Source organism: Aequorivita antarctica (assembly GCF_007997155.1).
Classification (GTDB): Bacteria; Bacteroidota; Bacteroidia; order Flavobacteriales; family Flavobacteriaceae; genus Aequorivita; species Aequorivita antarctica.
Window position 1 is genome coordinate 1 of sequence record NZ_VORT01000011.1, and the last position, 57671, is coordinate 57671.

52 protein-coding genes (1 of these 52 running past the window's edge) are annotated in these 57671 nt (G+C 37.7%); 40 read left to right on the plus strand and 12 right to left on the minus strand.

Translation table 11 applies throughout. From position 1 onward, the window contains the following. Positions 1-207 precede the first annotated feature (207 nt). The gene (locus tag ESU54_RS14225; RefSeq protein ID WP_111843237.1) at positions 208-1854 is read left to right on the plus strand and encodes a T9SS type A sorting domain-containing protein; all 1647 of its coding nucleotides are present in this window, start codon (positions 208-210) and stop codon (positions 1852-1854) included. A gap of 11 nt (positions 1855-1865) precedes the next feature. Further along, positions 1866-2549: a 2'-5' RNA ligase family protein gene (locus tag ESU54_RS14230; RefSeq protein WP_111843236.1), complete on the plus strand. Its 684-nt coding sequence runs from the start codon at positions 1866-1868 to the stop codon at positions 2547-2549. 62 nt (positions 2550-2611) lie between these two features. Here the strand turns inward: ESU54_RS14230 and ESU54_RS14235 are convergent, their stop codons facing one another. The 3 genes from ESU54_RS14235 to ESU54_RS14245 form a co-directional block, all read right to left on the minus strand. Further along, positions 2612-3238 (minus strand): SDR family oxidoreductase, encoded by a 627-nt coding sequence (locus ESU54_RS14235; protein ID WP_111843235.1) that lies wholly within the window; start codon positions 3236-3238, stop codon positions 2612-2614. Between the two features lie 228 nt (positions 3239-3466). Further along, positions 3467-5071: an FAD-linked oxidase gene (locus ESU54_RS14240; protein WP_111843234.1), complete on the minus strand. Its 1605-nt coding sequence runs from the start codon at positions 5069-5071 to the stop codon at positions 3467-3469. Between the two features lie 4 nt (positions 5072-5075). Beyond that, positions 5076-5435, minus strand: coding sequence for a hypothetical protein (locus ESU54_RS14245; RefSeq protein ID WP_111843233.1), 360 nt, complete (start codon positions 5433-5435; stop codon positions 5076-5078). 222 nt (positions 5436-5657) lie between these two features. On the opposite strand from ESU54_RS14245, the gene ESU54_RS14250 reads away from it, so the two are divergent. The 6 genes from ESU54_RS14250 (at position 5658) to lepB (ending at position 11423) form a co-directional block, all read left to right on the plus strand. Continuing rightward, positions 5658-6539, plus strand: coding sequence for an SDR family oxidoreductase (locus ESU54_RS14250; RefSeq protein ID WP_111843232.1), 882 nt, complete (start codon positions 5658-5660; stop codon positions 6537-6539). 191 nt (positions 6540-6730) lie between these two features. Beyond that, a complete protein-coding gene (locus tag ESU54_RS14255) occupies positions 6731-7501 on the plus strand; it encodes a ParA family protein (RefSeq protein ID WP_111843231.1) in 771 nt (256 codons plus the stop codon). Further along, entirely contained in the window at positions 7502-8401 is a 900-nt protein-coding gene (locus ESU54_RS14260; RefSeq protein WP_111843230.1) for a ParB/RepB/Spo0J family partition protein, read from the plus strand. Then, positions 8391-8990 (plus strand): DUF5683 domain-containing protein, encoded by a 600-nt coding sequence (locus tag ESU54_RS14265; RefSeq protein ID WP_111843229.1) that lies wholly within the window; start codon positions 8391-8393, stop codon positions 8988-8990. Before ESU54_RS14260 ends, ESU54_RS14265 begins: the two co-directional genes overlap by 11 nt. 131 nt (positions 8991-9121) lie before the next feature. After that, complete coding sequence (gene dapB, locus ESU54_RS14270) at positions 9122-9823, plus strand: 4-hydroxy-tetrahydrodipicolinate reductase (RefSeq protein WP_111843228.1); 702 nt, start codon at positions 9122-9124, stop codon at positions 9821-9823. A 40-nt stretch (positions 9824-9863) separates the two neighbouring features. Further along, positions 9864-11423, plus strand: a complete 1560-nt coding sequence (gene lepB, locus ESU54_RS14275; protein WP_111843227.1) for a signal peptidase I — start codon at positions 9864-9866, stop codon at positions 11421-11423. Positions 11424-11493: 70 nt separating this feature from the next. On the opposite strand, the gene ESU54_RS14280 is transcribed toward lepB, so the two are convergent. Next, positions 11494-12612 (minus strand): PQQ-dependent sugar dehydrogenase, encoded by a 1119-nt coding sequence (locus ESU54_RS14280; protein WP_235004517.1) that lies wholly within the window; start codon positions 12610-12612, stop codon positions 11494-11496. Positions 12613-12950: 338 nt separating this feature from the next. Between ESU54_RS14280 and ESU54_RS14285 the strand changes: the two genes are divergently transcribed. From ESU54_RS14285 to ESU54_RS14300, 4 genes are all read left to right on the plus strand, one after another. After that, positions 12951-18434, plus strand: coding sequence for a CHAT domain-containing protein (locus ESU54_RS14285; RefSeq protein WP_111843226.1), 5484 nt, complete (start codon positions 12951-12953; stop codon positions 18432-18434). Between the two features lie 129 nt (positions 18435-18563). Continuing rightward, positions 18564-19055, plus strand: a complete 492-nt coding sequence (locus tag ESU54_RS14290) for an acetyl-CoA carboxylase biotin carboxyl carrier protein subunit (RefSeq protein ID WP_111843225.1) — start codon at positions 18564-18566, stop codon at positions 19053-19055. Next, entirely contained in the window at positions 19051-20490 is a 1440-nt protein-coding gene (accC, locus tag ESU54_RS14295; RefSeq protein WP_170253293.1) for an acetyl-CoA carboxylase biotin carboxylase subunit, read from the plus strand. Before ESU54_RS14290 ends, accC begins: the two co-directional genes overlap by 5 nt. An 80-nt stretch (positions 20491-20570) precedes the next feature. Then, positions 20571-22112, plus strand: a complete 1542-nt coding sequence (locus tag ESU54_RS14300; RefSeq protein ID WP_111843223.1) for an acyl-CoA carboxylase subunit beta — start codon at positions 20571-20573, stop codon at positions 22110-22112. A gap of 14 nt (positions 22113-22126) precedes the next feature. On the opposite strand, the gene ESU54_RS14305 is transcribed toward ESU54_RS14300, so the two are convergent. Next, positions 22127-22927 carry a sulfite exporter TauE/SafE family protein gene (locus ESU54_RS14305; RefSeq protein WP_111843222.1) on the minus strand — a complete coding sequence of 267 codons (801 nt, stop codon included), beginning with the start codon at positions 22925-22927 and terminating at the stop codon, positions 22127-22129. A 197-nt stretch (positions 22928-23124) separates the two neighbouring features. On the opposite strand from ESU54_RS14305, the gene ESU54_RS14310 reads away from it, so the two are divergent. The 4 genes from ESU54_RS14310 to ESU54_RS14325 all read left to right on the plus strand — a co-directional run bounded on the left by ESU54_RS14310 (position 23125) and on the right by ESU54_RS14325 (position 27811). After that, positions 23125-25620, plus strand: a complete 2496-nt coding sequence (locus tag ESU54_RS14310; RefSeq protein WP_111843221.1) for a cation-translocating P-type ATPase — start codon at positions 23125-23127, stop codon at positions 25618-25620. A 112-nt stretch (positions 25621-25732) separates the two neighbouring features. After that, positions 25733-26311 (plus strand): outer membrane beta-barrel protein, encoded by a 579-nt coding sequence (locus tag ESU54_RS14315; RefSeq protein ID WP_111843220.1) that lies wholly within the window; start codon positions 25733-25735, stop codon positions 26309-26311. Between the two features lie 59 nt (positions 26312-26370). Continuing rightward, positions 26371-27459, plus strand: a complete 1089-nt coding sequence (locus ESU54_RS14320; protein WP_111843219.1) for a DUF6544 family protein — start codon at positions 26371-26373, stop codon at positions 27457-27459. Positions 27460-27463: 4 nt separating this feature from the next. Beyond that, on the plus strand, positions 27464-27811 hold the full coding sequence (locus ESU54_RS14325; RefSeq protein ID WP_235004515.1) for a hypothetical protein: 348 nt from the start codon (positions 27464-27466) through the stop codon (positions 27809-27811). A gap of 122 nt (positions 27812-27933) precedes the next feature. On the opposite strand, the gene ESU54_RS14330 is transcribed toward ESU54_RS14325, so the two are convergent. Beyond that, the gene (locus tag ESU54_RS14330; protein WP_111843218.1) at positions 27934-28911 is read right to left on the minus strand and encodes a L,D-transpeptidase; all 978 of its coding nucleotides are present in this window, start codon (positions 28909-28911) and stop codon (positions 27934-27936) included. 266 nt (positions 28912-29177) lie between these two features. Between ESU54_RS14330 and ESU54_RS14335 the strand changes: the two genes are divergently transcribed. From ESU54_RS14335 to ESU54_RS14370, 8 genes are all read left to right on the plus strand, one after another. Then, positions 29178-29954: an MlaE family ABC transporter permease gene (locus ESU54_RS14335; RefSeq protein WP_111843274.1), complete on the plus strand. Its 777-nt coding sequence runs from the start codon at positions 29178-29180 to the stop codon at positions 29952-29954. A 6-nt stretch (positions 29955-29960) separates the two neighbouring features. After that, positions 29961-30710 (plus strand): ABC transporter ATP-binding protein, encoded by a 750-nt coding sequence (locus tag ESU54_RS14340; protein ID WP_111843217.1) that lies wholly within the window; start codon positions 29961-29963, stop codon positions 30708-30710. 4 nt (positions 30711-30714) lie between these two features. Continuing rightward, positions 30715-31701 carry an MlaD family protein gene (locus ESU54_RS14345; protein WP_111843216.1) on the plus strand — a complete coding sequence of 329 codons (987 nt, stop codon included), beginning with the start codon at positions 30715-30717 and terminating at the stop codon, positions 31699-31701. Between the two features lie 48 nt (positions 31702-31749). After that, the gene (locus tag ESU54_RS14350) at positions 31750-32382 is read left to right on the plus strand and encodes a Crp/Fnr family transcriptional regulator (protein ID WP_111843215.1); all 633 of its coding nucleotides are present in this window, start codon (positions 31750-31752) and stop codon (positions 32380-32382) included. A 106-nt stretch (positions 32383-32488) separates the two neighbouring features. Continuing rightward, entirely contained in the window at positions 32489-33148 is a 660-nt protein-coding gene (locus tag ESU54_RS14355; protein WP_111843214.1) for a peroxiredoxin, read from the plus strand. Positions 33149-33167: 19 nt separating this feature from the next. Next, positions 33168-34190: a Tll0287-like domain-containing protein gene (locus tag ESU54_RS14360; RefSeq protein WP_235004514.1), complete on the plus strand. Its 1023-nt coding sequence runs from the start codon at positions 33168-33170 to the stop codon at positions 34188-34190. Positions 34191-34193: 3 nt separating this feature from the next. Next, positions 34194-34775 carry a methyltransferase gene (locus ESU54_RS14365; RefSeq protein WP_111843213.1) on the plus strand — a complete coding sequence of 194 codons (582 nt, stop codon included), beginning with the start codon at positions 34194-34196 and terminating at the stop codon, positions 34773-34775. A gap of 77 nt (positions 34776-34852) precedes the next feature. Continuing rightward, positions 34853-36193: an MBL fold metallo-hydrolase gene (locus ESU54_RS14370; protein WP_111843212.1), complete on the plus strand. Its 1341-nt coding sequence runs from the start codon at positions 34853-34855 to the stop codon at positions 36191-36193. Here ESU54_RS14370 and upp read toward each other — a convergent pair whose 3' ends face one another. Then, the gene (gene upp / locus ESU54_RS14375; RefSeq protein ID WP_111843211.1) at positions 36194-36847 is read right to left on the minus strand and encodes a uracil phosphoribosyltransferase; all 654 of its coding nucleotides are present in this window, start codon (positions 36845-36847) and stop codon (positions 36194-36196) included. It lies immediately after the preceding gene. 210 nt (positions 36848-37057) lie between these two features. Between upp and ESU54_RS14380 the strand changes: the two genes are divergently transcribed. The 15 genes from ESU54_RS14380 (at position 37058) to ESU54_RS14445 (ending at position 54372) form a co-directional block, all read left to right on the plus strand. Next, on the plus strand, positions 37058-38515 hold the full coding sequence (locus ESU54_RS14380; protein ID WP_111843210.1) for an NAD(P)/FAD-dependent oxidoreductase: 1458 nt from the start codon (positions 37058-37060) through the stop codon (positions 38513-38515). An 11-nt stretch (positions 38516-38526) separates the two neighbouring features. Next, a complete protein-coding gene (locus ESU54_RS17870; protein WP_160113242.1) occupies positions 38527-38667 on the plus strand; it encodes a hypothetical protein in 141 nt (46 codons plus the stop codon). 53 nt (positions 38668-38720) lie between these two features. Beyond that, entirely contained in the window at positions 38721-39119 is a 399-nt protein-coding gene (locus ESU54_RS14385; protein WP_111843209.1) for a hypothetical protein, read from the plus strand. A gap of 143 nt (positions 39120-39262) precedes the next feature. Further along, entirely contained in the window at positions 39263-43594 is a 4332-nt protein-coding gene (locus ESU54_RS14390; protein ID WP_111843208.1) for a CusA/CzcA family heavy metal efflux RND transporter, read from the plus strand. Positions 43595-43604: 10 nt separating this feature from the next. After that, the gene (locus ESU54_RS14395; protein WP_111843207.1) at positions 43605-44768 is read left to right on the plus strand and encodes an efflux RND transporter periplasmic adaptor subunit; all 1164 of its coding nucleotides are present in this window, start codon (positions 43605-43607) and stop codon (positions 44766-44768) included. Between the two features lie 94 nt (positions 44769-44862). After that, the gene (locus tag ESU54_RS14400; RefSeq protein ID WP_111843206.1) at positions 44863-45447 is read left to right on the plus strand and encodes a hypothetical protein; all 585 of its coding nucleotides are present in this window, start codon (positions 44863-44865) and stop codon (positions 45445-45447) included. 122 nt (positions 45448-45569) lie between these two features. Continuing rightward, positions 45570-45959: a DUF302 domain-containing protein gene (locus tag ESU54_RS14405; RefSeq protein ID WP_111843205.1), complete on the plus strand. Its 390-nt coding sequence runs from the start codon at positions 45570-45572 to the stop codon at positions 45957-45959. A 32-nt stretch (positions 45960-45991) separates the two neighbouring features. Next, complete coding sequence (locus tag ESU54_RS14410) at positions 45992-46564, plus strand: cytochrome b/b6 domain-containing protein (protein WP_111843204.1); 573 nt, start codon at positions 45992-45994, stop codon at positions 46562-46564. 204 nt (positions 46565-46768) lie between these two features. Next, on the plus strand, positions 46769-48073 hold the full coding sequence (locus ESU54_RS14415) for a TolC family protein (protein ID WP_111843272.1): 1305 nt from the start codon (positions 46769-46771) through the stop codon (positions 48071-48073). An 8-nt stretch (positions 48074-48081) separates the two neighbouring features. Next, a complete protein-coding gene (locus ESU54_RS14420; RefSeq protein WP_111843203.1) occupies positions 48082-49161 on the plus strand; it encodes an efflux RND transporter periplasmic adaptor subunit in 1080 nt (359 codons plus the stop codon). Between the two features lie 2 nt (positions 49162-49163). Next, entirely contained in the window at positions 49164-52361 is a 3198-nt protein-coding gene (locus ESU54_RS14425; protein ID WP_111843202.1) for an efflux RND transporter permease subunit, read from the plus strand. Positions 52362-52365: 4 nt separating this feature from the next. After that, a complete protein-coding gene (locus ESU54_RS14430) occupies positions 52366-52671 on the plus strand; it encodes a hypothetical protein (RefSeq protein ID WP_111843271.1) in 306 nt (101 codons plus the stop codon). Between the two features lie 76 nt (positions 52672-52747). Then, positions 52748-52954, plus strand: a complete 207-nt coding sequence (locus ESU54_RS14435; RefSeq protein ID WP_111843201.1) for a YgaP family membrane protein — start codon at positions 52748-52750, stop codon at positions 52952-52954. Between the two features lie 180 nt (positions 52955-53134). Further along, entirely contained in the window at positions 53135-53434 is a 300-nt protein-coding gene (gene hpf, locus ESU54_RS14440) for a ribosome hibernation-promoting factor, HPF/YfiA family (protein ID WP_111843200.1), read from the plus strand. 101 nt (positions 53435-53535) lie between these two features. Then, entirely contained in the window at positions 53536-54372 is an 837-nt protein-coding gene (locus ESU54_RS14445; RefSeq protein ID WP_111843199.1) for a universal stress protein, read from the plus strand. 70 nt (positions 54373-54442) lie between these two features. On the opposite strand, the gene deoD is transcribed toward ESU54_RS14445, so the two are convergent. The 5 genes from deoD to ESU54_RS14470 all read right to left on the minus strand — a co-directional run bounded on the left by deoD (position 54443) and on the right by ESU54_RS14470 (position 57418). After that, positions 54443-55144 (minus strand): purine-nucleoside phosphorylase, encoded by a 702-nt coding sequence (deoD, locus tag ESU54_RS14450; RefSeq protein WP_111843198.1) that lies wholly within the window; start codon positions 55142-55144, stop codon positions 54443-54445. Then, the gene (gene deoC, locus ESU54_RS14455) at positions 55128-55802 is read right to left on the minus strand and encodes a deoxyribose-phosphate aldolase (RefSeq protein WP_111843197.1); all 675 of its coding nucleotides are present in this window, start codon (positions 55800-55802) and stop codon (positions 55128-55130) included. The genes deoD and deoC overlap by 17 nt, the downstream gene beginning before the upstream one ends. Next, positions 55799-56101, minus strand: a complete 303-nt coding sequence (gene trxA, locus ESU54_RS14460; RefSeq protein ID WP_111843196.1) for a thioredoxin — start codon at positions 56099-56101, stop codon at positions 55799-55801. Before trxA ends, deoC begins: the two co-directional genes overlap by 4 nt. 11 nt (positions 56102-56112) lie before the next feature. After that, positions 56113-56982 carry an RsiV family protein gene (locus ESU54_RS14465; protein WP_111843195.1) on the minus strand — a complete coding sequence of 290 codons (870 nt, stop codon included), beginning with the start codon at positions 56980-56982 and terminating at the stop codon, positions 56113-56115. 73 nt (positions 56983-57055) lie between these two features. Beyond that, entirely contained in the window at positions 57056-57418 is a 363-nt protein-coding gene (locus tag ESU54_RS14470; protein ID WP_235004512.1) for a hypothetical protein, read from the minus strand. A gap of 152 nt (positions 57419-57570) precedes the next feature. Between ESU54_RS14470 and ESU54_RS14475 the strand changes: the two genes are divergently transcribed. Continuing rightward, a protein-coding gene (locus tag ESU54_RS14475; RefSeq protein WP_111843193.1) for a PAS domain-containing sensor histidine kinase crosses the window boundary here: on the plus strand, positions 57571-57671 show its beginning. Its footprint extends 1135 nt past the window's final position; only the first 101 of its 1236 coding nucleotides appear in the window; its start codon is at positions 57571-57573; its stop codon lies off the right edge, out of view.

The following is a 57671-nucleotide window of genomic DNA, read 5'->3' on the forward strand; positions in this document are numbered from 1 at the left end:
TTCATTAAATAAAATGAAACCAACAGAATTTGAAACTTATGTTGATAGCTTAACCAATAAGCATAAACCAAAATATAAGATAAACTATTAACCAGAAAAAAGGCAACCTTAATCAGGCAAGCTCAAAGATCAAACCCACAACCGAGAACTCACAACCAACAACCATTTTTTCATTACCTTTCCAAAACAAAACCAAAACAACACCCAATGAAAAATTTTTACATTCTTCTTTTAATCCTCTCCACCCAGTTCACCTTCGCTCAAATACGTTTTCAGAATATCCCTGAAGACGCTATATACCCAGAAAGCATGGCGGTTGAAACCATCACCGCAACCATCGCCTACCAAGGTTATGAAGAAACCCAAGCCTATTTCGGTGAAGGCGAATACGAAATCTTTTTAGACAATCTAGATGGAGTGTTGGACAAACCCATTATCGTCCTCGACGGTTTTGATCCGGGTGATTCTCGCGATATTTCTGGACTTTATGCCAGCTTGAGCTTTGGCGGACAAAACATGGCAGACATTCTTCGCGACGAAGGTTTTGATATCGTCATTCTAAACGCTCCACTTTACACTACGGGAGGAAAAGATATAGACGGCGGTGGCGATTATATTCAGAGAAACGCTATGGTTTTAATAGCAATGATCCAGAAATTAAACGCAGACAAAGTAGGCAATGAAAAACTCGTTGTTCTCGGCCCAAGTATGGGTGGCCTTATTGCTCGTTACGCCCTTTCATATATGGAAACCAACAGCTTAGATCCAGAAACACGTCTCTACATTTCGTTTGATTCGCCACACAGGGGAGCAAACATTCCTATCAGCCTTCAATACCTAATAAACTATTTCGCAGTACAAGTGGGAGACGTTACAGCCCAACAAGTTGTTGACCAATTGCTGAATTCTCCAGCCTCCAAAGAAATGCTACTCGATCATTTACTAGGTCATTTATTAGCAGGCTCAGACTTTGAGCAAGACCCAACAAAAGTATTGCCTTTGGGCGCCCCCGGTTTCAGAAATGAATTTCAAGCCGAGCTAGATGCTTTAGGTTTTCCAAACAATGTTAGAAACGTTACAATGATCAATGGCGCTGGAAACGGAACAACTACTGGTAGCCCTGGCATAACGGTTGTTGATACTAACCTTGAGATAGACGCCACTACCGATGTAGATGTAGCGCTAAAATTCACTCCAGCTGCAAGTCAGACAAACACGGTTACAGATGTTACTGTCAACTTTTTTGGTTTTCCTATTAACACTTATCAAACAACATCCCAGTCATCAAATAGTAGCGATGGAGTAGATAGTGCTCCAGGAGGAACGGGAAGTATCAGCGATGCTCTTGGCGATGGCGGAGGTAACCAAGTGCTTATAGATTTCATCAATGCTTTGCAACAGGATTTATATTCTTTTATCCCAACGATGAGTTCTTTGGCTATTGATAATCCAGATTGGTTTGCCACACCCAATTTGGCCGATTCACCTTTTGTAAATTTCTACATCCCAGACACAAACGAAGACCACGTAACCGTTACGGCGGCAAGCGCCCAGTTTGCTTTAGATGAAATTAGAAACGGAACCATAGGAATCTCTGAAAATCAGTTAAACAATCAATTCATCCTTTCCCAGAACCCAGTTTCAAACGACATCAAGATCAAAGTTCCACTCAATACTTCAAACAATAACGTAACCACATCGGTTTTCAGCATTACAGGACAGAAACTTATGGAACACACCTGGACCGCCCCACAAGGAGAAATTACTTGGAACCACAGTCTGGCGAGCGGAATCTATTTGTTGAAATTAAACAATGGAGTTTCAACCCAAACCATAAAGATGGTGGTGGAGTAACATTTTTTAATATGAAGAAATATGTAATCGCAGGGGCTGTTTGCTTAACACTTCTTTCGTGCGCTTCTAAGGAAGAAAGCATAATTGCAATAGACGTGCTATTAACACCTTCGGAAGAAATGCGAGCGCAAGCCTTTCAATTAAATGAGTTGATAAAGCAGAACAATCCCGAAACCATAAAGCTTGATGAAAACCACGTGCCACATATCACACTTTTGCAGTGTTTCATTAACGAAAGTGATTTACCAAAAGTGAAAAAGGCTTTGGAAGGACTTTTTAGCACGATAAAAAACGATTCCTTAAAGGCAGAAAATTTTTTCTATTACAAAGAAAAAGAAAAAAGTTTCGCGATGATTGCTGTTGAAAAGAATCAGCAATTATTAAAACTTCACGAGAAAACAATTGAATTAGTAAAACCTTTTATTCTGAAGGACGGCTCCGAAGAGTCCTTCGTAAAAAACCCAGATGGAAGTTCCATCAGTGAGTCCACCATTACTTATGTTCCTGAATTTGTGGAGAAGTATAGCTATGAAAATTTTGATCCACACATCAGTCTTGGGGTTGCACAGAAAACATTATTAGACAGTTTATCACAGCACGTTTTTAAACCAATTGAATTCACAGCTACATCAGTAAGTGTTTATCAGTTGGGCGATCACGGTACGGCACAAAAATTACTCTGGCAATCGGAATAGTCTATAATAAAAAAGCACCTTTCTATAGGTGCTTTTTTATTAAGTAAATTCAATTCGAAAATTTATATTTTCTCCAATGCGGCTTTAATATAAGTTTGACCCTCTAAAATCTCAAAAGTTTTATTCTTAGCAACTTTATCATCCAGAGCACCAACTAGTGTTTCAGCAACATCACGCCGTGAAATTTCACCTCGTTTATTAAGTTTTTCATCTAAATTAATTTTCCCTTTACCCTCTTCATTGGTCAAAGAACCTGGACGGACTATAGAATATTCAATGCCCAATTGCTTTAAATATTCATCGGCATTGTTTTTAGCTTTAAGATATTCTTTTAATTCTTTCGCTTCTTCGGGTTTGTCGGCTCCCATAGAGCTAAGCATTACAAATTTTTTCACGCCTTTCTCCTTAGCAGCATCCATTAATTTTTTGGCACCTTCTTGGTCAACTTCCTTTACTTTTTTTCCTCCTGAGCCTGCGGCAAAGATAACGCGGTCAATATCTTGAGTTGTCATACTTACGTCCTCTTCGAGATCTGCAAGAATGGTTTTTACACCTTCATTCTTAAAATGTGAAGCTTGGTCTTCGTTTCGAACCATTGCAACCGGTTCGTATTTATCAGATTCTTTTAAAATTGAAATTATCTTTTTTCCTGTGGTGCCATTTGCACCTGCTACTAATACTTTTTCCATAGCCACAATATAATGCTAGTTAAGAATGTACTGGACTAATTTCACACTCTTTAACCCTTCATGCTCCATGTTTTATAGCTTTATTAACGTTCGCGGATTTATTTCTCGTTTGATTGTGGTGTTGTTTGGGAGTGGGGTTGGAACTATTCTCAACAAAGTTTTCGAAATACTGTACAAACCTTTTTTTAGGTTTGCTCACAGATTTTTGAATCTTAAAATACTGGCATCTTATAAGAGTGATGCAATTAAATTTTTATCGGTATTTTCCTCAAAGTCTGCCAATCCGAGCGTATTTAGAAAATCATTGGAAAAAACCTTCGCCATTTCTTTGGATAAAAAACTGCTTCGGTATTCTTTCCAAATTTTGACATTATTACCGTACATATTCTCTGCAAGCCCAGAAAATGCCCAATTTGCATTCTTCCCCCAATGCAAAGTAAAGGCGATATTATTTTTTTGAAGTGTTTCAATAATGAGTTTGCCATATTCCTCAAGACTAATGAGGTTTCCAGATTTATTCCAAAGCACTCCGTCTATCTCAAGCATGCAGGTAATAGGAAATTTTGTAAAGGCAAGCGTAGCTTCTGACTGTTTTACAAAACGCATTGCAAAAATGCCTGGAATTGGGCCTTCCCTTTTGGTCATTTCACTAACAACCTCCAATGCTTTAACACAATCTTTTACGTCCACTCCCACGGAACACGCAAAGGCAGGGCCTTGATAGGCCGCATCCCAAAAAGTTTCATATAGCGTACCCATAGTTTCTTCATCTACGTTAGGAAGAATCGTTTTTTCTAGCTTTTTTATAAACCACGGAATACTGGATGGAAAGCTTTCGCTGATTTTTATAAACAGATAAATCACGTCGCGATAAATGGATTTCTGTATTTTGGTAAAAGGATCGGGATAGGGTAATTTATACGGTTTTTTATATATTACTTCCACCACATATTTGCTTTCGTCGGTATATGGATTCATAAAAACTTTGTAATGATAGGGACGCAACGGTTTTCCCGCAGCATCTATTTCGCCTTGTATTTTAAATGATGAATTTTTGAAATCCATTGTTTTTGCGAGCTCCAAAGCCACGTTCTTATCTATTTTACGCACATATCGTTTTAATAGAAACAGATTTTCAGCTTCAAGCAACACGCCGTGTATAAAGCCAAACGAGCCTAAACCTACCAAGGCAGCATTAAACAAGCCGTCGTTCCGTATTACTTTTGCATTTAATTTTTGGGCAAAAGCATTGGTAAGTCCGGGCGTGGTGTGCCGTTCTAAGTATATATTATCTTCTGGTCTTGGTCCAATAATTAAATTAAGCCCTACCACGTAATCCTGCACAGATCCAACGTCGAAAGCCGAACCATGTACCCCGGTCGAAATACAGCCAACAATGGTTTGGCCATTGCTAGCGCCGGTAGTTTTAAGCGATTTGCCGTGTTCTTCCAGTTTTTGGGAAATCTCCTTAATAGTATTTCCGCATTCAAAAAAATATAAATTTTCCGATTCGAATGTAGATTGGGGATGGACGTCTGTCGGGAAAATATTGATGTCCAAATTCATCAGATTGTTTTGGTGCACCCTATCTTTTTGATGCGCAATGCTAGACATGGACCAACGCGATCCGTAAGCTCTAAATCCTTCGTTGTTATCGCTACTATCTTTCAAGAGCCTTTGTATTTCAAGGGCAGCATCGTTGTAACGATCTATTGTAGAAGGCATGTTTGCTTTTCCTTCAAGGCGCGTTATGTAAAGTTTCTTTAATGGGAAGGGTCCATTTTTGTGTAAAGTATCCCATTCGGTTTTATTAAAAACAGTAGTTGTGGCCATAGTATTAATCTTCAGGTTTCATACATACATATCTAAGCTTCACTTTGCGTTTTTTGCCAAGAGTAACAAGGTAGAGCAGGCTGCCGCCGAAGGTGTTTTTATATTCAATAGAAAACAATTTTCCGGTTTCACAGCCTTCTTTTAAAACGCGGAAAGTAATATCGTCTGTAGTGATTCCGGCTTTTATAACCGTATCAAGTTCTACCACCATTTTGTCCCGATACCAATCGTCTCGCGTCATTTCATCTGGCGGCATTGGAGCTCCTTTGGTACTTACAATACGAACAGAATAACAAGAGGTAAAAAGACAAAAAGAAAAAACGAGTAATAGCGCCTTCACTGAAATTTTAAGAAATGGTTCCATATAATAATTATTAAAAAAATTAAAAATGGGGAGGAGAGAGTTTTACTATGCTGAATAATAGCAGTTTATAAAGTTATGGTTTTTTTCTGAAAGTGTGTAATTTTGTATTCCTTATTTTGAAACAAGACCTTATTGAAACAGCAATTTTAAAATCTTTTGTGAAATAAATTTTGCCACTTTAACTCTGCGTATATTTGTAAAACAATATTATTTAGAAAAATAATGGACTACACTGCAAAAATGCTGCGCGATGACGCTTTAAAAGGAAAAACAATAGTAGTAACTGGTGGCGGAAGCGGCCTAGGCAAGGCAATGACAACCTATTTTTTGGAATTGGGGGCCAATGTAGTTATTACTTCCCGTAACATAGAAAAGCTACAAGCTGTAAAGGCAGAACTGGAAGCTGCAACTGGTGGAAAAGTTTTGCCTGTGCAGTGTGATGTGCGAAATTATGATGAAGTTGAAGCAATGGTAGCAGCTTCTGTTAAGGAATTCGGCACTGTTGATGTTTTGTTGAATAACGCCGCAGGTAATTTTATTTCCCCAACGGAAAGACTTTCTGCAAATGCTTTTGATACAATCATTGATATCGTTTTAAAAGGAACAAAAAACTGTACCCTTGCCTTTGGAAAACATTGGATAGACAAAAAGGAAATAAATAAAGTAGTCTTGAATATTGTTACAACCTATGCCTTTACAGGTTCTGCTTACGTTGTGCCAAGCGCCACAGCAAAAGCTGGCGTGTTAGCGATGACACGTTCTTTGGCGGTGGAATGGGCCAAATATGGAATGCGTTTTAATGCTATAGCTCCAGGGCCATTCCCAACAAAGGGGGCTTGGGACAGATTGCTACCTGGCGATTTAAAAGAAAAATTTGATCCAGCTAAAAAAGTGCCAGTTAAACGAGTAGGGGAACACCAAGAATTGGCAAATCTTGCAGCTTATTTAGTTTCAGACTTTTCAGCATACATCAACGGCGAAGTAGTAGTAATAGACGGTGGTGAATGGCTTAAAGGAGCTGGGCAAATGAATCTTTTAGAAGAAGTTCCACAACAAATGTGGGACATGCTTGAAGCAATGATTCGCGAAAAAAAGAGTAAATAAAAACACTTTAAGTTGAAGATTTAGGCAAGAGCAACTCAAGATTAAAATACGTCGTATGAGAGTCTAATAGCGAAGCGGTCTAATTTCTAAAAGCACAGCGGTCTAACATCTGTTCACTTCCTGTTAACAAAAATGATTTTCTATCCACATAATTAATTGTACTTTTAACTCCTAAAATCTCAAGTAAATTAATGGGTAAAATTATTGCAATTGCAAACCAAAAAGGAGGCGTAGGCAAGACCACGACCTCAGTAAATTTAGCGGCCTCATTGGGCGTTTTGGAAAAGAAGGTTTTACTTATTGATGCAGATCCACAAGCCAATGCAACTTCAGGGTTGGGAATTGATGTTGAAAGTGTGGAAATTGGTACATACCAATTACTTGAACATAGCGCTACAGCTAAAGAAGCAATTGTTCCTACAAATTCACCTAATCTAGATTTGATACCCTCACACATAGATTTGGTAGCTATCGAGATTGAATTGGTTGATGTGGAGAACCGAGAATATATGCTGAAAAAAGCCATCGAAGGCTTAAAAGCAGATTACGATTATATACTTATAGATTGCGCACCATCATTGGGATTATTGACTTTAAACGCATTAACCGCGGCAGATTCAGTATTAATTCCAATTCAGTGTGAATATTTCGCTTTGGAAGGACTTGGAAAACTATTGAACACCATAAAGAGCGTTCAGAAAATACACAACGAAAACCTTGATATTGAAGGGCTGTTGCTCACAATGTATGATCAACGTTTACGCCTTTCAAACCAAGTGGTAGATGAGGTGAGAAAGCATTTTGATGAAATGGTTTTTGAAACAATCATTCAGCGTAATGTGCGTTTAAGTGAAGCGCCCAGTTATGGCGAAAGTATTATCAGTTATGATGCAGCTAGCAAAGGAGCCGATAATTATTTAAGTTTGGCGCACGAATTAATTAAGAAAAACGAAAAAGAATAAATGGCGAAAGCGACCAAAAAACAAGCCTTAGGCCGCGGACTTTCAGCATTGTTGAACGACCCTTCTAATGATATAAAATCTGTTGCAGACAAAAATGCTGACAAGGTTGTTGGCAGCATTGTGGAACTAAATTTGGGCAGTATTGAAGTAAACCCGTTTCAGCCGAGAACCAGTTTTAACGAAGAATCGCTTCGTGAACTAGCTTCTTCTATAAAAGAATTAGGCGTAATTCAGCCAATTACGGTTCGTAAATTAGATTTCAACAAATACCAATTGGTAAGTGGGGAACGTCGTTTCCGCGCTTCAAAATTGGTTGGTTTGGAAACCATTCCAGCCTATATTCGTATAGCAAACGACCAAGAATCTTTGGAAATGGCTTTGGTTGAAAATATCCAAAGACAAGATTTAGATCCTATTGAAATTGCACTTTCATACCAACGATTAATTGAAGAAATAAACGTAACCCAAGAAGAACTGAGCGACAGAGTAGGGAAGAACCGTTCTACCATCGCTAACTACTTGCGTTTGCTGAAGCTGGATCCAATTATCCAAACAGGAATGCGAGATGGTTTCATCAGTATGGGCCACGGGCGAGCACTTATAAATGTTGATGATTTAAGCAGTCAGCTTGATATTTATGAAAAGATTTTAAGTCAAAACCTTTCCGTTCGCGATACCGAAGCTTTGGTTCGGAATTTTAAAAGTCCTGACAAAAAAGCGACTCCACAAAAAACGAGCGCACCTCCTTTCGCAAAAAAAGCAAAGAAAGAATTGACAGATCTTTTTGAAACTTCTGTTGATGTAAAGGTTTCAAAATCTGGAAAAGGACAACTCGTTGTTCCTTTCAAAAATAAAGAAGACTTTGATCGCATTTTGAAGCTAATCAAAAGTGAAAAATAATTTCCTAAATATTTTTTTTTTAATCTTCGCTACATCACTGTTTGCGCAGACTTCTGATTCTTTAATAGTAAAAAAGGAAGAAAGGATAATTGTGGTGAACGATTCCATTTTGCCAAAAGAAGAATACAATCCACTAGCTCCCGCAAAAGCTGCTTTTTACTCTGCTGTGGTTCCAGGATTAGGGCAGGTTTACAATAAAAAATACTGGAAAATACCAATCATTTACGCAGGAATGGCTGCTGGAGTTTACTTTTACAAACAGCAGGATGATGATTACGATCGTTTCCGAAATGCATACAAAAGAAGACTTGCAGGTTACACAGATGATGAGTTTTACGGCAATGGCACTGAAGCCTTGATTAGCGATGATCGGTTGATAAACGCTCAAAAATCTGCCCAAAAAAATAAAAGCATCAGCATTATTGTAACAGTAGCCTTCTATTTATTGAATGTAGTAGATGCCAATGTGGACGCGCATTTAAGACAATACGAAGTAAGTGAAGATCTTTCGCTACAACCCAATTTCGATTATAACCAATTTAATGCGAAGCCACAGTACGGAATGTCGCTGACGTATCGTTTTAAGTAGAAAAAAGATAAGAGAATAAAGATGAAAGAGCCAAGAGCCAAGAACCAAGAGGCAAGAAATAAGACATCACTGTATATTTGGAGGTCTTTCGGTAATCTGTCATTCATCACTTGCCATTCGTCATTCAAATTATGAAAATAGCACTTCTAGGTTACGGAAAAATGGGCAAGACGATTGAGAAATTGGCTTTGGAAAAAGGACACTCAATAGTTTTTAAAAGCACCAGTGAATCTTCCGAGGGAGACTTTGAAGACGCTGAAGTTGCCATAGAATTTTCTTCGCCCGAGGCTGCTGTTAAAAACATTTCAAAAGCATTAGAAGCTGAAATTCCAATAGTTTCGGGTACTACGGGATGGTTGGGTGAATATTCTGAAATGGTAAACTTATGTGAAAAACGTAACGGAAGTTTTATTTATGCGTCCAACTTCAGTATTGGTGTGAACCTTTTTTTTAGTATAAATGAATACGCCGCAAAGCTGATGGCACCTTGGAAAGAATACAATGTTTCAGTTGAAGAAATCCATCACCTTGAAAAGAAAGATGCACCAAGCGGAACAGCAATTACAATTGCCGAAGGAATTTTGAAACACACTGATAAAAAGGATTGGAAGCTTAACACTTTCGCCGAAAATATTTTGAACATTACCGCTAAAAGAGAAGAAGATGTAAAAGGGACACATATCGTTTCTTATGATTCTGATATAGATACCATTTCATTTAAACACGAAGCACACAGTCGAGAAGGATTTGCTTTGGGAGCTATTTTGGCAGCAGATTGGATACAAAACAGAAAAGGAATCTTTACAATGAAAGATGTTCTCGGTATTAAATAATAAATTGCAGAAGTTTTAAACTTCAGAAAAACACACAATTATGAGTTGGACAGGATGGTTTATATTTTTTTTGATAGTTCAGGTAATCCATTTTGCTGGAACGTGGAAGTTGTATCAAGCCGCAGGCAGAAAAGCTTGGGAAGCTGCCGTACCGGTTTACAATTCAGTGGTTTTGATGAAAATCATCAACCGTCCGTGGTGGTGGACTATTTTACTTTTTGTACCAATCGTGAATTTAATTATGTTTCCTGTGGTTTGGGTGGAAACCCTTCGCAGTTTTGGACGCAATTCCACGACAGATACCTTTTTGGGTATTCTGACTTTGGGTCTTTATATTTATTACATTAACTATACCCAAAAACTCACATATATTGAAGAAAGGAGTCTAAAGCCTCGTACTTCAACCGGAGAATGGGTGAGCTCAATTCTGTTTGCGGTAGTTGCAGCAACCATTGTTCACACTTATATTATGCAGCCATTTACTATTCCAACTTCATCTTTGGAAAAGACCTTGTTAGTTGGTGATTTTCTTTTTGTAAGTAAATTTCATTACGGGGCTCGCACTCCGATGACGCCTATATCGTTCCCGATGGTGCACGATACAATTCCATTAGTTCATACAAAATCATATCGTACTGAACCTCAAATCCCTTATTTCCGACTTCCTGGTTTTCAGGATATAAAACACAATGATATTGTAGTTTTCAACTGGCCTGTGGATACTGTAAATGCGTTTCAGCAATACGGAGATGGGAAATATTATTACAAGCCCATCGACAAAAAATCAAATTACGTGAAACGCTGCGTGGCTTTGCCTGGCGATTCTCTAGAAGTACGTGATGGTTATGTTTTCATCAACGGAAAAAAGAACGATTTGCCAGATCGTGCAAGAATCCAGTTTTCTTATGAAGTGAAAGTAAATGGACAGCTCAACCCTGAAATGCTTTACAATCGCTATGACATTACGGACCGTTATGGATACGGAAATAATACGTACCGTTTTGCAGCTATATCGGAAGAGTCTTTGAATATGCTCAAAAATAACCCAAATGTGGTTGAAATTACGCGTCTTCACAGTGAAAAGGGTCAATGGGACCAAGGTATTTTTCCAAACAATCAAAATTATCCTTGGAACAATGATTTCTTCGGGCCATTATACATCCCGAAGCAAGGCGCAACAGTTTCCATCACTCCAGAAACATTGCCATTGTACAAACGCGTGATTGAAGTTTACGAAGGAAGTGAATTAGGAATTGACAATAAAATAACCCAATCTGGAACAGAGGTTTTATTGAACGGAAAAGCAATCACAGATTACACTTTCAAAATGGATTACTATTGGATGATGGGGGATAACCGAAACAATAGTGAGGACGCTCGTACTTGGGGCTTTGTACCTTTTAATCACGTTGTAGGGAAACCTGTATTCGTATGGATGAGCTGGGACGGTATCAACAAAAAAGTACGCTGGGAACGCCTTTTCACTACCGTTGGCGGTAGCGGGAAACCAGTTTCTTACTTAATGTATTTTGTGATTGTGGTAATTGGTTGGTTTGCCTTTGATTTTTATAGAAAAAGAAAAAAAGGAGCTAAAAAGTAATATGTCTGTTCGTGCAGTCGAGAACTTTTAAGGTTACGACTGCACTTAGCTGGACATTAAAAATATTTGATTATTGAGGAATTAATCTAAAAATGCTCTGTCCTTCCACGGCGATATAGATTAATCCATCCAGACCCATTTTCACATTCCGCACACGCCCAATATCCTGTGCAATTTTTTCGCGATTGGTTACTTTTTCACCATCAAGAGTGAGTAATTCCACATAAGCAAATTTCAGCGAGCCCACCAATAACTTGCCATTCCACTGCGGATATTTATTACCGGTTACAAAAGCCATTCCACAAGGCGCAATTGATGGTACCCAGTAATAAATAGGAGGCTCAATACCCGGTTTTGTGGTTTCATCTGTGATTTCCGTACCGCTGTAATTGACACCGTAGGTTACAATTGGCCAGCCATAATTAGCACCTTTTTTAACGATATTTATTTCATCTCCGCCTTTTGGTCCGTGTTCGTGCATCCAGATTTTTCCAGTTTCGGGATGTTTTGCCATTCCTTGTGGATTTCGGTTTCCGTATGTATAAATTGCTTTTTTAGCATTTGGTTCGTTGTAAAAAGGATTGTCTGTTGGAATGCTTCCATCATCGTTCAATCGGTAAATTTTTCCACCATCACGGGTTATATCTTGTGGATTTACTTCCCGCTCTCCACGCTCGCCAATGGAAAAATAAATAAAACCGTCATTATCAAATTCAATCCGTGAACCAAAGTGCTGCCCGGCCGTGGTGTTGGGTTCAGCTTTATAAAGGGTTTCAATATTTGTAAGCGAATTACCTTCCAACTTACACCGCATCAAAGCAGTGTGTCCGCCTTCGCCTAAACCTTCTTCCGAGGCATACGTCATATAAATCCAACCGTTTTCTTTATAGTTGGGGTGTAATTCAATATCTAACAATCCACCTTGACCGCTATTGTAAACTTTAGGAACGTTTGTTATTTCGATCTTTTCATTGTCTTTAAAATGGATTAACCTTCCATCTTTTTCGGTAATTAACATACTTCCATCGGGAAGCCAAGTCATTCCCCAAGGGTTTGAAAGGTTTTTTACTACCTCTTCAATTTTGTAGGATTGCGATTCCGTTTTCAGTGCCACATCGTTTTTCTTTTTTTGCTGGATACAAGACATTGAAAACGTCAAGAAAATGGCGAAAATAAATTTTAACTTCATAATCATTTTGTTTTCAAAAAGATACTGAAAATATGCTACAATGATAGAAAGCTTTTAAAAATTTATGATATCAAAAAAAAATCATCACGGTATTTAAAAATTGAACGGATATTTTTTTTTCAAATATAAAAAAATATCGTAACTTTTTAAACTCCTCAAAAAAGTTCCCCCTTTTAATTAATAAGCTCATAGTCAATAATTTAAAGTTAAATTTAGTAATTTAACCTTACTTTTATTGTTCATTTAAACTATTGAACTCGAGCACTGTATGCTCAAATTCAGTTTTTTGATAAGAAAGACTAATCTATTTTTTTAAGAATAACCTAATACTCGATACTATGGACCCGATCAAAAAACTTGTAGTTTATGGCAAAAAGGAAACCAGCGAAGACGGAGCTGTTGTTTATAATTTGCAGGCCAGCAATAGGGATGTTTCCAATCAACATGAAATACAGCTGGAGGCAAATGATAAGTTGCTGGAGCTGGTTCTTGACGATGGTACGTCTTGGATGTGTGATGCCTCAACCATGCATGAAGTTTTTCCAGAGCTTGATCCGGCCCTAAAGCCTCCTGGCAGCCGCGATATGCAGCCTGATATTTTTGTAATGCCCGATTCAGTTGAGGCACCTTCAACAGAAAGGGGGATTGTAGGTAAAATTGCGGTAAAACTTTTAAAAGTATTTGCAAAGAAGGCTATAGGGAAGGGGGTGGCAGAGCTTTCAAAAAAATTGGAAGACAAACACTTGCAAAATGAAATTGACAGTACGGTTATCCCAAAAAACTTTTTGGCTACAGGTGCGGCCTTGTTCACTGTTGATAAGGACTTTAAATTTGGGGCTTTTGATGGAAAGCCTTCCAACAGTCCATTTTTTCTTTTTATACATGGAACAAACTCAGATACATTCGGAGCATTTCAGGATTTAAAGGCTTCCCCTGTTTGGAACACGCTCCACCAAATTTACGGTAAAAACGTACTTGCTTTTCAGCACAGAACTCTTACTGAAAGCCCATTGCTAAATGTTGTGAAACTTGCCCAAATGCTACCCGATAATTCTGTGGTGCATATGCTTTCACATTCTAGGGGTGGAATTGTGGGTGATATTTTGAACAAATACAGTAATAACAATGATGAAGCTTCAATTGGGTTTACAAGCCAACACATAGCATTGCTTGAAAAAGAAGGCAATAGGGAAGATGACATTGAAAATATAGAAGCACTCAATAAAATTTTTAAAGATAAAAAGATAACCGTCGCCAAATTTATTAGGGTAGGTTGTCCCGCTGCAGGAACAAAGCTGGCTTCAAAAAGATTGGACCATATACTGAACGTATTTTTTAATTTGATAACCTTGGTTGGAGGCCCGTTTGGTGATGTTTTAAAAGAACTGCTTTCCGCAGCCGTTGAGAGCAAGGATGATGTAAATGTACTTCCTGGCTTAGAGGCACAAAGACCAGAATCACCTTTCATCAAAATATTAAATGATCCATCGCCGGAAACCGCTATTAGTGGAAAACCTTTGGCTATTATTTCGGGAAACGGAAGGGTAAGCTTTTCTGGGCAAGGACTTTTTGTAATCCTCGGAAAATTGTTCTACTGGCAGCGTAATGATCTGGTTGTGAATACAGATTCCATGTATTTAGGTGCTAAACGTAAAGACAACATTCAATATTTCTTTGACCAAGGTGCAGAGGTAAACCATGTAAAGTACTTTGGAAATGATAAAACTAGGGAAGCCATAGACTTAGTGCTTAAAACTGTAGAAGGGGAACTCATTCCAGGATTTAAATGTATTGCACAGGATGAAATTCCAGGAAGCGATAGAGCTCTTGTGGAATCTGGCGAATTATATCCTTCTCCATGGCCACCTTCAGGCACAAAACCTATCGTGGTTATGCTCCCCGGAATAATGGGTTCTAACCTTTCACAGAAAGACAAGGAGATATGGCTACATTATGGGCGTATACTTAGCGGAGGATTGGTAAACCTCAGTTATTCCAACGTTAACAAAATTGTTGCTGATTCAGTGGTGAAAACGTCGTATTACAAACTTTATAAGTGGTTATCGGCCAAATACGATGTGGTAGTCTATCCATTTGATTGGCGTAAGCCGCTCCCTGAATGTGCAAGTGAATTCAATACAAAAATTAAAAGTTTACTTAAGATAGGGCAACCTATAAAAATTATTGGGCACTCCATGGGCGGACTTTTGGCTCGTGATTTTATTCTTAATCACGATGATACCTGGCAAGATTTAAAGGCCTCTAAGGGCTTTAGAATGCTATTTCTTGGATCGCCGCTCGGGGGCTCGTTCAGAATTCCTTCGGTTTTGTTCGGGGAGGATGCCATAATCCAGAAGTTGAGCAAATTGGATCTTTTTCACACCAAAGAAGGCCTGCTTAAAATGTTCTCCCAGCTTCCGGGTATTTTGGCCTTACTACCCTTAACAACTGATCCCAAAAACGATTTCGCAAAAATGGAAACCTGGGAAAATATGCGAAATTATTTCGGAAAATCGGATTGGCCATTACCGCTTAAATCAGATCTTGACTACTTTAAAAATTACCGCGATAACATATTGAAGAAAAGAGATGAAATAGATTATTCAAGTATGGTATATATTGCCGGAAAAGATAAAATGACCCCTTGTGGTTATTATCTTGACGAAATTCCCCCGAAAAAACAACTTTATTTCCTTTACACCAGTGAAGGAGATCAAAGTGTAACATGGGAATCTGGCATCCCCAAACAGCTTCTTGAAGCTAATGCCGTTTATTATTCTCGAGTAACCCACGGCGCTCTGGCCAATGAACCAGATCTTTTTAATGCCATAGAGGAAATACTTTCCACTGGGCAAACCAAATTACTTCGCAATACCAAACCATTATTGCGCGGGGAAGAAAAAATATTTAGGGCAGAGCCAGATATAGATTTTGATCTTTCTGAAAATGGATTGGAAAAAACTATTTTGGGTCTTGGTGATGAAATAGAACCTGTTAGCAGCCAAATCCCTGTTACCGTTACAGTTAGCAATGGTGATTTACGATATGCTGAATACCCAATTATTGCCGGACATTTTTTGAATGATGGCGTGCTTTATGCAGAAAGGGCCATAGACAATTACCTAGACGGTAGCCTAACTTCAAAACACAGATTGGGACTTTATCCCGGTGAAATTGGCACTAATGCCATATTTGGCAAAATGAATGAAAGTGACTTTGAAGGCGCAATTATAGTTGGACTCGGTGAACCAGACCAACTTACATCTTTTCAACTTTCAAAATCTATAGAACAGGGAGTTTTAAATTATTTGCTGAGCATACGCGGAACAACCATTCCCAAGAAAGGCGTAGGAGTTTCCTCTTTAATTATTGCGACCGGCTATGGTGGGCTTTCAGTTGAAGGATCCCTTAAAGCCATTATTGATGGGGTAAACCGCGCCAATGATAAAGTAAAAATGTTGTCGGATGGAAGTTACAGAACAGTTCAAAATATTGAAATTATTGAACTTTACGCCGATAGAGCTCTAAACTGTATGTATGTGCTCAACAAAATAGCCAATAAGGAAAATTCAACCTACAATATCATTATAGGCAATAAGCGAATCAAAAACTTATTGGGCATCCAGAAAAGAACTCCATTAGATAATGCAGAGGATTGGTGGAACAGAATAACCATTAAGTACAAAGAAGCGAACGAGCAAACTGGGGAACCATCAAGTATGGTTTTTGGTTCTTCCACAGGCGATTCCAGAGAAGAAGAGAATGAACTATACAGCAGTACTCCGTTGATTGATCTTTTTATCTCGGAAGTTTCTAGTAGTAACCAATGGTCTGCTTGTACTGCAAAAACCCTTTTCGAATTATTGATACCCAATAATTTAAAGGAAAAGCTTAAGCGAAAAGGAAATATTTCATGGATACTAGATAACAAAACGGCTTCCTATCCTTGGGAATTGCTTCAGGACAATACAACCAATGCCAAACCTCTCTGTATTAATGCTGGAATGATACGGCAGCTTTCCACCAAAGACTATAGGATCAATATAAAACGCGTGGCAGAAAAAGGGGCGTTGATTATAGCCGATCCTATTCTGAATGGTTTTATCTCTCAATTGCCAGGTGCCAAAGAGGAGGGAATGATAGTTAAGGATACCTTGGAAAATGTGGGTTATCCTACCACACAACTCATAGGAACGGATGCCGAAAGCATAGTCAAGAATTTTTTCTGCAATGATTATACAATAATACATTTGGCAGGACACGGGGTTTTCAATCCAAAATTTCCAAAAAAATCAGGAATGGTTATCGGTAAGGATATATTTCTTACTGTATTCGAAATACAGCAGATGCCAGTAGTGCCGGAACTCGTTTTTGTAAACTGCTGTCACCTTGGTTATAGCAATGCGGAAGACGAAAAATTTTATCGCGATAGATATAAACTGGCTGCAAACATTGGTACCCAATTGATAAGCATAGGTGTAAAAGCCGTAATCGCTGCTGGTTGGGCTGTTAATGATGCCGCGGCTTTAGATTTTGCTCATGTTTTTTATAGCTGTATGTTCTCTGGAGATAATTTCGGGGATGCTGTTAAAAATGCACGAAATTATATTTATGAAAAACACCCGGGCAACAATACTTGGGGCGCCTATCAATGTTATGGGGATCCTTTCTTCAAACTGAAAGGTATATCAGTTGGCAAAGGTTCTTGGTCGCCAAGTTATATTGTTCCGCAAGAGGCCGAAATAGATCTGGATAACCTGCTCAACCAATTGCAAATGGCAATAAGTGCAGATAAAGATCATTTGGCAGAGCTTAATACCATTATGAAGGCGGTGGATAGAGATGTTTTCAGAACTCCACAAATTATAGAGAGAGTGGCCAAAATTTACCAGGAATTAGCTATGTATGTTGAAGCCTCTGGAAATTATGAAGAGCTCTTAAAAATGGAGAATGCGGATTTTTCTTTTTCCTGTATGGAAAAATATTGCAATACAAGGGCCAAGATGTATATCAGGGAAATTTTTGATAATGAAGAAATCACCGCAGCTTCCAAAAAAGAAGCCTACAAAAAAACGGAACGGGTAATAAGTGATCTTACGGTATTGCTTTTTGCAGGGGAAACAGCCGAACGCCACAATCTTTTGGGAAGCGCCTATAAGCGCTTGGCAATGTTGGCTTCAGATTCCAAAAAGCGAATCAATGCCTATAAAACTGCAATTTCCCATTATGAGAGGGCCTATAACAATGATTTCAATTCAAACAAAACCTATTCTATTTCAAATTCCATAGAACTCACTTGCTTATTGGTATTTAGTGAAGCCATGAAACATGGGGGTGAATTTACTATAGATAGGAAAAAATATAAATTGAGAACTATTTCCGAAGCACAACAAATACTCAGTGAGCAGCAAAATAAATTAAAAGAAAAATCAGAAGCCGAAGACCTTAACTATTGGGACTTGATTGCCTTTTTAAATATTGATTTATGCCTTCTCTTAATTATTGAAGATGAAAAAATTGACACTAAATGGGATGAAGTCATTCAAAATTTTAAGAAGATTTGGCAAAAAGCTGGTTCCGAAGCAAAAAAAGCGGCAGAGTTGGAGCACCTTGAATTTTTAACCCAATCTCTTAATGTAGAGGCCGGTTTAAATGGCGAAGGTTATAAGCAACACAGAGATTTGGAAACCCGAATAAGTGAATTGAGAACTGCCTTGAGTGGTGTTAGAAAAAAAATGAAGTCCGAAGCGAACACCAATGCAAAACCCAAAAAGAAAAATACTGAAACAATACCGAAATCAAACTCAAAGCCTAAAAAATAGGTAGAAAGTACAAGTGTTTAAAATAAAAAACCTTGTTGATATTTAATATCTTCAAGGTTTTTTATTTTACTGAGGATAAGCAGTGGCATAATCTTTCCACAAATATTACCTTTATAGAAATTTCTATTTATGGAAGAAAAATTTAAAGCGATTGTCAATGATAACTTTGAGTTTTCATTGAATTCGAAAGACTTGGAAATGCTCGATGTAATTTCCGATAACAAAAAAGCCAATATTATTTTTAATATCAAATCAGTAGAGGTTGAAACTCTTGAATCTGATTTTCAAAAAAAAACATATACCTTATCAATAAATGGTAATCGTTATCAAGTTAAAATAGAAAATCAACTTGATGTACTTATTTCCAAGATGGGCTTATCGCTTGGCAACGCTTCGGTTGAAGACGAAATCCATGCTCCAATGCCTGGTTTAATTTTGGAAGTAAATGTTTCCGAAGGAAATGAGGTGAAAAAAGGCGATTTTCTCTGTGTTTTAGAAGCAATGAAGATGGAAAACACACTCACCGCCCCTCGTGACGGTGTGGTGAAGTCTGTGAACATTGTAAAAGGAGAAACGGTCGATAAAGGAAAAATGCTAATTGAATTTCAAAAAAATGATTAAAAAAATATTGGTTGCCAATCGTGGCGAAATAGCTTTGCGAGTAATGAAAACCGCCCGAAATATGGGCATTAAAACGGTTGCTATTTATTCCGAAGCAGATAGAAATGCCCCACACGTAAAGTTTGCCGATGAAGCAGTTTGCATCGGGCCGCCACCTTCAAATGAATCGTATTTATTGGGTGATAAAATTATAAAAGTTGCCAAGGAATTAAACGTGGACGCCATCCATCCCGGTTATGGATTTTTGAGTGAAAATGCCGAATTTGGCGAACACGTTGAAAAAAGCGGAATGATTTTCATCGGTCCAAAATCATACGCCATTCGTGTTATGGGAAGCAAACTTGCTGCAAAAGACGCTGTTAAAAAATATGATATTCCAATGGTTCCAGGTACTGATGAAGCCATTACAGATGTTGGCGCTGCAAAGAAAATTGCTAAAGAAATTGGATTTCCAATCCTTATAAAAGCTTCTGCCGGAGGCGGTGGAAAGGGAATGCGCATCGTTGAAAATTCTGAAGAATTTGAAGACCAGATGAAGCGAGCTATCAGCGAGGCTGAAAATGCTTTTGGAGATGGATCTGTTTTTATTGAAAAGTTTGTCACTTCACCGCGGCATATTGAAATTCAGGTTTTGGCTGATAATTTTGGAAATACCGTTTATCTTTTTGAGCGTGAGTGTAGCATCCAGCGACGACACCAAAAAGTAGTGGAAGAAGCGCCTTCTTCAGTTTTAACTCCTGAGTTACGTAAACAAATGGGCGAAGCGGCTGTAAAAGTTGCGAAAGCTTGCGATTATGTAGGTGCCGGAACAGTGGAATTCCTTTTGGATGATAAGCACAATTTCTACTTTCTTGAAATGAATACACGTCTGCAAGTGGAACATCCCGTTACCGAACTCATTACGGGTCTCGATTTGGTAGAACAGCAAATAAATGTTGCCAATAATGAAAAGCTTTCCTTTTCGCAGGAAGATTTGAAAATCAACGGACACGCTTTTGAAGTCCGTGTTTATGCGGAAGACCCATTGAATAATTTTATGCCTAGTGTTGGTAAATTGGAAGTTTACCAACCGCCGAGCGGAAAAAATATTCGGGTTGATGATGGTTTTACTGAAGGAATGCAAGTGCCAATTCAGTACGACCCCATGCTTTCCAAATTAATTACTTACGGAAAGACACGAAATGAAGCGATGCAAACAATGTTGGAAGCCATTTCAGAATACCATATTGAAGGAGTTAGTACAACGCTTCCGTTTGGAAAATTTGTTTTTGAGCATGAGGCCTTTCGAAGTGGAAATTTTGACACCAATTTTGTAAAGAAATACTATTCCGAAGAAAAACTAAAAGCGATAAATGAAGAAGAAGCAAGAATAGCAGCGCTTTTCGCTTTGAAACAATATTTAAAAGATTCAGAAAAACTTCGATTGCCGAAATAAAACCTCCGGGTTCTCTGTGCCTCTGTGGTTATTATTTCACCACGGAGGCACAGAGGGCACAAAGAAAAACATAGATTTATATGATCGACAATAATAAAAAACTGCAAGAAATCATTTCCGAAGCAAAAATGGGCGGCGGAGAAAAACGAATTGCAAAACAACACGAAAAGAAAAAACTCACAGCCCGCGAACGTGTAGAATATCTACTTGATGAAGGCTCTTTTGAAGAAATGGGTATACTTGTAACCCACAGAACTACCGATTTCGATATGCAAAAAGAGTTGTATTACGGTGACGGTGTAGTGACGGGCTACGGAACAATTAACGGTCGTTTGGTATATGTTTTCGCACAGGATTTCACGGTTTTTGGCGGTGCACTCTCTGAAACGCACGCTGAGAAAATCTGTAAAATTATGGATCATGCCGTGAGCGTTGGCGCGCCAATAATTGGTTTAAATGATTCTGGCGGGGCGCGTATTCAAGAAGGTGTTCGCTCTTTAGGCGGCTATGCCGATATTTTTTACCGAAATGTGCAGGCTTCGGGCGTTGTTCCTCAGATTTCAGCAATTATGGGGCCCTGCGCTGGTGGGGCAGTATATTCTCCAGCGATGACCGATTTCACATTGATGGTGCAGGATAGCAGTTATATGTTTGTTACTGGTCCAAACGTTGTAAAAACTGTTACTAATGAAAACGTTACTTCGGAAGAATTGGGAGGCGCACGAACACACGCCACTAAAAGCGGAGTTACGCATTTTACTGCTGCTAATGATATTGTTTGTTTGGAACAGATTAAAACCTTGCTCAGTTATCTTCCGCAAAATAACAAATCTATTACCGAAAAATTACCTTTTGAAACAGATGATGAATACCGGGAGGAGTTGGAAACTATTATTCCAGATTCAGCCAATAAGCCTTATGACATGCACGAAGTAATCAAAGGAATTATCGATACCGATTCCTTTTTTGAAGTGCATAAAGATTACGCAGACAATATTATAGTTGGTTTTGCAAGACTTGGAGGAAGAAGCATCGGTATAGTTGCAAATCAACCTATGAGTTTAGCAGGCGTTTTGGATGTGGACAGTTCTAAAAAGGGGGGCCGGTTTACGCGTTTCTGCGATTGTTTTAACATTCCGCTATTGGTTTTGGTGGATGTTCCAGGCTTTCTTCCGGGAACTAATCAGGAATGGAATGGAATTATTTTAAATGGCGCCAAACTGCTTTACGCTTTAAGCGAAGCAACCGTGCCGCGGGTTACTGTAATTACCAGAAAAGCTTACGGTGGTGCTTATGATGTTATGAATAGCAAGCACATTGGCGCAGATATGAACTATGCGTGGCCAACTGCTGAAATTGCTGTGATGGGAGCCAAGGGAGCCAGTGAGATTATTTTCAGAAAGGAAATTGCTGCTGCCGAAAATCCTGAGTTGAAACTCTCGGAAAAAGAAGCTGAATATGCCTCAACTTTTGCCAATCCTTTCAAAGCTGCGCAACGCGGTTTTATTGATGAAGTAATTCAGCCTAGGGAAACACGCAGAAAGTTGCTAAAGGCGTTTGCAATGTTGGAAACAAAGGACGTTCCAAGGCCTAACAGAAAACATGGGAATATTCCTTTATAAGAATTCGAAAAGGATTAGTTGGAAAACTCTTTAAAAATAATATAGATACCCATTAGCAATACAAACCAACCGAATCCTTTTTTAAGTTTTTTTCCATCAACAAAAGCATTCAGTCTTATTCCGATAAATATACCGACGATTGAAATTGCAGTAAAAATTAGAAGGAATTTCCAATCAATTTCAAGAGTTGCGAGATCACCTGTAAAGCCTATTAATGAGTTTACAGCAATGATAAGCAGCGAGGTAGCAACGGCTTTTTTCATTGGTAATTTTGCCAACAAAACTAAGGCTGGGATAATTAGAAATCCTCCACCGGCACCTACTGCACCAGTAACAAAGCCAAGAAAAATTCCTTGTACAATAATTAGTGGGTAGTTGTACGAAACTTTTTTTCCAATTTCGGGTTCGGGATTTTTATTAATAATCATTGTGATAGAAGCAGCTAGCATAACAATTGCAAAAAACAGCATTATAGCAATGTCTTTTGTAAGCGTAAATCCGCCCAATACCAATAGGTTTTCAGGTATTGCAGGAAGGACAAATCTTCTCGTTAAATAGACAGAAATAAAAGCAGGAGTTGCAAAAATGAAAGCTGTTTTAAAATCGACAAGCTTTTTTTTCATATTGCGAATAGCGCCAACCAGAGCAGATGTTCCCACCACAAATAGCGAATATCCCGTTGCAACAATCGGGTTTAAAGAAAAGAGATAAACTAATACGGGAACAGTTAAGATTGAGCCGCCACCGCCTATTAGACCTAGGACCACGCCTACCATAAGTGCTCCTAAATAACCAAATATTTCAGTGATTTCCATTTAAGGATTTAGTTTATTGAAATCTTTACTACAAGGTTAATCATAATTTTAAAAAAGGACGTTTACTTTTAGATGAATTTTAAATTTTAGATAAATTGAAAGTACATCAAAAATTTTTCTTTGATATTTATCATATAAAATGAAAAATGGGATAAGTATTTTAACAGGCAATTAATTAATGCTATTATCTTAAATCTATGGCTGTAGAAAATTTTGATATTCAGGGTCTTACGAATTCTGAAGTTTTGGCTTCGCGTGAAAAATTTGGTCAAAACATTTTAGAGTCCAAGAAAAAGAATCCTTTTTTTGAAGCAATAAAAGGACTGTTGAAAGAACCAATGGTAATTCTGTTACTGGTTGCGGCGACTTTATATTTTTTCACGGGTAATACAGGGGACGGAGTTTTTCTTGCAGCAGCCATTCTTTTGGTAGCTGCAATTTCTCTCTATCAAGATGCTAAAACCCACGATGCACTAGATAAGCTTAAGGAACTTTCACAGCCCCATTGTAAGGTAATCCGGAATGGGACAGTTGTTGAAATAAAGAGCCAAGAAGTGGTAGTTGGCGATTTTTTGATGGTAGAGGAGGGATCCACCATTGTGGCAGATGGTACCATTGTTCATTCCAATGACTTTTCGGTAAATGAATCCATCTTGACTGGAGAATCTTTTTCAGTAGAAAAAGACGCCTCTTCAGAAGACAACAAAATTTATATGGGTACCCAAGTTGGAGGAGGACTTGCCATAGCTGAAATATTTGCGGTTGGTAATCAAACAAAGGTTGGGAAAATTGGTAAAAGCATTGAAGAAATTTCTTCTGAAAAATCTACGCTTGAACTCCAAATAAACAATTTTGTAAAAAAGATGGTAATCGCGGGAGCGATTATTTTTCTATTGGTTTGGGGAATTAATTATTATAATACGGGCAGCCTTTTAGACAGTCTTTTGAAAGCGCTTACACTTGCAATGAGCGTTTTGCCAGAGGAGATTCCCGTTGCCTTTACCACGTTTATGGCCATTGGTGCTTGGCGGCTTATGAACTTAGGTGTTATTGTAAAACAAATGAAAACCGTTGAATCCTTGGGTAGTGCGACTGTGATTTGTGTAGACAAAACAGGTACGATTACAGAGAATAAAATGCGATTGGATAAGATTTATACGTTGGAAACCGATAAAATCACTTCGGTTGAAGAAACGCTTTCCGAAGTAGAAAAAGAGCTTATAACTACGGCAATGTGGGCCAGCGAACCCATTCCTTTTGATACTATGGAACAATCGCTGCACGGGTTTTACGGTTCCTTTGTTAAAAATGACCAAAGACCCAATTTCAAAATGGTGCACGAATATCCATTAGGTGGTAAGCCCCCAATGATGACCCACATTTTTGAAAATGCCCAAAGTAATAGAATCATCGCTGCCAAAGGGGCGCCCGAGGCTTTGATAGTAGTTTCAAATTTGAATGATGAGCAAAAGGAGAGGTTAAAACAGAAAATAACCTTTTTAGCAGAGGAAGGATATCGCGTTTTGGGGGTTGGAATTTCAAATTTTGAAGGAACGGATTGGCCAAAAAAGCAACAAGATTTTCCTTTTGAGTTCAAGGGTTTAGTGGCTTTTTATGATCCTCCAAAGGAAAATATTTCAAAAGTATTTCAGGATTTCTATAATGCAGGAATTGCTGTAAAAATTATTACTGGAGATATTGCTGAAACTACTGCCGCCATTGCAAAAAAAGTAAATTTTCGAGGTTCCGAAGATGTTGTTTCTGGCGATGAGCTTTTCGGTTTAAACCCTGCGGAACTTGAAAAAATCACTTCAGAAAAAAACATCTTTGCTAGGATGTTTCCCGAAGCAAAACTTAAAATAATCAATGCCCTCAAGGCACAGGGCCATATTGTGGCAATGACAGGCGATGGCGTTAACGATGGCCCTGCTTTGAAAGCTGCAAATATTGGAATAGCAATGGGGAAGAAGGGAACTGAAATAGCAAAGCAATCCGCTTCACTGGTTTTGGTGGATGATGATCTTTCTAAAATGGTAGATGCTGTGGCGATGGGTAGAAAAATCTATTCAAATCTTAAAAAAGCAATTCAGTATATCATTTCAATTCATATACCCATTATTCTCACGGTTTTTATCCCTTTGGTGTTAGGCTGGGTGTATCCTAATATTTTCACACCTATTCACGTGATCTTGTTAGAATTAATAATGGGGCCAACCTGCTCGATAGTCTATGAAAATGAACCGCTGGAAAAGGATTCCATGCTTCAAAAGCCGAGACCTTTCTCAAGTACTTTTTTCAATTGGAGCGAACTCTTCACAAGTATAATCCAAGGCTTGGCTATTACTGTTGGTGTGCTCACTGTTTATCAGTTGGCAGTAAATGATGGTTATAATGAAGCGATAACCAGAACGATGGTCTTTACCGCACTCATAACAGCAAACATTGTTTTAACTTTTGTAAATCGCTCTTTTATCTATTCTATTTTCACCACTTTTAAATATAAAAATAAGTTGGTGCCGATTATTATTGGCATCACCATTGGCATCACTTTATCGCTACTTTTTGTGCCGCCCTTCACTAAATTCTTTGATTTTGAAAGACTTGGGCTAAACCAAATTTTCATTAGCATTGGAATTGGAGTGTTAAGCACATTGTGGTATGAAATCGTGAAGTGGTGGAAACGTAAAAATTGAGGCAACGTTTTTTAATAGGTCTCATTTTAAGTTATTCGTGCTGATTTTCGTCATAGTGAAGATTATATTTTCAAGTTAGCTTTGTATACCACTTAACTCAAATTGAAATATTATGAAGAAGTCTGGTTTTTTGCTTGCTATAGCAATACTATTAGTTTCATTTACTTTGCAAGCACAAGAAAAATGGTCTGTGGAGTTTAGGCCCGGACTCAATTTTCCTACTAGTGATGTGGGAAATATTGATGCAGAAATTGGGTATGGATTTGAATTAACAGGCGCTTACAAATTAATGCCTCACTTTTCTGTATACGCGGGCTGGGGGCTGAATCAATTTAAAGGTTCAGATAGTAATTTTAATGAAGATTTTACCTTTGAGGAAACGGGTGGTACGTTTGGTTTCGAAATTATTCGTCAAATAGGTACTTCCGCATTTTCTTACTTAGGAAGTGCTGGCGCCATTTATAATCACATTAAATTAGACAATAACGCTGGCGATATTTCTGTGGACACCGGTTACGGCTTTGGTTGGCAAGTGGCAGCGGGTGTTAATTATGAGTTTGCTCCAAATCTATCTTTAAAACCGATGCTTCGGTACCGATCACTTTCAACGGATGTAGAAATTGAAAATGTTTCAACAGATATAAAACTAAATTATATCTCTTTTGGGATTGGACTAGCTCTGGATTTTTGATTCTATAAACTGATTGTAGGTTTCTTTAATATTTTTTGAATTCACAAAAGACTTTTAAAATGAAAATTGCATTTGCTATCCTTCTTTTTATTCACGGTCTTATTCATTTGATGGGATTTTTGAAAGCTTTTGGTTTTGCTGAAATTCCACAATTTTCGCAAGATTTTTCAAAACAGCAGGCCCTTTTATGGCTGGCAGTTGCTTTGGCTTTTGTATCTGTAGGAGTACTTTTTCTTATAAAAAACAATATTTGGTTTTGGCTTGCTTTAGTGGCTGTACTATTTTCACAGATATTGATTATTATGAATTGGCATGATGCAAAATTTGGCACCATTGTCAATGTAATTGTTTTGATTGTTGCGATAATAGCAATAGCTAGTTGGAATTTTGAAAGACAATATAAACAAGATGTATCCGAATCTTTTGGAACGGTAACTTTTTCCGAAGAAATAATTTCTGAAAGGGATATTCAAAATCTTCCCATTCCTGTTCAGAAGTACTTGAAATATGTCGGAGTATTGGGCAAACCAAAAATAAAAACTGTCAAAGCTATTTTTAAAGGCGAAATGCGCGAAAAGGGTAAGGATTGGTTTGCTTTCACTTCAGAACAGTACAATTTTTTCGAAAAGCCAACCCGACTGTTTTTTCTAAAAGCAATTTTTAAAGGGTTGCCCACACAAGGGTATCATTTTTACAAAGATGGAAAGGCTTCTATGCTGATAAAACTCGTATCGGTTTTTCCAGTCGTGGATATAAATGAACCCGATATGTTCAAAACGGAAACCGTAACCTTTTTTAATGATATGTGCCTTTTTGCTCCAGGCGCATTAATTGATAAAAATATTGAATGGCAAACTATTGATGATAAAACGGTAAAAGCAACCTTCACCAACCAGAAAACGACTATCTCTGCTATTTTGTATTTTAATGAAAATGATCAACTAACCAATTTTATTTCCGAAGATAGGATGGATGTGAATTCCAATCAAAAAATTCCGTTTTCTACACCAGTAACCAAATACGGTATTATAAACGGTTATAATTTACCCGTTGCTGCGGATGCTGTTTATCAATTTCCGGACGGTGATTTTATTTATGGGAAGTTCTTTCTGCTAGATGTTAAGTATACTGTAAAAACGCTGCATTGAAAAAATGATTATTTCAAGGAAAGATAAACTCTTATATATAAAAATCATCCACACTGTCATTTGGCTTTTTTTCAATGTTGTGATATTCTATCTTTTGTATACGGCGATTGTCAACAAAATAGACAAATGGACATGGATTTGCATCGGTCTTGTTTTGATGGAAGGCTTGGTACTTATGGCTTTTAAAATGTTTTGTCCGTTAACGGTTATAGCTCGGAAGTACTCAGATTCCACTGCGAATAACTTCGATATTTTCCTTCCAAATTGGTTGGCCAAATACAATAAGCTTATTTACACTACTATTTTCTCCATAGCCGTAATTATTGTGGTTTACAGATTGGTTGTTGATTGAAATTATGGAAAAGCCATTTTAGCCCACTTTTTTTTTGGATGGTTTTTTTCATAATCATTTCAAATAGTTTACGGATTTTTTGGCGAACTTACAGATGACGATTGCATTATTATCTATATATCCTAAAGAGTATCCCGAGTCACTTCTTTTAACTTTATATTCTCAAAACCTGGATAAATATTTTCAAATTCAACAGTTTCTCCTTTGTCATTTTTCCCCTGCAATTCGTATTTAAAAACCACTTTAGTTCCTAGTGGCGCGTAATAATACACAATCCATGCATCAGATTCCCTTAAGCCAATACAGCCATTGGAAGAAGTTTTTTCCAAAGTAGCCAAATTAGTAGTAGGATGAATAAGTTGACCAACACTGCGGCCATTTATTGAAGGTTCCAACCAGGGAATAGCAGGTAGCCCAGTTAGTTTTCCATCATCCCGATATGTTTTTGTGTATTTATGGTTATTCTGTGGGTTCATAAATAACGGGTTTTTATTAACTCGGATTATTTCACCTATACCGGGTTTTGTCCTCATATCCACATCGTTTTTGGCCATAGCCAAATATCTTTTACCCACTTTTCCCACTCTTACCGGAAACTTATATATTTCTTTTCCATTTTGAATTATTCGAAGCCTAAATTCTGGAATATTGAGTTCTAAAGAAGTGTTGCATAATTGCGTTTGTATTTTTATGGTTTCAATCGAATCTGGAATAATCAAAACCTGATCTTTTTTTAAAGCTATTAGTGCCTGAGGGTCTTCATTAAAAATCCCCTTATCCATTAAATAATAATAATCTGTATGTGCAAGCGTGTCCATAATCCACTTGTTGTTATGTACGATAATATACTCATCAATAAGATAATTGTGGGTTTGGTTATGTTCTGCAACTATGCTGTCCATCCATTTAAAGTAGGAACGAATAGGAATATCTTTATTAACTACTATTTCAATAGGAATTGTAGTTATTTCTTGGTCTAAAGTATCTACTACTACATCAGTTACGTTATTTATATTCTCTTCTTCTGTGCTATTAACTTGATGTTTATTAACGCAACTTATACAACTGAAAATTATAATTATCAATAAAATATTTTTCATCTATACTATTTTTTAAAGCCTATTTCAGCGCTGTAATTCGGTTCCGTAAAAGATTGAAAATAGAATTATGCGCTATGGAAATGTCTATTTTAATATGAATCAAACGTAGGAATCTAATTAACAAAATGGTATGACATTGATCATCTTTACGGGCATTTCTTTTCATAATTAGATTGCTAAGTACATAGCTAATAAAGCTGATATGCTGATTTATGTCATATTAAATGATGCTGGTCAACATTATATTTGGCCTTTCCTTTTCCTTTATGAATAGTTCAAACACCATATTAACCCGCACGAAATCATTCTTTGCCGAAATTGGTGATATGACTTTATTCGCCGGACGCTTTTTTAGGGAAGTGTTCAGTCCGCCTTTTGAATTTAAGGAACTCCTTCGCCAATGTTACAATATGGGCAACCGTTCTTTGCTATTAGTTGGTGTTACTGGGTTTATTTTGGGGCTCGTGTTTACGCTACAGTCGCGACCCACTTTAATGCAATTTGGCGCACAATCTTGGATGGCCTCTATGGTTAGTCTTTCTATTGTTCGTGAAATTGGCCCTGTAGTCATTGCCCTTATCTGTGCTGGTCGAATTGGTTCAGGAATTGGTGCGGAGCTGGGTTCTATGCGGGTTACGGAACAGATAGATGCCATGGAGGTTTCTGGCACCAATCCTTTTAAATATTTGGTGGTTACCCGAATTGTGGCTACTACCTTGATGTTGCCTTTGTTGATAATTATGGGTGACGCCATTGCTCTTTTAGGTTCAGCTTTGATAGAAAATTTAAAAGGCGATGTTTCCTTTTTGCTTTACTTCAACCAAGTTTTTGATGCCTTAAAATTTAGCGATATAATTCCCGCAACAGTAAAATCGGTTTTCTTTGGATTTGCCATTGGTTTGGTGGGGTGTTACAAGGGCTATTATTGTTCTAAAGGAACTGTTGGCGTGGGAGAGGCATCAAATTCCGCTGTGGTCTATATCTCGATGCTTTTGTTTGTGATTGATTTTATTGCCGTTTTTGTAACCGATATATTTTTTTAAATAGAAATGAATTCTGAAAAAAATAAACCCGTACTAGAGTTGAAAAACTTACATAAAAGTTTTGGCGACAACCATGTGCTGAAAGGTTTCAATCTAAAACTTTTTAAAGGTGAAAACTTGGTAGTGATGGGCAAATCGGGTTCAGGAAAATCGGTGATGGTAAAATGTTTAGTGGGTTTAATTCAGCCCGACAGCGGTAGTATTACAATAAAGGATGAGGATATTATTAAAATAGGTCATAAGGAATTAGACATTCTTCGAACTGAAATTGGTTTTCTTTTTCAGGGCAGTGCTTTATACGATTCTATGACCGTGCGTGAAAATTTGGAATTTCCACTGCGACGCCATAAAGATAAAATAGAAAATTTTCAAGGAACCGAAATTTTGGTAAAGGAAGCTTTGGAGAACGTAGGCTTAGCAGACGCAATTGATTTAATGCCAGCCGAGCTTTCTGGTGGAATGCAACGACGGGTAGCCTTGGCAAGGGCATTAATCTTGAAACCAAAAATCATTATGTATGACGAGCCAACAACGGGTTTAGATCCAATTACGGCGAAGGAAATTATCTTATTAATGCGAAATATTCAAAAAAAATATAATACATCCTCCCTAATCATTACCCACGATGTGGACTGTGCGAGAGTAATCTCAAATAGAATGATTTTGTTGGTGGATGGAATCAATTATGCCGAAGGAACTTTTGAGGAGCTTTCAAATTCGAAAGACCCGCAAGTACAGGCATTCTTTAAAAATTAATGTTATGGGAAAATCAACTTCACAAAAAATAAAGGTCGGTATTTTTGTAATAGTGGGAACAATTCTTCTTGTTGCTTCACTTTACTTTATTGGAAATAAACAGCATCTGTTCAGTAAGAATATTGAGATTTATGCCAGTTTCGAAAACGTGAACGGTTTAACCTTGGGCAACAACGTACGCTATTCCGGAATTAATATTGGTACCGTAAGTAAAATAGAGATGATTGGTGAAGGAAACATTACCATTCAAATGTTGGTGGAAGATAAAACTTCAAAATTCATCAAAAAAGACGCCATTGCGTCCATTAGTTCAGATGGGCTGGTTGGAAGTATGGTGGTGAACATCATTCCGGGAAAAGTTGAAAATGCAAAACCCGTTATTTCGGGAGATACCATTCAATCTTACAGCAGAATTGGGGCCGACGATATGCTTTCTACCTTAAACACAACCAATGAGAATGCTGCTTTATTGACTGCAGATTTGTTAAAGATAACCGATAAAATTCTTGAAGGCAAAGGTACTTTGGGCGCATTGGTGAATGATACATTATTGTCACAGAATATCCAACAGTTTGTGGTAGAACTCAAAAAAACAGCAACGGGTACTTCTGCAGCCATCTCTAATATCAACGCTATTATTTCAAAAATAAATTATGACGAAAGTGCTGCGGCAGTACTTTTGAGCGATACAGTTTCTGCTAATCAAATTAAAAAAGTATTTGCCAATCTAGAAAAATCCAGCAATGACATAAACGAAGTAACTAAAAATTTAGAGGAATATATTCAGGAAATAAAATCAGGAAAAGGAACACTGAATTATGTTACACAGAATGAAGTTTTGGTGAAAAATATTGATTCTACAATGATTAATGTAAAAGAAGCTTCGGAAAAGCTAAACGAAAATATGGAAGCCTTAAAGCACAATTTTCTTTTCCGTGGATATTTTAAAAAACTAGAGCGGCAGGAAAGAAGGGAAGCCAAGGAAAACTGATTTTATTTCGGTATTTTCGTTCTTTCAAAAACTAATTAATATTGTTGTATGCTCAATAGTTTGAAAGAAAATTTTGCCCATATCTTTGAAGAAGCATTGATCGATGAAATTTTGGAAGTAGGAACGCTGAAGGAGATAAAGGAAGGTGAAAAACTTATTGAGATTGGCGATTATGTACGTTCTATGCCATTGCTTATTTCAGGGGCAATAAAGATTTTGAGGGAAGATGATAACGGCGACGAGCTATTGCTCTATTTTTTGGAACGTGGCGACACTTGTGCAATGACATTAACTTGCTGTTTGGGACAGACCAGAAGTGAAATTCGAGCTATCGCAGAGCTTGATACCACTATAATTATGATCCCCATTCAAAAAATGGAAGAATGGACGGGCAAATATAAAAGCTGGCGCAATTTTGTGTTTCAAAGTTACCACGCCCGCTTAACTGAAATGCTCGAAACCATTGATAGCATTGCATTTTATAATATGGATGAGCGCTTGGTAAAATACCTTCAGAATAAACAAAAGATCACTAATGATTCCATTATTAATTCTACACATCAGGAAATAGCTTATGAACTGCACACTTCGCGAGTGGTGGTTTCGCGTTTGCTGAAAAAATTGGAATCCCTTGGGAAGATTGAACTTTATAGAAATAGCATCAAGATCATTTCGCTTTAATTTTTGGGTTAAACTTTCTATAATTTTGGTTTAATTGTAACTTTTGTTACTGCCAAAAAAATCTTCTTAGAGTATCTTTATACTTTAAATATTAAAGAAAATTTATATGGAAAATTCAGAATTAAAAGAAGTTACTGCAATGCCTAGAATTGGCGATATAGCACCAGATTTTACAGCAAAAACTACAAAGGGCGATATTAAACTTTCAGAGTTTGCGAAAGATAAATGGATCGTTATGTTTTCTCATCCCGCCGATTTTACTCCCGTTTGTACTACGGAGATGAGCGGTTTTGCAATCCGCAAGCCAGAGTTTGATGCCCTAAATACAGAACTTTTAGGATTGAGTATAGATAGTATTCACGCGCATTTAGGCTGGGTGAATAACGTTCGCGAAAAAACGGGAGTTTATTTTGACTTCCCCATAATCGCGGATATAGATATGAAAGTGTCCAAACTTTATGGAATGTTACAACCCAATGAAAGTGAAACCGCTGCGGTGCGTGCTGTTTTCTTTATAGATCCCGCAAAGAAAATCAGGCTGATAATGTATTATCCTTTGAATGTGGGTAGAAATATGGATGAAATTTTGAGAGCTCTCGATGCTTTACAAACATCAGATAAGTTTGGCGTAGCTATGCCCTTGGATTGGAAGAAAGGTGATAAAGTGATCATTCCTCCACCAAAAACATTGGCTGAAATGGAAGTGCGCTTAAATGATGATTCTATAGAGAAAGTTGATTTTTATTTGGCGAAAAAATCGCTTTAAATTTTAAAAAAGAATACTGATGAAATTATTTGCAATAGCTGTATTGGGAAGCATTTTATTTGCTTGCAACACAAATCCCAAAGATTCTTATTCCAGTATTCAAGATGTTTCTGGGGACATGGCTATGGCCACTCCCCAAGAGCATCCGGGAAAGAAACTAATGGAAAATAATTGTTACGCTTGTCACAATCCAAAAGCTTCAGAAGAAAATATGATTGCCCCACCATTTGTAGCTGTAAAGATGCATTATATTTCTGGGGACACTTCTAAGGAAGATTTTATAAAAGAGATGATAGAGTGGTCCAAACAACCTTCCGAAGAAAAATCTAAAATGCCAGGGGCGATTAATAAATTTGGATTGATGCCCTACCAATTTTTTCCAGAGGAGACCATTAGTCAAATAGCAGACTATATGTTCGACAACGAAATTGAAGAACCAGTTTGGTTTGGAGATCATTATAACAAAATGCAGGGCGACCGCCCCATGATGAAGGGGAAAATGGGTCGTGGAAAAGGCATGGGTATGAATAAAAACCAAGCTAACACAAATAAACAACTTTCTGTTGAAGAACGCGGGATGGAAATGGCGCTGACTACCAAGGCTGAACTTGGTAAAAACCTTATAGGGCAAATCCAAAAAAACGGAGTAATAGCTGCACTTGACTTTTGTAATGTGCAAGCCTTGCCTATAACTGATAGTATGGCTACCGTTTATAAAGCACACATTAAACGGGTTACTGACAAACCTAGGAACCCAAAAAATAAGGCTAATGCTGCGGAATTGCAATATCTAGAAAATTTCAAAAAGCAGGTTGCTACGGGTGTTGAGGTGAAGCCTATTACGGTACAAATGGGAAATAAAACTGAATTTTATTATCCAATCGTTACCAACTCCATGTGTTTAAAATGTCACGGAAACTCAGAAAAGGAATTAGAAATACCTACCTTGAATAAAATAAAGGAGCTTTACCCAACCGACATGGCTACTGGCTATAACGAAAATGAGGTTCGCGGAATTTGGAGTATAGGCTTTGAAAATTAACCTATGAATATTTACGAAACTTTTTGGAATCACAAATACATTAGTGGCGAAACGGGTTGGGATATTGGCTATGTTTCGACGCCAATAAAAGAGTATATTGATCAACTTTCAGATAAAAATTTGAAAATATTAATTCCTGGGGGAGGTAACTCATATGAAGCGGAATATCTTTTTAAAAATGGATTTGCCAATGTTTTTGTGGTTGATATTTCCTCCCTTCCATTAAAGAATCTAGCTGAACGAGTACCGTCGTTTCCAAAGGAAAATCTAATGCATTCAGACTTTTTTGAATTAAAAGAAACGTATGATCTTATTTTAGAACAGACCTTCTTTTGCGCTCTTGATCCAACGCTTCGCGAGGATTATGTAAATAAAATGCACGAACTACTTAAACCTAATGGCAAGCTCTTAGGTCTACTTTTTAATATTCCATTAAATAATGACAAACCACCTTTTGGTGGAAATAAGGAAGAGTATATTTCACTTTTTGAAGATAAATTCAAAGTTGAGAAAATGGAAACGGCCTACAATTCAATTCCACAAAGGGAAGGAAACGAGCTATTCTTCAAGGTTAGAAAAAAATAGTTTAAATTTTTGTTATAATACTGCTCTTCATTTTAGAGTCTTAAAAGACTTTTATAAATTGATAAAAAAATATAGATATGAAAATCAAACAGTTTGAATATAAGCCACTTTCGCATTTTTCATACGCCATTATCAGTGATGGAAAAATGGCTTTGGTGGATCCAGAAAGAAACCCAATTCAGTATTATAAGTATGCTGAAGAGAATGACGCAGAGATTGTTGCTGTTTTTGAAACCCACCCACATGCCGATTTTGTGAGCTCACACTTACAAATTCATGAAGAAACGGGAGCAACACTTTATTGTAGTAAAAAAACGGGAGCTGATTATCCACATTCTCCTTTTGACGATGACGATAAGGTAATAATGGGCAATACTATTTTTAGAGCTATAAATACCCCAGGGCACTCTCCAGATAGTATAACGATTCTAGCTAATGAGGAAAATAAGACCGCACTTTTTACAGGTGACACTTTATTTGTCGGCGATGTAGGACGACCAGATTTGCGTGAAAATGTAGGTCATATGAAGGCGAAACGAGAGGAATTAGCCAAGATGATGTATAATACTATTCAAACGAGGTTCTCTGATCTACCAGATAATGCATATGTATATCCTGCACATGGAGCGGGATCGCTTTGTGGAAAAGGAATGAGCGATGATGCTTCTTCAAGTACACTTGGCAATGAACGTGTTGGAAACTGGGCTTTTAAAAAACAAACTGAAGAGCAGTTTGTAAATTACCTGCTGGATTCACAGCCATTTATTCCGCATTATTTTGGATATAATGTTGCTGTTAATAAAAAGGGAGCTAGGAATTTACGCGCTTCCTTGGGTAAAATTCCTTTTAGATCAAACGTAAATAGTTTTAATAAAGAAGCCTTAGTAGTAGATATTAGGGAGGCAGCTGATTTCAAAAAGAAACATCTTCTTGGAAGCATAAATATAATGGCTATTTCCGAAACTTCTAAATTTGAGACTTGGCTAGGTTCCATTGTCCGTCCTGAAGAAGAATTTCACTTGGTGGTAGATTCCGCTGCGAACATAGAAAATATTCTTAACCGAACAGCTAAAATTGGTTACGAGGCAAACGTTAAAACCATTTTAACTTTAGGCGATGAGGTTTCTGAAAAATCGACTGGATTTAATCTGGAACACTTTAAAAACAATATTAATGATTATACTATTGTTGATATTCGAAATGAAAGCGAAGTTTCTGAGGGTAAATTTTTTGAAAACAACATAGTCATTCCTTTATACCAATTACGGGAGAAAGCAGATCAAGTACCAACAGACAAACCCATTGTGGTGCATTGTGCTGGCGGTTATCGCAGTGCGGCTGGGGCAAGTATTCTTCAGAAAGAACTACAAATCAAAAACGTTTTTGACCTGAGTGATGATGTAGAACATTTTAAATAATTACAGTTTTTGACCAAAGGAAAGATCTCCGGCATCACCTAATCCGGGTATAATATAGCCACTGCTATTTAGTTCGTCATCCACCGCTGCAATCCAAAGATGGGTGTTTTCCGGAAAAATCTTTTCTATGTATTCAATTCCGGGTTTGGCTCCAATAATTGAAATGATATTAATCTGTTTTGGAGTACCGTGACTATTAAAGGCTTTTAGTACATTTTCAAGTGTTCTTCCTGTTGCCAGCATTGGATCGGTTAAAACTAAGATTTTGCCTTCAATGGATGGGGATGCCAAATAATTTACAATTACTTCAAAATCGTCACCGCCATCAGGATGATGTCTATAGGCTGAAATAAAAGCATTTTCGGCAGTATCAAAAAAATTCAGAATACCATTGTGTAGCGGTAATGCAGCTCTTAAAATGGAACAAACAACCAAATCATTTTCCGGAATAAGCATTTCTTTATTTCCCAAGGGGGTAGGTACGACAACAGTTTTAAAATTTAAAGTTTTACTCATTTCAAAACTTAGAATTTCCCCAATCCGCTCTACATTTTTTCGGAAGCGCATAGAATCTTTTTGAATTGAAACATCGCGCATTTCTAAAATGAATTGGTTGAGTACAGAATTTTCTTTACTGAAGTCGTGAAGAATCATGGTTTTGGAGAATTGTCACGAAGTTATAATTTCTTAATGACGAAAGCTAAAATTGATCACCTCTTTTTTTCTTGTGTGTAACAAAAGTTACTGGACTTCACAATAAAAAATTAGATTTTTGACAGGTCTAATAATCTCACAGCTATATGATTAATATCATTTTAGAGCTCATTTATCTGAAGTAATTTAGACATTTAAAACCTTTAAGAAATGTCAAAAATCGTAATATTAGGAGCGGGAATTTCAGGACACGTGGCGGCATCGCATCTCCGCAGAAAGTTGGACAAAATTCACGAAGTAGTTGTGGTTTCTCCCAACAGTAATTACCAATGGATTCCCTCCAACATTTGGGTGGGTGTGGGTAGAATGAAGTCGAAGGACATACTTTTTCCCTTGGCTCCTTTATATAAAAAGAAAGGAATCGGCTTTAAACAGGCCAAAGTGACTTCTTTTTTTCCCGAAGGCGATAGCGAAACCGAAAAACCTTTTGTGATGGCAGAATATGTTTCCGAAGAAAAAAGAGGCGAAACTGAAAAAATCACTTACGATTATCTTATAAATGCCACTGGTCCCAAATTAAATTTTGAAGCTACTGAAGGATTAAACCCAGGAACAAACAAAGCTTATTCTGTTTGTACATATACCCACGCAGATCACGCATGGCAAGGTTTAAGTGCGCTTATTGAAGAAATGAAGCGAGGAAAGGAAGCTAGAATTGTTATTGGTACAGGTCACGCCAAAGCAACCTGCCAAGGAGCTGCATTTGAATATATACTGAACGTAGAACAAGAGCTTCGCAGACAAAAGGTTCGCGATAAAGCAAAAATCACTTGGATTTCGAATGAATATCAATTGGGTGATTTTGGAATGGACGGAATGTTGCTGAGCTATGGAAGCAACATAATGAAATCTCACGAAATGGTGGAGATGGTTTTTGAGGATAGGGGAATTGAATGGATTCTTGGATCAGGAGTGAACAAAATTGAAGATGGGATTGCTCATTATGAAAATTTGGACGGAGAGCACAAAAACATAGAATTTGACTTTGCTATGTTAATTCCATCTTTCTCCGGACATGGATTTAAGGCTTTCGATAAAAGTAATCAAGACATAACTGAAAAACTTTTCAAAGGTTTTATGCTGGTTGATTCAGATTATACACCAAAACCTTATGAAGAATGGACTGTGCAGGATTGGCCAGAAACCTATCAAAACCCAAACTATAAAAATATTTTTGCGCCAGGAATAGCATTTGCACCACCACACAGCATCTCTAAACCCCGTAAAAGCCCCAATGGAACAGAAATTTTTCCTGCCCCGCCAAGAACGGGAATGCCCTCGGGAATTACAGCCAAATTGGTTGCCGATAATATAATTGATAGCATCAAACAACAAAAAGAATCTCTTGACCATAAAGGTTCTATGGGTAATATGGGAGCTGCTTGTATTGCATCTGCAGGTTTTGGGATGACTAAGGGTAGTGGTATAAGTATCACTACATTTCCTATTGTGCCAGATTATAAAAAATATCCAGACACAATGGGAAGGAAATTAGGCAAGACTTTCGGAGAAATAGGCCTTGCTGGCCACTGGCTAAAACTTGCACTGCATTATGCTTTTATTTACAAAGCTAAAATGAGACCTTTTTGGTATTTAATTCCTGAATAAAAAATATAATTATGACACGCAGAATATCAAATTTCAAACGATTTGTGATGATGAATCCCATCATCCAATTTTTCAAATTTATTTTTTTGAGCATTAAAGTATTACTAATTGTAGCCGGAGGACATGGTGGAACCCGAGAAACTGGTTATTAAGCTGATGCTTGTTGTAGATTAATAGAGTAATATTCCATATTTTTGAAAACTATTTGAAAATAATTATCGCCATATCGCTTTCATTCCTCGTTTTTTTTCAAAGCGTTGGGCTTGGCATGACAGATATTTTTCTGTTTGGACGTTTTGTGGAACACGCAGAATATCATTCTGAAAATTATGGAGATGATTTCTTCACTTTTTTTGAAAAACACTACGGTTCTTTAAAAACGGAACATCAAAAAAATCATAAGGAAGAAGATCAGGAGCATGAAGAATTACCTTTTCAGCATATTTCTTGCCACCACGTTTTAACTGATGTTGTATTGGTTCCTTTTGAAATCCCAATTTTAAAAGCGGAAATAAACACACAAAAATCGCACACATTCCGCTATCAAAATTTATATTCCTCTCTCGAAAAATTCTCCATTTTTCAACCACCTAAATTTGTATAATTAAATAGACCTTTCTTGGAAATAGTTATTTCCAGATTCTTCTAAGGTCGTGATCTGCTGCTTTTTTTAAGCGTTAAAAATCAATTTTTATTATTTCTATTTTCAGCAGTTCCTTGTTGAAAAATATAAATTTTAAGTAAGTTATGCTATCAAAAATAATTCAATTCAGTATTAAAAACAAACTCATCATTGGGTTGTTCACGCTAGTGCTTATAGGCTTTGGTGTGTTTTCACTTACACAGTTGTCCATTGGTGCCGTGCCCGATGTTACCAACAATCAAGTGCAGGTAATTACCACTTCGCGCAACCTTTCTACACAGGATATGGAGCAATTCATAACCTATCCAGTAGAGTTGGAAATGGCTAATTTACCAGGTGTTAAGGAAATTCGTTCCACTTCAAAATTTGGGCTTTCAGTAGTTACCATCGTTTTTGAGGAGAATATGGGAACCTATTTACCGCGACAGCTGATCGCTGAAAAAATTCAGTCTGCCACCGAGAATATTCCCGAAGGTTTCGGCACTCCACAGATGGGGCCTATAACTACGGGTCTGGGCGAAATCTATCAATATATTCTCGATGTAAAACCAGGTTTTGAAGATAAATATTCAACCACGGAGCTTCGTACAATCCAAGATTGGATCGTAAAAAGACAACTCTCTGGAATTCCTGGCGTAGTAGAGGTAAACACTTGGGGAGGTAAATTAAAGCAATATGAAGTCGCAATAAACACTCACAAGCTCAATGCAATGGGCATCACCGCCCAAGAGATCTTCACTGCCCTGGAAAAAAACAACAGCGTTTCTGGAGGTGGTTATATTGAAAAGGAAAACCAAGCCTATTTTATTCGTGGCGAAGGTTTGGCTTCTTCGTTGGAAGATATTGGGAATATCGTTGTAAAAAACGAAAATGGCTTTCCTATTTATATTAAGGATATCGCGAAAGTCCAATTTGGAAGTGCCCCTCGTTTTGGTGCAATTACTGGTAATGGCGAAGGCGAGAAAATCCTTGGCCAGGTAATGATGCTGAAAGACGGTAACTCAAACCAGGTAATTGAAGATGTAAAAAAACGCGTAGCGAATATTGCCGAATCGCTGCCCGAAGGTGTTTATATCAATCCCGTTTTAGACCGTAGCGTTTTGATTGGCAAAACCACTTTCACCATAGCAGAAAACCTAATTCTCGGAGTGCTGATCGTAATTTTTGTAGTGGTGCTTTTGTTGGGAAATCTCCGCTCGGGTCTTGTTGTTGCCTCGGTGATTCCATTGTCTTTACTTTTCACGCTTTCGTTGATGTATATTTTTGGTGTGGATGCCAATTTGATGAGCCTTGGCGCGATTGATTTCGGAATTATTATTGACGGAGCCGTTATTATTGTTGAGTTTGTAGCATTTCAAATAAGTAAGAACGCTACAAAACTGAATGCACTTTCTTCTGAAGAAAAACAATTGTCAAAGGATAATCTCACTGTAAAAAGTGCCTCCAAAATGATGAATTCGGCAATTTTTGGGCAATTGATTATTTTGATAGTTTTCATCCCAATTCTGTCGTTAAGTGGGGTAGAGGGCAAAATGTTTAAACCTATGGCGCTTACCTTCAGTTTCGCATTGATTGGTGCAATGGTGCTTTGCTTTACTTATGTTCCAGTAGCTGCTTCAATATTTCTAAAACCAACGGAAACTTCAAAAAGAAATATTTCCGTGCGCATAATGAATTTTTTGAATCGTTTTTACGAACCAACAATTCGTTGGGCGCTGAATACTAAAAAGTTTGTTTTAGGTATTGCAGCATTGATTTTGGTTGCGACCATTTATCTTTTTACCACTATGGGTGGTGAGTTTGTGCCAACGTTGGATGAAGGCGATTTTGTTATCCAACCCGTGCTGAAAACAGGTACTTCCCTCAGCAATACAATTGATATAACAACCAATATTGAAAAAATTCTGATAGAAAAATTCCCCGAAGTAGATCAGGTGGTAAGCCGCATTGGTGCTGCTGAAGTTCCTACGGACCCAATGTCTATGGAAGAGAGTGATGTAATAGTTACTCTTAAACCTAAAAGCGAATGGGTTTCAGCGAATAGTAAAGACGAGCTTGCCGATAAATTTAAGGAGGCTCTCTCCATTATTCCTGGGATGGAAGTGGAATTTACCCAACCCATCGAAATGCGTTTCAACGAATTGATAACGGGAGTAAGAGCAGATATCGCTGTCAAAATTTTTGGGGAAGACCTTGATGTATTGAACAAAAAGGCCAATGAAATAAAAGGTGTAATAGAAAATGTGGATGGTGCTGCAGATATAACTATCGAAAAAATAGTGGGACTGCCGCAAATGAACGTGAAATTTGATCGTTCTAAAATTGCCCGCTACGGACTCAACATTGTAGATCTAAACGAAATGATAGCAATGGGTTTTGCTGGCAAATCATTGGGAAGCATTTTTGAAGGCGAAAAACGTTTTGATCTTGTGGTTCGGCTTGATGAAAACAACCGTCATGACCTTTCAAACCTCCAAAATCTTTATGTTGATACTCCTTCTGGTGAAAAAGTGCCGTTGCGCGAGCTTGCGGAAATAAAATATACGAAAGGCGCTGCAAAAATTTCAAGAGATGATACCAAACGGCGCATTGTTGTGGGTATCAACGTTCGTAACCGCGATTTGCAAAGTGTTGTGGACGACGTGCAAAAGTTGATTAACGAAAATATAAAACTTCCTGTTGGCTACACCATTGATTACGGTGGTCAGTTTGAAAATCTCCAAAGCGCGAAAAGCAGATTGTTAATTGCTGTTCCTGTGGCATTGGTCCTAATTTTCTTCCTGTTGTATTTTGCCTTTAATTCCGTAAAGGAAGCATTGATGATTTATTCTGCAATTCCCTTAGCGGCTGTGGGTGGTGTATTGTTGTTATGGCTACGCGACATGCCTTTTAGTATCTCGGCAGGCGTTGGTTTTATTGCACTTTTTGGAATCGCAGTATTAAACGGAATTGTTTTGATAGAACATTTTAAGGAACTCAAAAAAGAAGGTATGAAAGATAAAAAAGAACTCATAGTGCACGGTGCAAAAAATCGACTTCGGGCGGTTTTACTTACGGCAGCCGCTGCAGCACTTGGCTTTTTGCCGATGGCTATCTCAACCAATGCTGGTGCTGAGGTTCAAAGACCTTTAGCTACAGTGGTTATTGGTGGTTTGGTAACAGCTACACTTTTAACCTTAATTGTTTTGCCAGTGCTATTTTCAATTTTTGATTCAGATAAAAAAGTAATAAAGTTGAAACGAAAAGGAAAAAAATTGCCTACAGCTATAATCATCTTCCTGTTAGGTTTTTCGGGAATGGCGCAGCAAAACCCTAAAACTTTGGAAGGTTTAAAACAAATGGCTTTGGACAACAATGCAGGATTAAAAGCTTCTTCGCTTCAGGTTGATGAAGCAGATGCCTTAATAGGCAGTGCTTTCAATTTTGATAAAACCACAGTTTTTTATGAATTTGACGAGAATAATTTGGCGCCAAACAATGAACCGCTCAAGGTTTTTGGAGTACAGCAAGGTTTTCTTTTTCCGACGGTTTATTTCGCTGAAAAAAGCGTGAACCAGCGCCAATTTGAAATGCAAAGTAGTCAATATGAACTTCAAAAACGCAAAACTGAAGGTTTGGTTGCAGCAGCGTTTTATCAATTTCAATTTGAGAAAAATAGAGAACGGGTCTTTCAAAGTTTGGACAGCTTGTACCAAAACTTTGCCCACGCCGCCCAACGCCGTTTTGAACTTGGTGAAACTAATTATTTAGAAAAAATAACCGCCCGTGCCAAACAGCGTCAGTTAGAAACTGATTATAGGCAGAGCAGGGAAGACGTTCAAATTGCAATGGAACGCTTGAAGGCGGTCGTTCAATTCAAGGATAGTTTGGTGATTTCTGAGCAACCTTTGGAGAAGTTGCAACTTTCGCTGCCAAGTTTGGAGGAACATCCAGCAATAGATTATTATCAAAGGAGAAATGATTTTTTTCTAGCAAAGCAAAGTCTGGAAAAACAACATTTACTTCCAGATATTAGCCTTTCCTATTCTTTGGGAAGCAATTCAGGCTTGAGCCAAAATTTATATGCTTATCAAATTGGACTTAAAATTCCGTTGTTTTTCAGTGGTAATGCTTCAAAAATAAAAGCCTCGAAAATTGCTGCCGAAATGAGCCAACAGCAGGCTGAGGATTATAAAATTCATTTGAATTCACGGAAAGTTCAATTGCTCAATGAAGTTTCAAAATATGAAGAAGGACTTCAATATTATGAAAATGAAGGGAAATCACTTTCCGAAGAAATTTTAAAAACCGCAAACATCAGTTTCAAAAATGGGGAAATAGACTTTTTTCAATACATCCAAAGTCTTGAAAACGCTTACGAAATTGAATTGCAGCATCTAGAAAATCTCAACAATTACAATCAAGCGGTAATCGCAATCAATTATTTAATTCTATAAAAAATTCATTATGAAATATATAAAATCAATTTTGTTGCTTCTCATCCTCGCTTTGGTGTCGTGCAACAATTCAAATAAGGAAGAAGCTTCGTCCGAAATTACTTCAGAAGAAACCAATTCAGGAACAATCCATCTTTCAAAAGCACAGTTTGAAAACGCAAAAATGGAAGTGGGCCAACTCACTGAAAAACCTTTTGCCGAAACAGTACAAACCAGTGGAGTGATTGATGTGCCACCACAGAGTAGGGCAGTGATAAGCGCTTTTTCTGGAGGTTATATTAAAAACACGCCCTTATTGGTGGGTAATAAAGTCTCCAAGGGGCAACGCTTGGTAACCCTTGAAAATCCTGAGTTTATTACAATGCAACAGAATTATTTAGAAACAGCAGAGCAGCTTTCGTATTTGAAATCGGAATACGATCGCCAGAAAATTATGTTTGATGAAAAAATCACCTCACAGCGAAGTTATCTAAAAGCTGAAAGCGAATATAAATCCAATTTGGCGCGCTACAACAGCTTGAAGAAAAACCTCGAAATACTGAATATGAATCCTGCTTCTGTAGAGGCCGGAAACATTGTTTCTCAAGTGAATATTTACAGCCCGATTGACGGGAATGTAACTCAAGTTTTTGTAAATACAGGCACCTACGTTTCGCCTGCAGATAAGATTATGGAAATTATGAACACGGACCATATTCATTTAGAATTGAAAGTGTTTGAAAAGGATTTGCTGCAACTCAAAAAAGAACAGGACATCCTTTTTACGGTACCTGAAGCTTCCAAAGAAACATTTAATGGCGAAGTGCATTTGGTTGGAACCTCAATAGATCCAAACTCCAGAATCGCGATGGTTCACGGGCATATTGATGAAAAGGATGAGAACAACTTCACTGCTGGAATGTTTGTTGAGGCCCAGATTATTACAGGTACTTTAAACCAAATGGCACTTCCTGAAAACGCAGTTGTGGAAATGGAAGGTAAAAATTATGTTTTGCTAATTGAAAATGAAGATGCCGAAGGATTTGAATTACGCCCCATAGAAGTAAAAACAATTGCCAATTATAAAGGCTTTACAGCTATTGAAAAAAGCGACCAATTTAAAGCCGATAGCAATTTTTTGACTAAAGGTGCTTTTGTATTGTTGAATGAAGAAGGTAGTGGAAACGACCATTAACAGATAATGTCATAAAAGAGTTGCAGCTTCTGATTTCCTATCTAATCTCACAAATATTCGTATCTTAAAGGTTCACATTTTAAAAAACTTGATTATGAAAAATTTAATAGTTGTTTTCGTTTTTGCATTTGCATTTTCGGCATTTTCACAAAGCAAAATTTTACCCAAGAATATACAAATTAAAACTGCTGTTTTGGCTGCGCCTGAAATGTACCGTGATGGCGCAACCGTTCTTGGTTATAATTCTGAAGGTAAACTTATCACCTTGCGCGAAGGTACCAACGGAATGGTATGCCTGGCAGATGACCCAAACAAGGAAGGAATAAGCGTAGCCTGTTACGGAGCCGAATTAGAACCATTTATGGCACGTGGCCGAGAGTTGGCGGCTGAAGGAAAATCCAACGAAGAAAAGCAAGAAGCCCGGAAAAATGAAATAGATGGAGGAACTTTAAAAATGCCTGCAGAACCCTCAATACTTTATATACTGGCTGGTGAAGAAAAAGACTATAGTGCTGAAACTGGCGAACTGCTAAAAAGCAAAATACGCTACGTAATCTATAAACCATATATGACTGGTGAAAGCACTGGTTTGCCCACTAAACCACAGGCTCCGGGAATGCCTTGGTTGATGGAGGCCGGCACACATAGATCCCATATCATGATTACGCCAGCTAATTAATAAGCTACATAATTTTAAAAAAAAGAAAAATGTCAAGTTGTATGATATTTGTCACATAACCTCCCATTTTTCAATCATACATTTGTTTAAGAATTTTTAAGTAATTTAAATAAGCTAGAATCATGAGTTACTACATAAGCACAACATTAAAAAACACAACTTTTAAAGATGCTATTGAAAAGACAACGGCGGCTTTAAAAGAAGAGGGATTCGGGGTGTTGACCGAAATAGACCTGAAGGCCACTTTAAAAAAGAAGTTGGACGCAGACTTTTATAATTATACCATTCTCGGTGCCTGCAATCCACAAATGGCGTACCAAGCGTTACAAGCCGAAAACAAAATTGGGACTATGCTTCCATGCAACGTAATTGTTCAGGAACGCGAACCAGGGGTTATAGAGGTTTCCGCAGTAGATCCAGCAGCTTCAATGATGGCTGTGGAAAATAATTCTTTGGGAGATATTGCCAAAGATGTTCAAAAGAGGTTAACCAAAGTTATTCAAAGTATTTAGAAACTCATTCATTTAAATTTAAAAAGAGCCTTATGGAAACTGTAAACTATTCTAAAATCTATAGAATTATCCATTGGGCAATAGCAATTACCTTTCTACTTCTATTATTAACAATTTTTCTGAGATTGACTTGGATGAATAAAAATAATATGGCGGATATTATACAGGCTTATCTCAATGGTACCGATCAATCGCTATCTAGTGAGCAGCTCATCGTTCTGGCAAAACAGATAAGAAAACCTATGTGGGACTGGCATATTTATTTAGGTTATGTTTTAACTGGTTTGTTCAGTTTGCGCTTTTTACTTCCCTTATTCGGAACTATGAAATTTCAAAGTCCATTACTTAAAAACTTAACCACAAAGCAGAAATTTCAGAAATGGTCGTACATTATTTTTTATGTATGCGTAGTTGTTTCATTGGTTACAGGACTTGTAATAGTATGGGGACCAAAAAGTTTAAAAGAAGTAATGGAAGAAATTCATATACTGGGTATTTATTATCTAATCGCATTTATCGCCATCCATATTGGAGGAATATTAATAGCAGAATTTACAAATCAAAAAGGGATTATTTCAAGAATAGTGCGTGGCTCTGATGATTGATTTATTTAAATGCATAAATATTTTTCAATAAATTGACCAAGGTCATTAAGAGTATTTAGGAACGTTTGTTAGTTGGTTTTCTACTAACTGTAAATTTATTTGGTTATAGAAAAGCACCTCGAACAGGTGCTTTTTTGTTTGGTAACATTAGTTACTGACCAAGCTTGTTTTCTGGCGTATGTTTGCATCAAATTTAATATAGCAATGAAGATTAAAAATATAATTACACTAATTGGCTTGCTGCCCGCGATAGTTTTCGCACAGCAAACCGTCCCCATTTCCAAAGCAGAAGTGCTGGAAAAGGTAGTTCAACAAAATAATAAGCTAAAAATTGGCGAACAGCAAGTGCTGGCCGCAAAAGGCGATTATAATCAAACTAATGTTGTCTTTCTGCCAAACATTACAGCTTCCCATAGTGGAACTGCGACCACAAATCCTTTGATGGCTTTTGGTTTTAAACTGAACCAGGAAATAGTTACCCAAGCAGATTTTGATCCGAATAAATTGAACAATCCATCACAGATTCAAATTTTCGCTACAAAATTTGAGGTTCAGCAACCCATTATAAACGTTGATGGAATTTTTCAGCGGAAAGCTGCGAAAGCAAAATGGCAAGCAACCCAAATGCAGTTGGCTCGCACGGGCGATTACCTTTCCCTTGAAACTGAAAAGGCGTATATGCAGTTGCAATTGGCTTATAAAAGCGTGGATGTTTTGGAAAACGCTTTAAAAGCAGCTAATGAAAACTTCCGCTTGGCTAACAATAGTTTCAAACAAGGTTACTTACAGCAAAGTGATGTTTTGGCGGTGCAAGTGCGCGTTACCGAAGTTGAGAACCAACTACAATATGCAAAAAGCAATGTGATTAACGCTTCAGAATATCTTGCGGTGCTTATGAATGAAGAGGTTGCTGGTGTTTTAAAACCCACGGATTCCCTTATGGTTTCTTCGGAATTAAATCCAGTTGAAAACCTTTCCAATTCCAGAGCCGATATTCAAGCGATGGAATTTGTAGCAGATGCATACAAACAAAATTACAAAGCAGATAAAATGACTTTTCTGCCAAGATTTAATGCTTATGGAAGCTACGAACTTTATGACGATCAGATTTTTCAAGCAGATGCAAGCGGATATTTATTCGGTGCAGCCTTGACGTGGAATCTTTTTGAAGGCTCCAAACGTTTCGGAAAAACCCAAAAAAGCAAAGCAGAATTCAACAAAGCAAACCTCGAATTGGAGCAATATAAAGCCGATAGCCAATTGGAGCTTAACAAAGCACGACGTATGTTCCAAGACGCTAAAAACAATTTAAAATTAACTGAATTGGCGCTTGAACAATCAAAAGAAGCACTCAGAATTCGTACTAACAGATTTGGGGAAGGACTTGAAAGAACTACCGATTTATTGAGTGCTGAAACTCAGTTTTCACAGAAACAGTTGGAGTATTTCAACACCGTTTTTCAGCATAATTACGCCTTGGCATACCTTCAATTTTTAACAAAAAACTAATATCAGAGATGAGAAAAATATATACACTTCTACTATTTTCGGCAGTACTCAGTTTTAACGCTTGTAATAATGCTTCCGAAGAAAAAACCATAGATAAAACCCCTGCAGTTCCTGTAACTGTAAGTTCTGTAGCTGCAGAAAATAATACTCCATTTTTAACTGCAAGCGGAAAAATAGAAGCTGCGAACAGTGCAACCCTCAGCACACGAATGATGGGCTTTGTGGACAAAGTTCTCGTAAACGTTGGTCAAAAAGTTACAAAGGGACAATTATTGGTAAGTATCAATAATTCTGATCTTTCGGCTAAACAAGCGCAGACAAGTGCTGGAATTACTGAGGCACAAGCTGCTTTCAATAATGCAGAAAAAGATTATCAGCGGTTTCAAAACCTGTTTGCAGATAACAGTGCAAGTCAAAAGGAACTTGACGATCAGCGCGCCCGTTATGAAATGGCAAAAGCCAGATTGGAAGGCGCAAAACAGATGAAAAACGAAGTGCAGTCGCAGTTTGCTTATGTAAATCTTCGTGCCCCTTTTAACGGGGTTGTTACCAATAAATTCATTGAAGCTGGCGATATGGCTAATCCCGGCGCCCCTTTAATTTCAATTGAAGGACCTGGGAATTTTGAAGTTACCGCTTCAGTTCCTGAAAGTGAAATTTCAAAAATAAAATCCGGATCCGAAGTGCAGGTGATTGTAAAATCTTCAAATAAAATACTTCCCGGAAAAGTTACCGAAGTGAGCACTTCAGCAAAAAACACGGGTGGACAATATTTGGTAAAAGTAGTTTTAGACAAAACCAACGAGAGCATTCTTTCAGGAATGTACGCTACGGTTCAGTTTCCTATTGAAAAGAAAACTGATGTTACGACGGTTTTAGTGCCAGAGGAAGCATTAGTAAAACGTGGACAATTAACTGGAATTTACACGGTGAGTCAAAATAATACCGCTCTTCTTCGTTGGTTGCGACTGGGGCGCACTTATGGCGATAATGTAGAAGTACTTTCTGGCTTAAATGCAGATGAAAATTATATTATTTCTGCCGATGGAAAACTTTTCAACGGTGCTAAAATAACCATTAAACAATAATCATGAAGGACGGATTTGCTGGCAAAATTGCCAAGTTATTTATAGGCTCAAAGCTTACGGTGCTTTTAATGATCGTGTTTATGGTCATCGGGGTTTACAGTTCGTTTTTGATACCGCGGGAAGAGGAACCGCAGATTGATGTGGCAATGGCCGACATTTTTGTGGGCTACCCGGGCGCATCTCCAACGGAGGTTGAATCTAGGGTTGTGAAACCTTTGGAAAAATTGGTTTCCAATATTCCTGGTGTGGAGTATGTATATTCCACTTCTTCTGAGGAAGGTGCAATGGTAATTGTACAGTTTTATGTGGGTGAGGATATTGAGCGTTCCTTTGTAAAGCTTTACAACGAAATGAACAAGCATATGGACCAAATGCCTCCGGGTGTAACCATGCCGCTTGTAAAACCACGTGCCATTGACGATGTGCCAATGTTGGGAGTGACGCTATGGAGTGAAAGTTATGACGATTTTCAACTAAAACAAATTGCAGACGAACTTACACAGGAAATTGAAAAAGTGGATATGGTTTCCACAACCCACAAAATTGGGGGTCGTGATCGTCAATTGCGTGTAATATTGGACAAAGACAAGTTAGCTGCGAGTGGTTTGGACTTTTTAACTGTTGCCGAAATGATAAAGGCAAATAACCAGCAAATGAGTTCGGGCAGTTTTGATAAAAATGATACGGAGTTCTTGGTTTCAACTGGCAGTTTCCTAAAATCTGCGGCCGATGTTGAAAACTTGGTTGTTGGCGTGCAGCAGAATCAACCTATTTATTTGAAGCAGGTGGCCATTATTTTTGATGGGCCAGAGATTCCGAGTAAATATGTTTCCTTTGGTTTTGGAGGAGCTAGTGAAAAGCTGTCGAAATACGCTTCTGAATATCCAGCTGTAACCATTTCGGTAGCGAAAAGAAAAGGAGCCGACGCAATGAAAATCGCAGACGTGATTATCGATAAGGTAGATCATTTGCGAAGTAATCTAATTCCGGATGATGTTCACGTAGAAATCACACGAAACTACGGCGAAACAGCGTCCAATAAAGTTTCTGAACTGTTGATGCACCTTATAGGCGCTATCATTGCAGTAACGCTAGTTGTAATGCTCGCAATGGGCTGGCGTGGTGGTTTGGTAGTTTTCCTTTCGGTGCCAATTACCTTTGCGCTGACGCTTTTGAGTTACTATTTACTGGACTATACATTAAACAGAATTACACTTTTCGCCTTGGTTTTCGTAACGGGAATTGTGGTGGATGACTCCATTATTATTGCGGAAAATATGCACCGGCATTTCAAGATGAAACGCTTGCCGTTTAAGCAAGCCGCTATTTACGCAATAAACGAAGTAGGAAACCCAACCATTTTGGCAACTTTTACAGTGATAGCTTCTGTATTGCCAATGGCTTTTGTTTCCGGATTGATGGGGCCTTATATGTCGCCAATGCCTATTGGAGCTTCCATTGCAATGATACTTTCGCTATTTGTTGCTTTAACCATAACACCTTATTTGGGTTATATTTTCCTTCGCGAAAAAGAGAAAAAAGGAAAAGCTCCCAAGCCTGAAAAATCTTTAGAAAGCACTTTCATTTATAGAATTTATTCAAAATTTGAAATGCCTCTAATCGAAAATAAAAAGACTCGTTGGATATTTCTGGGAACTACAATCGTACTTCTCTTGGGATCAATGATGTTGTTTTTTACAAAATCGGTTGCAGTAAAAATGCTGCCTTTCGACAATAAAAACGAAATGCAAGTGGTGATCGATATGCCCGAGGGAACTACTCTGGAACGCACTGCAGTGGTTACTCGCGAGATTGGACAATACCTTTCAACACAACCTCTCGTGGTTAATTATCAAAACTACATAGGTACCTCGGCGCCGATAACTTTCAACGGTTTGGTGCGTCATTACGACCTTCGTGGCGGCAGTAATAATGCCGATATACAAGTAAACTTAATTGATAAGGAAGAACGGGACGAACAAAGCCACGATATAGCAAAACTAGTTCGTCCGCATATTCAGGAAATCGGGAAGAAATACGGCGCCAACGTTAAAATAGTGGAAGTTCCACCAGGACCGCCTGTACTTTCAACCATTGTAGCTGAAGTTTACGGTCCTAATTATGACCAGCAAATAGCAGTTGCAAAACAACTTGAGAATATATTAAACGAAACGCCAGATGTTGTAGATGTAGATTGGATGGTGGAAGCGGATCAAACGGAATATGAATTCATCATAGACAAAGAGAAAGCAATACGCTATGGCGTTACGCCTCAACAAATCGTTTATACAATGAATATGGCGCTTTCAGATAAGCCTGTAACCAATCTTTATGATGAAAATGTTGTTGACCAAGTAGGAATATTATTGGCGTTGGACGAAAAGGAAAAGTCTACTATCCAAGATATTTCGCAGTTGAAAATTACTTCCAAGCAAGGCAATATGGTTTCGGTGGTCGATTTGGTGAATATTGAGGAAACTACCCGAGCAAAAAGTATTTATAGGAAAAACCAAAAGCGGGTAGTTTATGTTCTGGCTGATATGGCCGGAGAACTTGAAAGCCCTGTGTACGCTATTTTGGGAATGACCGATAAGCTGAACAAAATAAAATTGCCAGCTGGTTATAAAATGAATGAATTGTACTTGGAGCAACCTGAATTTGAAGACGATTTCACAGTGAAATGGGATGGTGAATGGCAGATAACCTTAGAAGTATTTCGCGATTTGGGGATTGCCTTTTTGGGTGTTATCATCATCATTTATATTTTGATTGTGGGGTGGTTCCAAAACTTTAAAGCACCCGTGGTTATGATGGTTGCTATTCCTTTGTCATTAATTGGAATTATACTCGGCCATTGGGTTTTAGGTGCTTTTTTCACCGCGACCTCCTTTATTGGGATGATTGCTTTAGCAGGAATTATGGTGCGGAATTCAGTGCTGTTGATAGATTTCATAAACCTACGAACAGCGGATGGAATCCCCTTAAAACAAGCCGTAATTGAAGCCGGAGCGGTAAGAACTACGCCAATTTTATTAACTGCTGGAACGGTTGTGATAGGCGCATTTGTAATACTTTTTGACCCCATTTTTCAAGGGCTCGCCATTTCGCTAATGGGCGGAACTATTGTTTCTACAGTGCTTACATTACTTGTAGTGCCACTGGTTTATTATATGATTGAACGAAAAAACTTTAAAGAATAAAGCTATGAAACTATTAATCGTAACCGTTGTAAACGAACACCAGAAAGTAGTTCTACAACTTTTCAAGAAGGCAACTATTGAGAGCTATAGTGGCTCTGATATAGAAGGCTTTAAAAATGTACCCTCCGTTATGATGAATTCCAGTTGGTTTCCCTCGGAAAAGGGTGGTGCGGAAAGCATTATGTTTTTCTCTTTTACTGAGGATAAAAAAATTGATTCATTTTTCAGTTTAGTGATACAATTCAATGAAACTTTGGAAACCAGCAACCCAATTCACGCGGTGGTTGTACCAATAGAACGTAGTATTTAAGTCCCCTCCCGACATCCCCAAAGGGGAGAGGTTAGTGGAAGACAAATAAAAATTTTAACTTTTAAATTTTAATAGTATGATTAACAGATATATTAGGGCAATTGCCGGAACTTTTATTTTAATAAGTCTTATTTTGGCTGTTTATGTGAATATTAACTGGCTCTGGTTCACAGCTTTTGTAGGTGCAAATTTGCTTCAATCATCATTTACAAAATGGTGCTTGATGGAAAAAATTCTAATAAAACTTGGTGTGAAAGACGAAGAGGAAAGCTGTTGTAAATAACTAATAGTTCATATTAATTTCACATTTAAAAATCCTGCTCCAGGTTTATTGGAGCAGGATTTTTATTTATTAAAATTTCCGTCAGCAAACTTCAATCATCCTTTATAATATGACATTGGTCATTTCAAAACACGTAAAAAAGGAATATATTTGATAAAATATTAATCAATACATAGCATCATGACTATAAACATCCAATACGTGAAAATGCCTACCAGCGAGGCTATGAATGAATATGTAGAAAAAAAACTTCAAAAAATTGCTGAAAAATATGAATGGCTCATTAGAGCCGACGTAAGTTTTAAACTAGAAAACAATGTTTACGGCAAAGGCAATATTTGTGAAATGGAACTAAGCCTACCAGGGCCCAAAATTTTCGCAACTTCTACGGAAGCAACTTTTGAAGCGGCCGCAAAAGAAACTATTTCCGATTTGGAAAAGCAGCTAAAAAAACGCAAGGCAAAATTTGCAACACACTAGACCAATCAACTTGAAATGCCCTCCGCTACGGCGGATTATAAACTAACCGAAGATGTAAATTGGGGCACTCCATCTTCCTATTTCTCAAATATTATATACAAATGAAAAAAATATTAGTTCCCGTAGATTTTTCCCAACATTCCGATTACGCCCTTGAGGTTGCAGCTGGCATTGCCAAAAATCAAAATGCCGAAATAATCGCGATACATATGATGGGTCTTAGTGATGCAGTTTTAACACGCGATGAAAGCAAAGAAGTTTTTGAGGCAATGTTTTATATGAAACTGGCCGAAAAGCGGTTTGCTGAATTCCTTGATAAAGATTATTTGGAAGGAATTAAGGTTACGGATGCTGTTCATAATTATAAAATTTTTAGTGAATTGAATGATGTGGCTCGTGATTTTGAAGCAGATTTAATTATAATGGGGTCCCACGGAAGTACAGGGTTAAAAGAAGTTTTCGTTGGAAGTAACACTGAAAAAGTAGTGCGCACTTCCGAAATACCCGTGTTGGTTATTAAACATCGGGCTGAGAACTTCAATCCTCAATTGGGCATATTTGCTTGCGACTTTCTAGAAAGTTCTGTTGGTCCCTATAAGCGTGCTCAAAAAATGTTTAATGCCTTGGGAATTACCATGCAAATGCTTTATGTGAATCTTGCAGGCGATTTTCGAAGCACACGTGAAATTGAAAAACGAATTCTCAACTTTTTGAAACTTTCAGGAGAATCAAATCCTTTGGAAAGTTTGAACAATGTGGTCCAATACAACGAATATTCTGTGGAAGCTGGAATTTTCGGTTACAGCCAAGTAAGCAATGCAGATATCATTGCGCTGCCCACTCAAGGTCGCCAAGGTCTGGCACATTTTTTCTCTGGAAGTATTGGTGAGGACGTTGTAAACCATTCCGATTTACCTGTATTGACATTTAAAGTATAGTTAATTGCTATCGACATCAATTAACTACGAAAAGCAGGAATTTCAATTTTGAGTTCCTGCTTTTTTATTTCTAATGCAATGTATTAAGAGCAATCTCAATCATTTTTGAAAAGCTGACTTCGCGTTCGTCGGCTGAAATACTTTCACCAGTTACCAAAGAATCCGAAATGGTTAAAATAGCCAAAGCTTTCACATTGAATTTTGCCGCGATTGTGTAAAGTCCCGCTGCTTCCATTTCTACGCAAAGCACACCGAAATTTGCCCAATTTTTATAATTATTGAAATCATCTTCATAAAATTGATCGCTGGAAAGCACATTGCCAGCTTTTATGGGAATGTTATTTTCCTTTGCATATAGGGCGGCTTTCATAAACAAATCAAAATGTGCAGTAGGTGAGTAGTCGCAGTTTACAAAACGAGTGTTGTTAATACCCGAAGTGGAAGAGGCGGCCATTGCAATCACAATATCGCGCAGGTTAATGTCTTTTTGATAGCTTCCCGCAGAACCAACCCGAATTAGGTTTTTAACACCATAATCGTTAATAAGTTCGTGGCAATAAATTAATGCGGAAGGGATTCCCATTCCTGTTCCTTGCACTGATATTGGTTTTCCTTGAAAAGTACCCGTATAACCCAACATGCCGCGAACGTCGTTGTAGCATTTTGCATCTTCAAGAAAAGTTTCGGCAATCCATTTGGCGCGCATTGGGTCTCCGGGGAGTAAAACCGATTCTGCGATTTCGCCCGGTTTGGCCTCAATATGTGTGCTCATTTGTGTCTTTTTTTGTGGATGTTACAATCTCAATCCCTGAAGAGGTTCCGATTCTACTAACTCCCATTTTAATATATTTTTCAGCAGTCGTAGCATCTTTTATTCCGCCGGAAGCTTTTATTTTTAAAGTGTCGCCCACTTCCTCAACCATTATCTTTACTGAGTGTTCAGTGGCACCGCCTGTCCCAAAACCTGTGGAGGTTTTTACAAAATCGGCTTCGGCGCGCTTGGCTATTTGGCAGGCCATTCTAATTTCGTCATCGGTTAAATAGCAGATTTCGAGAATTACTTTTAAGGTTCGGCTGCCAATTTCTTTTTTAACGGCAGCAATTTCTTCACCAATAGATTTGTGCAATTTTGCTTTCAACAAACCTATGTTCAAGACCATATCAATTTCATCTGCACCGTCTTTTATGCATTGTTTTGCTTCGCAGACTTTGGCGTGGCAACTGCTTGCGCCCAAAGGAAAACCAACTACAGAAGCAACTTTTACATCGCTGTTTTTTAATTCATTTGCAGCTAAAAAAGTATAGCAGCTGTTTACACAAACTGCATAAAACTTATATTGCTTTGCTTCATTGCAAAGTTTTACAATTTCTTCAGGTGCAGCGGTGGCTTTTAATAGGGTGTGATCTATAAAGCAGTTCAGCTCCCTCAATTTTTATGTTGATTTATAATATTAACCAAATCGTTTTTCTGCAAAACCCCGCTTTGTCGCCAAAGTTGCTTTCCGTTTTTGAACAGAATCATTGTAGGCACACCACGTACTTGAAATTGCGCTGCCAACGGTTGGTTTTTATCAACGTCAATTTTTACAATTTTCACACCATCGCCCAATTCATCTTTTACTTGTTTTAGTATGGGCGCAAGCATTTTGCATGGTCCGCACCAATCGGCAAAAAAGTCTACCAGTACGGGAGTTTCGGAGTTTATTATTTCGTTGAAGTTGCTTTTCATAGTAATGGATTTTAGCCAATTAGCGGGTTCTTTTTGTATTTTCTTAAAACAGGCATCAACATTTCCAACGGAATTTGGATGGAATAGGTCCCCGTGTAGGACGGACAGATTACGCAATCGTCAAAATAGAATTCAACCACATCGTCGTTTACCACGAAATTATTTTTGGCGTCGAAGAAATCATCTGCTGAAATAGCCCAACAGTCGTAATACATTTCACCAGAATTAATTTTCGTTTTTAAAAGTGTATTCAGAATATCGCGTAGCTCTTCCTCGGATCCATTGTTGAAGAAATCTTCATAGTTCATAAAAACAGCCCGTTCCAAATCAAAATTTAAACAATCAAAAGTATAGGCAGCGTGTGCTGCGCCGGTGTAATGATTTTCTTTGTAAAAAAGTACGCTGATAAGCCTGTTGTTGAGGTTGTAGATTTTATAATCTACCATTCGCTTTTCGTTTTGTTTTGGAATTCCCAAGGAGTCGCACAATCTTTTTTCTTCTAAAATTTGTTTTTCTACGCCTTTGGCATCTAAATAATACTTACTGATGTATTCGTTGAAATTCTCAAATTGAGGCTTAATTTTTTGGTTGAGGTATGGATATTTAAAATCGAGTGTGTACCAATCTCCTTCTTTTAGAAATGATTTTGAGATTAGCAGTTTTTCCATTTCTACTTTTGAATCTTTTTTCTCAAGAAGTTCCTGACGTTTTATATTGAGGGTTTGTTGCTGTGCATCGAGATTTCTATCGGAAACACGCAAGGAATCTAAAATTTCTTCTTGGTTACTGAGCGGAGCCGAAGTATCAATTTCCTCCTTTTTGGGATCATTCTTACAGGCGATTAGTGTAAAAAAAATTAAGAATGGCAGAAAAATTTTCATGTTCTTTGGGTTTTAAATCATAAAAATAGAGAAAGATTGATAGTGAAAAAAAGGAAAGTTTAATTAAGTTTCATTAATCTTCCAATAGCATTTTCAGTTTTGCAAGCATAATCACTTCGCTTTTGTTTTTGTCCGCAAAGGAACTAGCTATGGCATTTGCAGTTCTCCATATTAGGTCTTTTCGTTCTTTGGTGAAAAGATTGGGTTGTTCTTTTTTATAATCGGCGAAGCTTTCAAAGCAATCCTTTGCGTCAAGTTGTTCATAATCAAACCAATCAAAAACCACTTCTATTTGGTAAGCGGCATCTGTATGGAAGGGATCTTCGTAATCATCCAGATTTTTCCATTGTTCCGATACAATATTTTTCAAAATATTGTATTCTGCTTTCCGCACAACCTTGTCCGCCGCCGCAATAGCGTAAAAAAGCTCCCCCATTTTTTGATAAAATAAGAGTTCAGGTTTATTAACGGTTCCCATAATGCTATAATTTTACGTTTCTTAAGGTGTAAAACTAACTCGTTTTCCGGCGAATTTTTATGATATAAATCAGTTCTGAAAAAACTGTTTAAAATTCTTACTTTTGGGGGATGAAGGTTTTTAAGGAAGAAAAAGATAATATTTTCAAAATACTTTCCGAAGCAATTTCGGAAGGCATTATCATTGTTAATGAAAATCAGGAAATTGTAAC

Excerpts from the sequence above, each read along its gene's own strand:
- ESU54_RS14390 (WP_111843208.1), top strand. The coding sequence starts at position 39,263 with ATGCTATCAAAAATAATTCAATTCAGTATTAAAAACAAACTCATCATT.
- ESU54_RS14245 (WP_111843233.1), bottom strand. The coding sequence starts at position 5,435 with ATGGAACCATTTCTTAAAATTTCAGTGAAGGCGCTATTACTCGTTTTT.
- dapB (WP_111843228.1), top strand. The coding sequence starts at position 9,122 with ATGAAAATAGCACTTCTAGGTTACGGAAAAATGGGCAAGACGATTGAG.
- ESU54_RS14420 (WP_111843203.1), top strand. The coding sequence starts at position 48,082 with ATGAGAAAAATATATACACTTCTACTATTTTCGGCAGTACTCAGTTTT.
- ESU54_RS14235 (WP_111843235.1), bottom strand. The coding sequence starts at position 3,238 with ATGGAAAAAGTATTAGTAGCAGGTGCAAATGGCACCACAGGAAAAAAG.
- trxA (WP_111843196.1), bottom strand. The coding sequence starts at position 56,101 with ATGAAAAGCAACTTCAACGAAATAATAAACTCCGAAACTCCCGTACTG.
- ESU54_RS14340 (WP_111843217.1), top strand. The coding sequence starts at position 29,961 with ATGAATTCTGAAAAAAATAAACCCGTACTAGAGTTGAAAAACTTACAT.
- ESU54_RS14355 (WP_111843214.1), top strand. The coding sequence starts at position 32,489 with ATGGAAAATTCAGAATTAAAAGAAGTTACTGCAATGCCTAGAATTGGC.
- ESU54_RS14300 (WP_111843223.1), top strand. The coding sequence starts at position 20,571 with ATGATCGACAATAATAAAAAACTGCAAGAAATCATTTCCGAAGCAAAA.
- ESU54_RS14345 (WP_111843216.1), top strand. The coding sequence starts at position 30,715 with ATGGGAAAATCAACTTCACAAAAAATAAAGGTCGGTATTTTTGTAATA.
- ESU54_RS14325 (WP_235004515.1), top strand. The coding sequence starts at position 27,464 with ATGATTATTTCAAGGAAAGATAAACTCTTATATATAAAAATCATCCAC.
- hpf (WP_111843200.1), top strand. The coding sequence starts at position 53,135 with ATGACTATAAACATCCAATACGTGAAAATGCCTACCAGCGAGGCTATG.
- ESU54_RS14370 (WP_111843212.1), top strand. The coding sequence starts at position 34,853 with ATGAAAATCAAACAGTTTGAATATAAGCCACTTTCGCATTTTTCATAC.
- ESU54_RS14330 (WP_111843218.1), bottom strand. The coding sequence starts at position 28,911 with ATGAAAAATATTTTATTGATAATTATAATTTTCAGTTGTATAAGTTGC.
- ESU54_RS14425 (WP_111843202.1), top strand. The coding sequence starts at position 49,164 with ATGAAGGACGGATTTGCTGGCAAAATTGCCAAGTTATTTATAGGCTCA.
- ESU54_RS14260 (WP_111843230.1), top strand. The coding sequence starts at position 7,502 with ATGGCGAAAGCGACCAAAAAACAAGCCTTAGGCCGCGGACTTTCAGCA.
- ESU54_RS14365 (WP_111843213.1), top strand. The coding sequence starts at position 34,194 with ATGAATATTTACGAAACTTTTTGGAATCACAAATACATTAGTGGCGAA.
- ESU54_RS14285 (WP_111843226.1), top strand. The coding sequence starts at position 12,951 with ATGGACCCGATCAAAAAACTTGTAGTTTATGGCAAAAAGGAAACCAGC.
- ESU54_RS14310 (WP_111843221.1), top strand. The coding sequence starts at position 23,125 with ATGGCTGTAGAAAATTTTGATATTCAGGGTCTTACGAATTCTGAAGTT.
- ESU54_RS14410 (WP_111843204.1), top strand. The coding sequence starts at position 45,992 with ATGGAAACTGTAAACTATTCTAAAATCTATAGAATTATCCATTGGGCA.
- ESU54_RS14350 (WP_111843215.1), top strand. The coding sequence starts at position 31,750 with ATGCTCAATAGTTTGAAAGAAAATTTTGCCCATATCTTTGAAGAAGCA.
- lepB (WP_111843227.1), top strand. The coding sequence starts at position 9,864 with ATGAGTTGGACAGGATGGTTTATATTTTTTTTGATAGTTCAGGTAATC.
- ESU54_RS14405 (WP_111843205.1), top strand. The coding sequence starts at position 45,570 with ATGAGTTACTACATAAGCACAACATTAAAAAACACAACTTTTAAAGAT.
- ESU54_RS17870 (WP_160113242.1), top strand. The coding sequence starts at position 38,527 with ATGACACGCAGAATATCAAATTTCAAACGATTTGTGATGATGAATCCC.
- ESU54_RS14250 (WP_111843232.1), top strand. The coding sequence starts at position 5,658 with ATGGACTACACTGCAAAAATGCTGCGCGATGACGCTTTAAAAGGAAAA.
- ESU54_RS14305 (WP_111843222.1), bottom strand. The coding sequence starts at position 22,927 with ATGGAAATCACTGAAATATTTGGTTATTTAGGAGCACTTATGGTAGGC.
- ESU54_RS14380 (WP_111843210.1), top strand. The coding sequence starts at position 37,058 with ATGTCAAAAATCGTAATATTAGGAGCGGGAATTTCAGGACACGTGGCG.
- ESU54_RS14320 (WP_111843219.1), top strand. The coding sequence starts at position 26,371 with ATGAAAATTGCATTTGCTATCCTTCTTTTTATTCACGGTCTTATTCAT.
- deoD (WP_111843198.1), bottom strand. The coding sequence starts at position 55,144 with ATGAGCACACATATTGAGGCCAAACCGGGCGAAATCGCAGAATCGGTT.
- ESU54_RS14430 (WP_111843271.1), top strand. The coding sequence starts at position 52,366 with ATGAAACTATTAATCGTAACCGTTGTAAACGAACACCAGAAAGTAGTT.
- ESU54_RS14240 (WP_111843234.1), bottom strand. The coding sequence starts at position 5,071 with ATGGCCACAACTACTGTTTTTAATAAAACCGAATGGGATACTTTACAC.
- ESU54_RS14360 (WP_235004514.1), top strand. The coding sequence starts at position 33,168 with ATGAAATTATTTGCAATAGCTGTATTGGGAAGCATTTTATTTGCTTGC.
- ESU54_RS14335 (WP_111843274.1), top strand. The coding sequence starts at position 29,178 with ATGAATAGTTCAAACACCATATTAACCCGCACGAAATCATTCTTTGCC.
- ESU54_RS14230 (WP_111843236.1), top strand. The coding sequence starts at position 1,866 with ATGAAGAAATATGTAATCGCAGGGGCTGTTTGCTTAACACTTCTTTCG.
- ESU54_RS14225 (WP_111843237.1), top strand. The coding sequence starts at position 208 with ATGAAAAATTTTTACATTCTTCTTTTAATCCTCTCCACCCAGTTCACC.
- upp (WP_111843211.1), bottom strand. The coding sequence starts at position 36,847 with ATGATTCTTCACGACTTCAGTAAAGAAAATTCTGTACTCAACCAATTC.
- ESU54_RS14400 (WP_111843206.1), top strand. The coding sequence starts at position 44,863 with ATGAAAAATTTAATAGTTGTTTTCGTTTTTGCATTTGCATTTTCGGCA.
- ESU54_RS14255 (WP_111843231.1), top strand. The coding sequence starts at position 6,731 with ATGGGTAAAATTATTGCAATTGCAAACCAAAAAGGAGGCGTAGGCAAG.
- ESU54_RS14280 (WP_235004517.1), bottom strand. The coding sequence starts at position 12,612 with ATGAAGTTAAAATTTATTTTCGCCATTTTCTTGACGTTTTCAATGTCT.
- ESU54_RS14470 (WP_235004512.1), bottom strand. The coding sequence starts at position 57,418 with ATGGGGGAGCTTTTTTACGCTATTGCGGCGGCGGACAAGGTTGTGCGG.
- ESU54_RS14465 (WP_111843195.1), bottom strand. The coding sequence starts at position 56,982 with ATGAAAATTTTTCTGCCATTCTTAATTTTTTTTACACTAATCGCCTGT.
- ESU54_RS14445 (WP_111843199.1), top strand. The coding sequence starts at position 53,536 with ATGAAAAAAATATTAGTTCCCGTAGATTTTTCCCAACATTCCGATTAC.
- ESU54_RS14435 (WP_111843201.1), top strand. The coding sequence starts at position 52,748 with ATGATTAACAGATATATTAGGGCAATTGCCGGAACTTTTATTTTAATA.
- ESU54_RS14315 (WP_111843220.1), top strand. The coding sequence starts at position 25,733 with ATGAAGAAGTCTGGTTTTTTGCTTGCTATAGCAATACTATTAGTTTCA.
- ESU54_RS14415 (WP_111843272.1), top strand. The coding sequence starts at position 46,769 with ATGAAGATTAAAAATATAATTACACTAATTGGCTTGCTGCCCGCGATA.
- ESU54_RS14290 (WP_111843225.1), top strand. The coding sequence starts at position 18,564 with ATGGAAGAAAAATTTAAAGCGATTGTCAATGATAACTTTGAGTTTTCA.
- ESU54_RS14395 (WP_111843207.1), top strand. The coding sequence starts at position 43,605 with ATGAAATATATAAAATCAATTTTGTTGCTTCTCATCCTCGCTTTGGTG.